We start from the raw sequence: 57,671 nt of genomic DNA on the forward strand, positions 1-57,671 counted from the left end.
TTGCAGCTAGCAAGGTGGGGATCATTAATACGCCAAACCAGCCGATGTATAGGCGGTTGTTGGTGCTGGTGATCCACTCGCAGAACTGTTCCCATACGTTGGCGCTTTTGCGCTGTTGTAAGGTTGCTGTCATGTTTTTATGATTGCGTCTGTTATGAATGTTGCAGGTGTTTTCACCTGCTGTTACATATCTTAAAGGTAACTATTGCATTTTGTAAAGCGATTTCAGAAAATATTTCCTGAACACATATATAAGCTAAAGTTATATTTACTCTTGCCAAAATTTTGGGGTGAGGGTTTGATAAAGCCGCTCACCCCAAAAGAATTATTCTGGAATTGTCTAAGATGATGAAAAATTAGCGATCGCCGGACAACAATCTACCTAAACTATTTGGCTGATTGTTTCTTTTTCCGAGCTAACAAACCCAATCCAAAAACGGATAAACCTAGCACAGCACTAGGTTCTGGTACTGGGTTAGCAGTGTAAGCAACACGTTGAACGCTGTTCGCCGCAATCAAATTTTCAGCGTTAACAGTGAAAGCATCTACTACATATTGCAATCCTAAACCCTGACCTGGAGGAACCTCTCCCAAGAAATTGGTGAACACAGCAGCTAAAGAATCATTAGCTTCTGTGTATGTCTGACCACCGTAGGTAGCATAAATTCTTAAGCCTTCAGCAACTGTTACCAACTGGTCATCGGCCGCTGCTGCTTGGTCAAAGGAAAAATTACCAATCAGCGTTCTATCACTATTTGAGAAATCATATCTAATGATTGCTGCTTGGGCAGGAAAGGATTCCCCAGCAGCAAAAATTAACACAGTTCCGATTGTCGCAGCTGCTAATTTTTTCAACATTATTTTTCGCTTAGATAAACAATGGGTGGAAATAATCGAAGTGGCGTTTTGCAGCAGAGAAGTAGTAGTAGTAAACATCTCTGCAAAAGGAGTAGGGGCTAAAGACTAGTTTTTAAGTCGGCCCATCACAGAAAAACTCACAAACCTTCTTTTCTCGCCCCTAACCTTTATGATTAAGATGCCGAGCCTGTCAAAGCAGCTTTCATCGCTTGGAAGATATGGCTTTGATCAACGACTCCGCGAACACCAGGTGCAGTATAAGTGCCAGAACTATCTGTAAACTCGACATTTTGACCCAAAAATTTTGTCAGAGTTGAAGAGTAAGCACCTTGGTAGTAAACAGGTACAAGCCGACGGCTGTGGCTACCCCAGAGGTATTTTTGCCGTGGGTCAGAACCCCAGAAGTGACCAGCATCACGAGGATTTTGTCTGTTGTATGTAATATCTTTAGCGTTATACTTCAAACCTCTAGCTTGATTTGGGTTGGGGTTGGGAGTCAGTTTAGAAGCAAAGTCATTATTGAGAGTTAAATAGTGGTCGTGGTCAGCAGTAACCAGGAGTAGATTTTTGCTCCAACCACCATTGCTATTAATCCAGGTGATAACCTCTTGGACTGCTTTATCAAAGTCATTCACAGCACCAATCAGGTTATCCATATTATCGTCATGAGCTGCCCAATCAATATCGCCACCTTCAACCATCAACCAGAAGCCGTCTTGGTCTTTACCAAGAACTGTGAGTGCAGCTTTGGTTAAATCAGCCAAAGTTGGGTTTTCGTTAATTTCTCTGGCAATGAAACTAGCATTAGTTTCACCAGGAGATAAAGGACGAATTGTATCAGGTGCGGGGGCTGGAACTGGGTTCCCATTTCCATCAATCACAGGCACACATTCGTTAACTGAAGCCGGAATGTATTGACCTGATGGACAAGCGGCTGGAGTTGTTGCACCTCTAACTACGGAGCTATAGAGAGAGAAGTTATCTAGACCCGTAGTACTATAATCACCCTGAGAAGAACTAGTAGGAATATTCCCATTTTGTCCACGCGCACCATAGAGACCAAACAATCTACCACCTTGATTTGGGTCGATCTTAGCCGCTGTGTTTAGCAGTGTTTGGGTTGCATTGGGGCCACGTTCCAAGAAAGTATAGCCGTATCTATTAGTTGCCGGAGTCGGGTTATTTTTGAGATGCTCGTAAGTATCTTGTGTAATGTACTCGTAGGTATAGACTGGGCCAGTATTAGTTCTATTTTGATAGTCTAAGGGATGACCACCACCGAACAAGACATTGGGCTGAAAGTTCAGCAATACTTGTTGCAAAATGCTGTCTTGGTTGCTGAGGGCGGGGTTATAAACGCTGTCGTACTTACTCCGACGATTGACGAAAGAAGCCGCCGCCGCAGGGGTGGCGTGGCTAACAGGTACAGAGGTAACTAGACCTGTAGCTTTACCGTTTTGCTGGGCAATTTCTAAGATAGTTGTTAACTTTTGTTCGTAAATGTCTACTCCCAAGGCGTTGTTATAGCTCTTTACGCCTGTATAGAGAGTTGTGGCGGTGTTAGCAGAGTCAGGATAGCTGTACTTGATGTACTCTGGGTTGTAGCTACCAGGATTAGCGGGTGTGAGGGGAATCCAAGGTGCAGGGCCTCCTTGAGTGATGTCATAGCCTGTTAAGTTACCACTTGCTGTGGTATTACCATCAAGGCGAGTGCCTGGGTTAAATGGAGTGGGCAAAAATGAGAAACCAGGACGACGAGGACTTGTACCTGTGATGCTACTGGAGCCATCTAAGGCCGAGTTACCTGTGAGATGCACCTGATTGGTTGGGTTAGCTGGTGTAGTTCCTTGAATGGTTGTACCGTAAGTTGTCACTAACCCATAACCAGTTAAATTTTGAAAGCTTAAACCAGAACCTTTCCCACTGGTGTAGAAGGGAGCGCCTTTGGCTATAGCTGCGGCTCTCGCCATATTCCAACCCATCCCATCACCAATCATGATGATGACGTTAATTCCATTACCAGCGGCTAGAGCCGGATCGGGATTACCAAAGGTCAATAGAGTACTAGAGAAAAAGCAAGCCATAGCAAAGCTAAGTACTCGCCTGTACTTTTCCAAAAATGAAATCATTGCAGTGTGCCTTGTAAATTAATTGCGGAAGTATTAGCCGTTAGCTATTGATAAAAATTGTGTTCCAGATGTTCAGCGTAAAAAGCTGGGGGTAAGTTTGCTTGAGGCTGGGTTACAACCTGGGAATGAATTGGTTGAGCCGCAATAGCTGGTTGTTGCACTGGGGTTCTCAAAGATATTGAGACTGTCACAACTAGGCCAGCTAAAAAACAGGCCAATAAGCGCCAATGTTTTTGAAATAAGGAAATCATTAAATTAGCTCCTCTAAGGATGGAAACAAAATTTTCTCTGCTTGATCGCGATCGCCACATTCTTCTGCTGGTAAATTACACAGACAAGCAGCATTCGTAATATCGCTAATTTGACCGCGCAAGCATTTAACACTCTGAATTACTAAATAAGCTGCAAAAAAAGCAATCAGCGTTGCTACTAATAAACTGATAACTCCATCCGCCCATGTCCAATTCAGCCAAATAACTGCGATCGCAGCTAATACTGCACCAACTGAACTGGCGACATCCGCCACAAGATGAAGAAATGCACCTCTAATATTCAGGTCTTGATGACTGCATCCATGTAGATAGAACGCATTAAAGCTGTTAATTCCCAAGCCAATCAAGGCTGTTGCCAACATTGGTAAACCCAGAATCTCCACATCGGGAGATTGCAACCTCACTATGGCTTCTTTGATAATCCAGCCAGCAATACAAGCTAGACTGATCCCGTTAACTAAGGCTGCTAAAATATCTAATCGATAGCGGCCAAATACATTGTGTTTGGATATGGATTGAGATAGCCAGGATGCAACTAGTGCTAGACCCAACGCTGCGACATCGGTCAAAATGTGTTCAGCGTCTGCTAATAGGGATAGACTGTGGCTCCAAATTCCTGCACTCAATTCCACACAAAAAAATACACTGAGTAAAACTAAGGCAGTCCACAAAGCCTGAAATTTTTGCTTTACCTGGCTTGATTGCATCGAATCTGACCTGATATACGTACTGGAATTTATCTCCAATAATAAGCTATCAGTCAGATGCTCCCCCGCTGAAAGCACCATTCTTAGATACCTGAATACCTGTACATTCCCGCGTTTAATCTACCAGCCTCAAGGTTAACGATTAAGTAAATCAGGTTTAACTAAAGGTAAAAATCAGTAAAAACTTGTAGAGATATATGATAATGATTATCGTTTAATACCCTGAGAATTGACTGTAGTCTAAGTGCAGGCGTACAAGAGGTATTTGTAGCGATAGGGTAAATCTATAAATTGTGCCGTAATCTACACCAAATCATGAGATTTGTGGAGCTAAAAATTCAACCGTAAAAGATGGCGATCGCATAAATTAAGTTGTAGAAAATAGCAACATACTTGTTTAGAGCGATCGCCATCGGCTAAAAGTGGTATTTCTCAGTTTCTACTGAATGTTTCAAACACCCAGTAGGCTATCTGTTATACCTGTCGTTTCTGTCATACCTGTCGTTTCTGTCATACCTGTCGTTTCTGTCATACCTGTCGTTTCTGTCATACCTGTCGTTTCTGTCATACCTGTCGTTTCTGTCATATTTGTCGTTTCTGTCATACCTGTCGTTTCTGTCATATTTGTCGTCTCTGTCATATCTACCATCTCTGCCATACCGACCGTTTCTGTCGTTTCGGTTATTACCAACTGCAAACTCAGCGCGGCAACCATTTCGTACCCAGACCCGATTTCCTCTGGAACCCCAATTATCTCGACAACTAGCGTTGGATAATTGTCTAACAAATCTGACTCTACCTCTACCGGGTACGGAACAAGTATTTCTCTGATTGTTCTGACTAGAACAAGTTATGATCTCCTGCGCTGAAGCTGGAGTTGTAACACCCAAAAGTGTACCGATGCTAACACTGGCAGCTATGAAGGTAGCTGCAATTATAGGAAAACGTATAACCATATCAACTATTAGACTTATTCAAGAGTTTGCAACAAGAACTATAGTCATTGTAGCGGATTCTATTAATAGGCATTTTTGCTTTTGAATTCTGAACTTATTTATTTAGGGAGGTATATAAGAAATAGGAAACAAGGAATATAAAAACCGGTAAATGTTAAATTTTATAGGTAGAGCAGGGATTTTCAGTTAAAGTTTCCATCAATCTCAAATATAGGAATGAATACCCAGCAGATACCAAATAAAAAATGTTTGCCACCAATACCCCACCAGTGCTGACGCGCACTTACCCTTTACAATGTGAGGTATTTTCTCCATCTGTTACATTATTTGTTAAAATTTGGGTGAGAAATACCTAAGTTTTTTCTCATATCAAATATAATTATTCTCTCCAATTTAAATGCAAATATTCTTTGCATTTAAATTGGAGAAACTTTAGCTGGAAAGTGAAAATTCATATCAAATAATTAAATATTATTAACTACATTTAAGAAGAGATACTTTTCCCAGAATTAATAGTTATCTTGAACCTGACAGCAAAGTGAATTTTTTCTGCTGAGATATTTTAGCTTTAACAAAAGAAGCGGAGAAATTATCAAGGGTATTAAAAAAAGAGTAAGTAAATCTAATTAAGTTTTATGTAGAATTAATTACCCAAATTTTTGAAAAAAATACCAAATTTAAGATTTTGCTGTGGCACTAAAGACAGTAGATTACAGGTGAATTAGGAAATTATTTTTAGCATAAAGCCATATACCAAGAACGTTCAACATTGTTTGGCTGGTGAGTGTAGTCAAACAATGCCGAAAAGTTCCCTATTACCTGTTCCCTGCTGTATAAGTAAAACACTATCAACGAAGGAGTATGCGATGGAACAGCTTGACCTGAAATGGATACGTAGCCAGTTTCCAGCATTAACGCAAAAAATCAACGGTCAACCTGCTATTTTCTTCGACGGGCCAGGTGGGACTCAAGTACCTGGGGCAGTATTAGATGCGATGAATGACTATCTAGTCAGGTCAAACGCCAACGCTCATGGGTATTTTGCCACCAGCGCGCGTACCGATGCAACTATTACCTCTGCCCGTGCGGCGATCGCCGATTTTCTGGGATGCAATAGTGATGAGGTGGTATTGGGTGCAAATATGACCACCCTAACCTTTGCATTGAGTCGGGCAATTGGTCGAGAACTGCAACCAGGTGATGAAATTATTGTGACGCGGCTGGATCACTACGCGAATGTTTCTTCTTGGTATGCCTTAGAAGAACAAGGGGCAATTATCCGCGTTGTAGATATTCATGTTGATGATTGCACCTTAGATATGGAAGAACTAGAACGGCTGATTAACCCAAAGACAAAGTTAGTCGCCGTCAGTTATGCTTCCAATGCTGTGGGTACAATTAATGATATTGCCGCGATCGCACGTTTAGCTCATGGAGTTGGGGCTTGGGTATTTGTTGATGCAGTCCACTATGCACCCCACGCGCCCATCAATGTCCACGGCTTAAATTGTGACTTTCTCGCTTGTTCAGCTTATAAATTCTTCGCCCCTCACGTTGGTATTTTGTATGGGAAACGAGAGCATCTAGAACGGTTGCAACCTTATAAAGTCAAGCCTGCACCAGATGAAGTTCCCTCACGCTGGGAAACCGGAACTCTTAATCATGAAGGTTTAGCCGGGGTAGTAGCGGCGATTAACTATTTAACTAAACTAGGTTGTCATGTTTCACCTACAATTGATAACGAACTCGTTGCGGCTTTAATTGAAGCTGACAAAGAAGGATTACAAACATTCAGTTGTCCCCGCTTTCTCAAATCATCAGAACAACCAAGCATCACCTCGGCTTATCACAGTCGGCGTGCTGCTTTAGTTACAGCCATGTCCGCCATCCAGCAATACGAACGCGAATTAAGTCACAAATTAATTGCTGGATTATTAGAAATTCCTGGGTTAAGCTGCTATGGTATCACCGACCCAACTCGTTTTGCTTGGCGAACACCAACAGTAGGCGTGCGACTAGCAAATAAAACGCCTGAAACTATTGCTAAAGCATTAGGCGATCGCGGTATTTTTACATGGCATGGTCATTTCTATGCGCTAGGTTTAATAGAGCGGTTAGGTGTAGAAGCTAGTGGTGGCTTACTGCGAATTGGATTAGCTCACTACAACACCGTCGAAGAAATTCATCAGTTGTTGTATCTGTTGCAGGAAATAGCAGCGCTTCCTGATGATTAATATTTCTTTTGTCAGATACGGGGTTATTTCAACCCCGTGAGATTTTATGAATACCAACTTAAATTACTACGACTTAGTATTACTAAATGGCTGGGTAATTGACCCCAGTCAATCACTTAATGGGCGTTTTGATATTGCAATTCGTGACGGTAAAATTGCCGCAGTTACCCAACAGCTAAAAGCTTATAAAGCTCAACACAAATTTGCCGCAGGTAATTATTTAATTTGTCCTGGATTGATTGATTTACACGTTCACGTTTACGAGTGGAAAACAACTTTTGGTGTACCATCAGATGATGTTGGGATTAATGCGGGGGTGACAACAATTGTTGACCAAGGTAGTAGTAGTCCGTTTACATTTTCTGGTTTTAAATCCGATATTATAGAAAAATCACAAACAGATGTCCGTAGTTTTTTGTTAGTCAATCATGCAGCTACGCAAACTATAGGTAACACAGTTTCTGGGTTAGAAAATCCCGCAAACATAGATAGAGAAATTTTAATCAAAATAGCACAAGAAAATCCAGAGATTGTTTGTGGGTTTAAAGTACACGCTGATTCTGGCTCAATTTCGCGCTGGGGGATGGAAGTACTAAAATTAGCAAGAGAAGTAGGCGATCGCACTAATTTACCTTTATATGTTCATACCGGAGAATTATTTCCTGTCGATGAAGCCAATAGACCGCATCCAGACAAAGTAGTAGAAAATGCGCTGTCATACATGAAAGCTGGAGATATCCTCGGTCACTGCTACAGTTGTCAACCAGATGGATTAATGGGAAAACGTACCCAAGTTCCAGAGTGGTTGTTTGCAGCGATTGAGCGAGGCATACTTTTAGATTTAGGACACGGACTAAAATTTAGCTTTGAAACTGCACGGCGGATGATAGCGCAAGGAGTTTTACCCCACACTATTAGTAGTGACGCTCACGGTAATTTTAAACAGCTTCATGATGATTCAACGCTGAATTATAGTTTGTGTGGGGCGATTTCTAAACTCTTAGCTTTAGGATTAAATTTAGCAGATGAGATCGCGGCTGTCACCATCAACCCGGCTCGCGTTTTAAAAGCCGAAGCCGAAATTGGAACGTTCAAAGTTGGTTCCATTGCAGATATCACAATTCTCAAGTTAGTAGAAGGTGATTGGTTATTTGTTGACGCTTTAGAACAGCCATTAAAAGCGAAACACAAACTTATTCCCATTGGGGTGATACGTTCAGGCAAGTTAATTCAACCTAATTGTCGCTTGTTACGAGACTTAGTGGCGATCGCCTGATGCAGCAGGTTACAGGTTATAGGTTATAGGTTACAGGTTCGCCATTTGCCTGGACGAGGTTCCCAATTTGAGTAAAGTGGCGTTGAAATGAAGTGTAAATTAACAAATGGTGTTGGGTTACAGCGCAACATAGATTTACCATGTTGCCATCAGTATATCTTGTGCGCCTAAACCCAAGCTATTTTTTTCAAGTATGTTATTCCCCAGTAATCGACAGTTCCTCAACCCAAACTCTGGGAGAAACACCGCCTGGGGTTAATTCTGCTTCTTTTTCTAGGTAAACAATTGACTTGAGAACTTGTAAGAAATCACCAGCAACTGTTGCTGACTCAATACTTGTCTTTACGCCTTTATTGACTAGCCAACCATCAAAAGGCAAAGAAAAGGAGCCTTGTAATGCTTTCACCCCAGCGTGTAAAGCTTGCAAATCATCAATTAAAATGACATTTTCCGCAGTTTCTAAACTCAATTCTTGTTCAGGGCTTCCAGCTGCAAATACATGATAAAAATTGGGGCTGACGCTAACTTTAGCACCAATACTGGCATTACCTGTAGGTTGAGCATTCATTCTTTTCGCAGTCCCAGCACTGTGAAGAAAGCCTGTTAAAACACCATTTTCAATCAAGGCTACCTTCCGGGTTGGAGTACCTTCACCATCAAAGGTTTCTGCACCAACATTAGCTGGATGCAGTGCATCATCATAAACCGAAAGTAAAGGAGATGCTATTTGTTTGCCTAAATCATCTGGTGTAGAGAGGCTTTGATTATCTAAAATGCTTTGGGCGTTGAATAAATTAGAAAAAGCACCCAATAAACTTAAAAAAGCATCTGGAGAAAACACAACTAAATATTTACCAGACTTGACTTTTTCGTAATTTAAGTGACTAATAGTTTTTTCTGCGGCTTCTTTAATACAACCGTTAATATCCAGATTATCAACACTGCGGCTGATTCTAAAACTATTACCACTGCGAGGCTTTTTATCTTCTTCTTCAGTTTTGCTGTAAAGATAAACTGAAGCAATAGAGTGAGATTCAGTTCTGACTGCGCCATCACTGTTGAGATAAAATCTGTCAATATCTCTTTGTGCCAATCCGTTGTAAGGTACACCTTTAATTGCTGGGTGAGCAGTTAGGAGTTCTTTTTCTGCTACCACTAGTTTTTCTATCAGTTCCGCAACTGGGGCTTGGGGCGCTTTTTCAACTGGTGTGTGAGGAATCGATACTGTAGCCTCTGGACTAAAATCAGGGACATTTTCTTTAACACCAAAGAAACTGGCATCATAAGCAGTTTTTAATGCTAGTTCTAATCCTTGGGGATCTACATCTGTGGTGCTGGTAATCCCAATTGTGTTTTGCTCATTCCAAACACGCACGGTAACGCCAGAGCGATTTGAAGCTTTAACTTGTTTTGGTTCACCCTGATCTACTTGGACACTGGTTTCGTCTATAGTTGAGCCATAAATGTCAAACTTTTTGATGCCAAGTTTATCAGCATTTTCCTTGGCGTAATTGGCGATTTCTTTGATATTTGGCATAGTCAATTTTAGATTTTGGATATCTTGTCCGCCTTTGAAATGAGACAGGTGAGTACACCCGTCCCACTAGAATTTAGGATATTTTTTATTTAGAAGTCTCTAATTACCGACCACCGACGGTAATAGAATCAACTTTGATGTGTGGTTGTCCGACTGTGGTGTAAATGCTGCCACTGACGGAACCGCAGAATCCTGGAGCTAATTCTAAATCTTGGGAACACATGGAAATTTTATTCATAATTTCCTTGGCTTCACCAATTAAAATTGCTCCTTTTAATGGCTTCGTAATTTTGCCATTTTCAATTAAGTAAGCTTCATCAACACTAAAGTTAAATTGCCCTGTCGCGCCAACACTACCCCCGCCCATTTTTTTACAGTAAATGCCTTTATCAACGGAGGCAAATAAATCTTCGTTGGTGTATTCGCCAGTGGCAATATAAGTATTCCGCATCCGGCTGGCAGCTGCAAAGGTATAATTCTGGCGGCGGCCACTACCTGTTCTGGGGTGTCCGGTACGCCAAGAACCGGCTCTATCGGCTAAGAAGTTCTTGAGAATGCCTTTTTCTATTAATAAAGTTCTTTGTGCTGGCATACCTTCGTCATCCATATCGATTGTCCCGAAGGCATTATCAGAACGCCCTTCATCCCAAGCTGTTAAACTTTCGTGGGCAATTTTTTCGCCTTTTTTATCAGCAAATGGAGTGGTATTGCGCTCTATCTGGGTGGTTTCTAGCAGGTGTCCGCAGGCTTCGTGGAAGATCACCCCACCAAAGTGATTAGCCATAATGATGGGGTAAGTACCAGATTCCACATAATCTGCATACAACATTTTGCCAGCAGATTCGGCGATTTGCTCGGCGGCTTGGGTATAGTCCCAAGTTCTCAGGAAGTTAGCATCACTGGTGTTTCCGGCACGTTCCCCAATGGAAGAACGATTTGCCCCATCGGCAGATAGTAAGTTAAATCCTACCGATTGGGTGAGGCGGATGTCACGGGCAAAGGTGCCATCACTGGATGCAACTAACACTTCTTGCCAATCTCGAAAATAAATGGCGCGGCGAGATTGCACATGAGTGGCTTTTTGCTGGAGGGCGGCATTTCCATCTAAGAGAACTTCGCCCATTTCACGGATAGAGCTACACAGCCCCAACCATTCATCTTTACCGCGTTTTGTGGCGTAGTCTCGCAATAATTCCAGGTTGATTTCTGGGATGAAGGAATAAGGGGCGGGTAGTTGTAACCCTAAAATCGAAAGTCCTTTTTCTAAAGCTGCTTTTAACCCACCAAAGGAAAGGTCATTTGTACTCACATAGCAATCACCTTTGCCACGAAAGACTCTCACCCCTGCACCTGTGCCTAAACTGGGTGAAATGCTGGTGATAGCATTATCTTCTGCCAAGCAATTAATGTAATTGCGGCGCTCTAAGAAAAATTCGATGAAGTCAGCACCGGCGGCGCGTCCTAGTCCCAAAAGGGTTGCCAGGGGGGCTTCCCACGTTTCATCGAATCGTTCTGTAGTGGAGGAGTATTTTAAAGTCGGTAGTTGGTTCGAGAGAAGTAGGGTACTTGTAAGCATGGGTAGCCTCGTCTGCTGGCTGAATTTCAGAGATTTAACTGAAAAATCCTAGTGTGTTCACTCTAGCAAATTTACCCAGAATCCAGGGGATGAGAAGTGGAGAATGGAGGGTGTTTTCAGCTAACTGTATAAGAACGAACAGACAGATAAAAGTACTGAAACACCTACGATTGGCCAAGCATTACCAGAAATCTCAGACTACCGAAACATAAATGGATGCAGTCTATCTATATATAACAAGTGTAAAGGTGGGACAGCGATCGCCATAAAACTATCAAACTACTTTCGCTCTGGATGAGCTATCTCCTCTTGTGAAGGACTACCCATTTGATTAATAGTGGCAATCATCTGATATAAACGCCCTAAATCTCGTTGATTGAAGTGCAAAATTAAACGAGGTAATTCTAGAGTTTCATCTTGAGCTTCTTGAGGTAATGCCTGACTTTTTTCTATTTGGCCTTTTACTAAGATGTCAATGAAATTCGCATTCAGTTGTTCTACCTCAGCATCTGATAAATCGCAACTTAGGCGAATCACCAACTGATTACTCACGTAGCGGCTGGAGTGATAAACCTTGTAAAAATTTGTGATGGCATTGCAAGCTACTTCTAGGTTATCTGTCACAGTGTAAAGGCTAGGGTCTTCTGGACTTACCAGACCTTTTTGCACTAGTTGTTGATCAATATAATCGCTCCAAGACCGCCAATAATCGCCACCTGGATGGTCAATTAAAACTAGAGGTACAGGGCCAAATTTGCCAGTTTGGCTTAAGGTCATACACTCAAAAGCTTCATCTTGAGTGCCAAATCCACCAGGAAATAAGGCAACTGCATCACTTTCTTTAAGGAGGAATAGTTTGCGGGTAAAGAAATACTTAAAATGAATTAGCTTGGGATCGCCCTCAATAATCGGGTTCGCTTGCTGTTCAAAGGGTAACTGAATATTTAATCCAAAGGAATTTTCTCGCCCAGCGCCTTCGTGACCCGCCTGCATAATCCCGCCACCACCACCTGTCATCACCATAAATCCTAACTGAGTCACAGCGCGACCAAACTCCAGCGCCATTTGGTACTCTGGCGTTTCTGGCGACAGCCTAGCAGATCCAAAGATAGTTACTTTACGTACATGACGGTAGTTGTAAAATAACTCAAAGCCTCGCTCCATATCCGCTAACGCAGACGATAATATCTTCCAATCAAGGCGATCAATATCACTCTCAGCCAGGCGAATTATAGTAGCAAGTGCCTGTTGGATAAATTGACGATTTTTTAACGTCGGTAGGCGATCGATTAGGTCAGCGATATCCGCTTGCAGAGACTCTAATATGTCAAACGAGGCAGATGAGGTCATGAGAACTGCTGGCGCAATGGCATTACATTTTACCTAATTTTGGGGTACGATTTGCAATGTTTTCTGAATCTGTCGAACTGGCTAAACTTTAGACTCTCTCCAAAAACAAAGCCCCTCTCATGATGATCTTAGAGGGGCAAGATGTGGGTATGTATAAGTTCAATTATTTTCAAAATTACGCAAAGACCTGAAAACACGTAAATTTTTCCGCTTATTCTGCTTGTGGCTCGTTAAATAATTCTCAGCGTAACGAGAAGCTGCCTCACAATCGTAAGCAGCGATCGCTACAGCTTGCAAAAAAACCTGAATGGGAATTTCAAAACTAGAAATTCTTTCTGTTAGCAGCACTAATTCCCGATCTGTTGCTGATACAGCAGTTTCTTCTGCCCATTCTGGCTCATTAAAAATGTCGTTAATTAGCGCTTTGGACATTTTGCACCTCCCCAAGAGCATAAGAAGCAAAACCTGCGATGAAATTTAACTGTTCTTCACGAGTTTGCAAATTAATCGGCAGTTCAGCACTAGGAAATCCTAGTTCTTTTAAAATATCTAAACAGTAAGCACTGGTTTGACTGTATGATGCTTGCTCCCATTTGTGAGCTACTTCTTTTGCCATAACCAAATTGACTTTAATAAAACTCATCGCAGGGTTTGTCATAAGTTGCACCCTAGTGAACTGGATATTGGCAGTTTTGATCAGAACCCCAATTCAGCGTAACCGTGATTCTGCTGAATTTATGAAGATGGGCAATTTTAGGATCAGCGCATTTGCGTAATCCCCAGATCAGAGAATACGGGGATGGCGCAGGATAAACAAAGACGCGTAATCGCAACTATACGTAAATACGGACAGTATCTACTGACAAATGACTATTGACTAATTTGCACTTCTTCCGCAACGCGTTTGAGGCGACGCAATTGGGATTGCATATCTTCCTTTGTCCAAGATGCCGCAAAATTGTTGAATCCCCAACTTACTATGGGGTTAGGAATAGCAAACTCGAAGCGATTGACTAAGCGTGTTCCCTTTGCTACTGGTTGACATTCCCAGCGATCGCGTCCTTGAAAAAATCCCTGAAATTCCCAAACGACTAAACCCGGCTGTCTTTCGACCACAACGCTTTTCAAAGTCGGTTTCACTAGGGGAATTTGAATGATAAAAAGACTTTGACTGCCGATATCTGTACTCCAAACCTCATCCACTGGTTCGCAGCGTAGCACAGGATTCAGCCAGCGAGACATCAATGCTAAATCCGTAATACAGCGTTCTACAACTGCTGCTGTGGCATTAATTTGAATTGATTGCTCAAAAACTTGGGTCATGCCAATTAGTAATCCTGTTGCTGCCCTTAGATTAACCCAAAATTGGCTCCTGTCTGCAAGCTATGACAAAGTGCAGAGTCTCCAACCAGTCAAAATTAAAAATATTTTTTTATTTGTAACAAATTTGCCTATCTACCAATTGCCTATATATATTTACTGGTAAATTGATACGCAAAATCCGCGTGAACTTACTAGAGTGTAATTGGGCAATATCAAATCTACTCTACTGAGTTGATCAGTATTTTTAACGAACACATAAACTTAATTCCAAAAAACCATGAACACAACTTGGACAGGGATAACCCGGTTGATAGACATGGGTTTGTCGATAAAGGGGCAGCCATTTTTCGGACAATCGCCCAATCTGCCACTAGATCAACCGAGTGTAAACCAAGGAATTGCAGAACTCCAAGGAATTGGACAACAAGTAATTCTGTATACACCAAGATTGCTAGGGGCAGTGGCAATTTTGTTGGTAGGAATACTGGTTGCGCTGGTGATTGCAGCCATTACCAGAGGCATCCTGAATCGCACAGACATTGATAATCGCATTGCAGCAGGAGTGACAGGACGCAGAGATGTTCCTCAAGTTGAGAAGTTTATCTCTAATTTGGTTTTATGGAGCATTATTTTAATCACGGTAGTAGCTGCTTTACAGGCGCTAGGTCTGGAAGTCGCCTCTCGACCCCTGAATAATTTTCTTGACCAACTCATAGGCTTTTTGCCAAAAGTTTTAGGTGCAGGCATTTTGTTAGGAGTTGCGTGGGTCTTAGCCAGTATTATCAAAATTGTGACTTTGCGAGGATTACAAGCATTCAAGCTAGATGAGCGTTTAAATCAAGACTCACCGGGAGATAGCATCAGTCTCGATCGCATTTCTTTAAGTGAGACGATTTCCAATGCTTTATATTGGTTTATCTTTTTACTATTTCTCGCCCCAGTTCTCGATACTCTCGGACTCAGACAGGCTCTTTTACCCGTACAAGCCTTAATTACCGAAATTCTCTCAATTCTCCCCAATATTTTGGCGGCAATTTTAATTGCGGTATTGGGCTGGTTTTTAGCTAATATTGTCCGCCGGATTGTGACTAATTTATTAGCAACCACGGGCGTAGATTATTTAGGTAGTCGATTTGGACTGTCGTCGGCAATGGGCGCACAGTCTTTATCAACAATTATCGGCACCATTGTCTATGTTTTAATTTTGATTCCTGTGGCGATCGCCGCCTTGAATGCTTTAAAAATTGAGGCGATATCTGTGCCAGCAATTACTATGCTGCAACAGATTCTCAATAGTTTGCCGGCGATTTTTACAGCCGCAGCTATCTTAATTATTGCCTTTTTTGTTGGGCGCTTTGTAGGAGATTTGGTCACTAGTATTTTGACTAGTTTGGGCTTTAACAATATTTTTGCGGTGCTTGGTTTACCATCACCTGCTAGGCAAGAAATTCACACCGAAACACAACCATTAACCCCACTCCGTACACCCTCAGAAATTGCTGGCATTATTACTTTAGTCGGCATTATGTTATTTGCCACAGTGGCAGCAGTGAATATTTTAAATATTCCCGCCCTGACAACACTGGTAACAGGCATTTTAATTATTTTGGGGCGGATTCTTGCCGGATTAATTGTGTTTGCCGTTGGATTATTTTTGGCGAATTTGGCTTTTAGTTTGATTAGCAGTTCTGGCGATCGCCAAGCTAAAATCTTAGCTCAAGTAGCGAGAATTTCCATTATTACTTTGGTTTCGGCAATGTCATTACAACAAATCGGTGTTGCCAGCGATATTGTCAATTTAGCATTTGGTTTATTGCTAGGTGCGATCGCTGTGGCAATTGCCTTGGCTTTTGGTCTAGGCGGCCGCGATATTGCGCGCGAACAAGTTAAAGAGTGGTTGGATTCTTTTAAAAGTAAAAGCTAAATTCACCTATTAAAAAACCCGCTTACAGGAATGGGTTCACCATCTTGGGCGGGTTTAAAAATACCATTATTGTGATGTAATTCTATGGTAGTGAGGACATAGGTAAATGATCCAACTTAGATAACATCAAACTTTTAAATCTGTTACCCTTCGGGTTCGCCACTTGCTTTATGCCGGGAAACCCGTCCACCGCAGTGGTCTCACCTATCACCTATCACCTGCTATATTACACCAGCATCAAATCAGGATACTCTGCTAATAAATCATCGGCAGTGAGAGTATCACCTTCAGCTTGGGGAGTCCACAGAACTTCAATTGCTAACAGTTGCTCACCGGGAATGCTCCCAATTTGGCGCAAAACTTGACGTAAGCTTTCTGTAGAGTTAATAGCTGGAGTTTCTAATTTACCTAAAGTTGCCGCCAACAAGGTAACAATAATATATTCTCCAGGGCCTTCACTAATTAGCCGAGTTGGGTTGTCAAGTTCACTATTAGCAGGTAAAGCTTCTTGAGCGAGAGCGGCTTTGAGTTGATTATTGACGTTAGAAAGGGTTTCTTTGCTAAATTTGCTGCGTTCTGCCAATGCTAAACGGTTAAACTGACTTTCCGCAGAGCTTAACTTCGCTTGTTGTGTACCACCGCCTGCATATACCCAGTATTCTGGATGGCGAAGTAAAGCGAGGCTAGTTTCTTGCATCACTGCGGCTCTACCTTCGGGCGAGTTAGTATCAGCAAGTTCAGCAATTTTGTTGAGTTCGGGTTGCAAATCACGAGCTTGAGCTAACAAACCAACTTGCAAACGAGTTACAGAAACATTGGGGTTGCTACCATAATCCACTCCTTCTGCTCCGTCACTACTGTTACGGCGGAAAGTTTGGACAAGGAAGTTAGCGATCGCAATAAAGATTAAAATCGAAAACAGACCGCCAAATCCGCCACCGAACCCCCACAAAGGAAGTAGGAAGGGAAAGCCAAATCCACCACCACCAGGATAGTATCCGCCACCACCAGGAGGTGCGTAGGTGCGTGGTGTATAGGTACGGCTACTAGAAGGCATTCTAAAAGAACCGCCGCCAATGCGACCACCACTGCGGGCGGCTAATGCGCCGTCAGCATGACCTAGGGCTAAAGTTAAAACTAGGCTGAGGACAAAGAACGTTTTTAACAGCGGTTTGATGGTTTGTTGTATTTTTTTACGCATAACACAGTCGCTTGAAAAATTTTATTACTGAATATTGCATCCTATTTTGGTAGGATTTTTGCGGTGTGTAGCTGATGCCAGCCCGCGACTAGTAAGCGAGTATGTAATTGGCAGTAGCTTTTTGTAACATCATTGATTTGTTGCTACATCTTCAATTTACCGCGTCTTATCTTAGGCACACAGCAGACGGAGGGGGGATTTCTGTAGTAGATTACCGTACCTTGGAACTCATGCTTGATAGTAGGAACTTTGGGATCAATTAATAATTGCCGTAAAATCAGGCCATAGATGGAAGGCAGACTGTTAAGTCTAAAGTCAATCTAAACTACGGCGATCTCTCTGATTTTAAATTGAATTATTTGTCACTAAGCTTATACTTGTATCGATATTATTATTCAATACCAAAAATTTCTTTCCTCGTTACCCTAGCTTAACACCTATCATTTCTATTGAAAAATTCTGTGGCATTTTGGCTACCTATTAGGCATAATCTCAGCTAAACTATGATATCTAAAGAGTTTTTGGCTTTTTTCTATCTTCTGTTAGAGATGCTTGTAGCCAAAATTGCTAACTATTGCCTGAAGATAAACTGCCTAAATAGAGTCAATTGTTACCAAAATATATAATTAACAAACACTTCACACAAACAACAAGTAAATCTCTATATTTATTGTTTTAAAATATCTTTTAAAGCTTGTTAATACATTTACTCAAAATAAGAGGAATTGAGCATGATGTTTTCACAGGCTGGGATGACAATATGGGAATACAGAATGGCAATATCTTGCGGGAGTCTAAATTAGTTACAGTTTGTAACTAATTTAGACGAAAGTTATAGCTATTTATAGCTATTTGACATTGAGTGCAATCCAAATTCTAAATTTGGATAAATGATAAATAGGCAAAAGTTAGGTTACATAAAGCCAAAAGTACAAAGTAGCAACTGCTAAAAGCAGATGGCGCTTCGCTTTTTACAATCTCGATTGGCTAAAATATCCTTAAGGGGAAAATTAGATACATAGTTCATAATTGACCCAATGGCAAGATAGAAATAAATTCTGATTCCACATATAGTGGAAATAGGACTAAGCTTCAGCCGAATTATCAGAGCAAATTTCTGACAACAACAACTTAGAGTAGTAGGTTTCACCTTGTTTAACTTTATTAAGTTATGGGTGTTCAGAACTACTATTAAGCAATTAATTGATTTTGCTATTAATTCTGCTGAAATATCAAGAATCAGGGCAGATTTTGGCTGAGATCAACTTCAAAAAACAAAGACGCTCATAAGTTGGCAAATTCCATGCCTTAGAGCTAACTTACCAGCGACACTTCACTTAAATTTAATATGCAAAAATCCAGGTTTTTTAATTAAACTTACTAAAGTTAACATGGAACATATTTCTCAATTAGGAACAAATATTAGAGAGAAAACTTCATTCCCCGATATTTTAGTCATATCTCGTCTATTCTTACCGCAAGAAGCGGTTATTAGCGAATATATCTATAATCGTTGTCTACAAGATCCAGAACGGATTATTGTGTTAGCTGCGAGTTGTGCAGGAGATAAAAAATTTGATGAGACTCAGCAATTTCCTATCTATCGCTGGCCAAGCTTTCAATACTGGCTAGGGGGGTTTTGGGGGAATCTCCTCCAGCCTTTGGTGAATCTAGTTGGGTCATTTATTTTAGCGATCAAACTCTATTTTCGCTATCACTATCGCTATATAGAATGGGGACATAGCTACGAATTTCCGGCATTATTATTATTGAGTTATCTGTTACCTATTCGCTTTTTTATTTATTTGCATGGTCATGATATTCGCACGGCCTTAAGCAACCCAGTATGGCGATCGCTCTTTAAATTAACCCTGTCCCGCGCCACAGGTATTGTTTGTAACAGCGTCTTTACCAGAGATTACCTCAGAAACACTTTCCGCCTCCCAACCCCTACCCATGTAATTCATCCTGTGGTCAGACCTGAGAAATTTAGCATTGGGACAAACCACAGCAATCTTGATGATTTACGCGTGAAAGTTCGTCAAATTTACAACATTCCTGAAACAGCAATTGTCATTCTTTCGGTTGGACAATTGGTAAAACACAAAAGTTTTGAACGGGTGATTGAGAATCTACCACTCTTACTAACTATCGGGATAGACGTTCACTACATACTTTGCGGTCAAGGTGCTTGTGAAACGGAACTGAAAACTTTAGCGCAACGCTTGCGTGTAGACCAGCGGGTACACTTTGCTGGCCAAGTATCTGAGAGTGAGTTAGCAGGTTATTATGCTGCTTGTGATATCTTTGCCATGCTGACTTTGGATAATGCCAAAACGAGATTTATGGATGGTTTTGGTGTGACATATTTAGAAGCCAGCTACTTTGGTAAACCTGTAATTGCTTCGCGTTTAGGTTCGGTGATTGAGGTTGTGAGTCACGAAGAAAATGGTCTGTTAGTGAACCCTAAATCTGGATATGAGGTTTTTCAAGCCTTTAAACGCTTGTGTCAAGACCAGCAATTGCGAGAACAACTGGGTCGCAAGGGTAAAGAATTTGCGAGGCGCAAAACTCTTCACCGGATGCTTTATCAAGAAAATTAACCACCGCCGACAATGGTGACAACTTCCAAGCGATCGCCTGGTTGTATGATAGTTTGTGACCAAAATTGGCGATGTAAAATTTCCCCGTTATACTCCACCGCCACTAAGCGCGGATTGAAACCTAACTGTTGTAATAAATCAGGTAACAAGGATGGAGTTGAACAAACGCGAGTTTCCCCATTTACCTGAAGGGTAATTTGCTCGGACATAACTGCTGAGTGCTGAGTGCTAAATGCTGAGTAAGTTTAATTTTGAATGATTTCTGGTTGTGGTTTGACTCGATTAAGCTGAGATAGCAGGTATTGGGTAACTAAAGTTGGCTGTTCTGCTTGCATGAGCGATCGCACCACCGCCACTCTTTCGGCTCCCGCATCAATCACATCATTGATATTATTGGCATCAATGCCACCAATGGCAAACCAAGGTATCTGACTATTTTGGGCGGCGTACCGGACATATTCTAAGCCAGCTGCGGCCTTACCTGCTTTTGTGGGAGTTTCATAAATCGGGCCGACACCGATATAATCAGCACCTTCGGTAATGGCTTTGTGCATTTCTTCCGAATTAGTGGTGGAACGACCAATGATCTTCTGTGGCCCTAATAATTGTCGCGCCATAGCGATGGGCATATCTTGTTGTCCCAGATGTACACCATCGGCATCTACAGCTAAAGCTAAGTCTACGCGATCATTCATAATAAACAAAGCACCGTAAGCATGACATAGCTGCCGGAGTTTAGTCGCGTTTTCTAGCCGTACAGTATCATCGTTATTTTTATCGCGGTACTGTACTAGAGTCAATCCGCCTTTCAGAGCAGATTCTACCGTGGCTAACAAAGTATCTGATGGGGATGTAACTAAATATAAATGCGATCGCCATAATAATTGATGGCGCTGATAACCCATCAAATTACTTTCTAGGGTGTAAACCCGATAGCGCATCTGCTTAAAAGCTTTGCCCATGTTTGCACTATATAGCTTGCCGTATTCTTCCAATACTCGCAATGCTTCTTGGACACGGCAAAAGTTAGCTTGCAATAACAACTTAATACTAGAGCGTTGTTCTTCTTGGGGATGGGATAATTCAGTACCGATATCTCCGACTGTATCTCGCGCCGCCCGTATTTCCGCCGTATGCCATTTTGCTAACTCTTGTCGCAGGTATTTGCATTCCCCTGCTAACTGGACATTATTCAAGCCAAAACGACACCACTCCTCGATGATGCGTAAGCCTTCACGAGTGCGGTCTAAATTAGCATCTAATATGCGGTAAACAACTTGCTGTATTTGCTCTTTTTGGCTATACGGCTCGACCATTACCACAACTCCATTAGTGCTTTCATAATAGTCAGCCTCTTTCATATGTGCAATGTTTTTAGCATTATTAATTTACTAAGCAAGAGGTATTAAGAAGAGAGAAGTAGTAAATGTAAAGTATGAAGTATGTAAACACCCTTTGGGTGGCTTCCCTACGGGTAATTTCATCTTTCAGCCTTTATCCTTCACCCTTAACAATCCCTTCATTAATTACTTTGTCTTCAAAATAGCCAATCGGTCAATATTGTGGGTAACATTATCGACATATTACTGTCTAAGGGTATAAGACTTTATTGTTATTTCTCAGGAGTATTGTAAAAATGGTTTCCCCCAATGTGTCTGGTCAACATCCTCGACTAGCGCTCAAGCTAATGACCCTTGATCAACCACATCCATCGTTGGACTTAGCTATACCGATAGCTTTTGGTTACTCACTTTTGCTTTATCTGTTTGGTATAGGAGTGGCAGGCTTAAGTTTGCTGGCAATCAACAATAGCGCCGTTGCTCAGATGCCATCGATACCAGATCGGATGCCCCTGGGTGAAAGAACACTCTCTCAGGTTAATGTCCTATTTGTCAACCCAAGTATCGGGGATGACACTACAGGTAATGGGAGCGATCGCACTCCTTTAAAAACTATTACCCAAGCTCTGCGTGTTGCTACAGGGAATACAGTAATTATGCTGGCTCCTGGTCATTACAGTGCTGAAGCTGGTGAAATGTTTCCCTTAATACTGCGTCCTGGCGTTTCCATTCAAGGTGATGTAACTAATAAAGGCAGTGGAATTACCATTCAAGGTGGTGGCTTGTACCTTAGTCGCAGTTATGGTGGGCAAAATGTGACAATTGTCGGTGCAAACCAAGCGGAGTTAACCGGGGTGACAGTCAGCAATGTTAATCCCCGTGGTTATGGTGTGTGGATTGAATCGAGTAATCCTGTAATTTCGGAAAATACATTTACCGGAAATACCCAAGATGGTGTAGCTGTCAGCGGTAATGGCGCACCGACAATTAGTAAAAATTATTTTTATCGTAATGGAGCCAACGGTATCACCCTCAGTGGTAATTCCCAAGCTCAGGTACAGGAAAATATCTTTCAAGAAACAGGTTATGGGGTAAATATCACCCAAAATGCCGCACCTGTAGTTATAGGTAATCAAATTCAGAAAAACCGTTCGGGAATTTTAGTCCAAGGAAAGGCGCGTCCAATTGTTCGGAATAATTTAATTGCCGATAGTCAAGAAGATGGTTTAGTAGCGATCGCTCAAGCTCTGCCCGACTTAGGTACTATTACAGAAGCTGGTGGTAACGAATTTCGCAATAATGCTCGCTATGATATTAACGCTAGTGCAGCCAAAGAAGCGATCGCCGCCACAGGCAATACTTTAATTGACAACCGCATCGCCGGTAAAGTAAATTTTAACGCTCAAACTGCTGCTATTACTGATAACCCTCAACCAACTCCACCAAACACAGTTACCTCAGCAATTCCAACTACTCAAGAAATTACCTTTTCGGCAACAGAAGTTCCTCCTACACCGAATCCCGCCGCCACATTACCCACAAAACCCATTGCATCCAAAAAATCTCCCCAACAAAAATTAACTCCTCCCCCTGGAGGTTTCCCCATACCCAGCAGCTTAGTTGGACAACAACCACCAACCAACACTCAAGTTGCTCCCACAGCTAAAATTACAACCCTACCAGTTCTGCAACCATCATCTCCACAGTTCAATTACGTGCAGATTGACCCTAAAACCATTGAATTTACTGCACCCGATTCTATCCAAACACCGACGACAACATTACCCAGTCGGGGTCAAGCATCAGCCTTGATTTCTCCAGGTAGTACAGCCCTTTTACCTGTTCCCAACGGAAATGTTCCCCTTGGCAATACGCGCAACCTGCGAAAAGTTCCAGTTCCCCAAACAAATACAACTGCTGACACTCAAAGTTATTTACAGCCTACCAATGGTATCCGTTACCGCGTCATTGTCGAAGTAGCCAACGAACAAGAACAGGAATTAGTGCGATATGTTGCTCCAGGTGCATTCTCTACCATCTGGCAAGGGCGCAAAGTTATGCAAGCAGGCGTATTTAGCAATCGTTCTAACGCTGATGAAATGTTAAAAAATCTCACCAGCAATGGCTTGCGAACCATTATTGAACCTTTGAATTAAAGGTATGGCAGGGGATAGGGGACAAAGAACAGGGAACAGAGTTAAAAGTCTTTTATTGTCTAAGTTTTATCGCTTACCGATGTCCTAATACCAAATCTCTGTAAGTTTGCACTAAATAATTATTTTTGTCTGTTCCCTGCCTACACAAGTAATTTCAATAATCAAGTCGGATTCCTATATGTTACGCCGTGTGCAACTTTATCTCAAACCTAACGCCCAAACCCTTCTCTGTCTTTGCTACGCAACGCTAACGCGAACGACACGCTGCGCGAACGTAGGGAAGGGGAGCAAGATTCAAAGCCTCTCTCCTTGTAGGCTAAGGTGTACACACAAATGTTCGTTAACTGCATCTGTCCCGCCTCGGAATGAATTCCGAGTCTTATAGCGCAAGTCATCTTCAGATGACTCAACCAGAAATACATTCCAGTCCACGCTTTGTGGACTTTGGCTATGAGCCTGGAACTTTAGTTCTAGGCGGGATGTGGCTGAACATGAAAATTTTTGACTTGTGTGTATACGGTAGGGTAGCTCCTTGCAGGGGAGAGGAATGGAAGTTGGGTTTCAAAAATATGCACATCGCGTTATGTTCTAATAAGCTACCCAGACCTACTTTATTGAGGTCTGGGTAGTTAATTGAAAAAGCTTTGAGTGAGCTACGGAATGCAATCAGAGCAAACATTTTTCGCCGTTCAACGACCAGTCATTTGCTCCAACTTTTCGGGGTATCTAGCTCCTTGCACAGTGATCTTGGAGGCGGCATCATCGATGTCACGCAGATCGTCGGGCGTGAGTTCGACTGAAACTGCCCCGATGTTTTCGTCCAAGCGATGTAGCTTCGTGGTGCCTGGAATCGGAACAATCCACGGCTTTTGAGCCAGCAGCCAAGCAAGTGCAATCTGAGCAGGTGTCGCCTGTTTCTGTTCTGCAATGCTACCGAGAAGATTAATCAAAGCTTGATTCGCCTTGAGTGCCTCCGGCGTGAAGCGAGGCAAAGTGCTGCGAAAGTCGGAACTGTCGAAGGTGGTTTTCTCGTCCATCTTGCCAGTGAGAAAGCCTTTGCCCAGCGGACTGTACGGGACAAAGCCGATTCCCAGTTCCTCAAGGGTCGGTATCACTTCTGCTTCAGGCTTTCTCCACCAGAGTGAGTATTCGCTCTGAAGAGCAGTGACCGGCTGAACCGCGTGTGCGCGACGGATTGTTTGCACCCCTGCTTCAGAGAGTCCAAAGTGCTTCACCTTACCTGCCTGAATTAGTTCCTTAACGGCTCCAGCTACGTCTTCAATCGGTACGTTCGGGTCAACCCGGTGCTGATAGAGCAGGTCAATCACCTCCACCTTGAGTCGCTTGAGTGAACCCTCCACGGCTTCCTTAATATGCTCCGGTCGGCTATTTAGACCGGGTGAACCCTTCATCCCACGGGGATCAGAATTAGGACTGATGTCGAACCCAAATTTGGTGGCAATGACCACTTGCCCACGGAAGGGAGCGAGGGCTTCACCCACAAGCTCTTCGTTCAAGAAAGGGCCGTAAACCTCAGCTGTATCAAAGAATGTCACACCGCGTTCAACGGCGGACTGGAGAAGATTGGTCATTTCTTGGGTGTCTTTGGGTGGGCCATAAGAAAAGCTCATTCCCATACAGCCCAGCCCGATCGCCGAGACTTCTAAGTTGCTGTTTCCCAGTTTACGCTTTTGCATTGCTTGCACTCCTGTCTTTGAGAATTAAGGTTTCACCATGACTTTGATCGCTTCTCGACTATCCATTGAGGCATATCCTTTGGGGACATCATCAAGATCGACTGTTAAATCGAGAACCGCAGAAGCATCGAGTTTGCCTGCCACTGTATCGGCTAACAATTCTGGAATGTAGGCACGGACAGGAGCAACACCACCTCGCAAAGTGATGTTTTGCCTAAATAAACGACCCAAATTGAAATTATGGCCGCTGCCGTGCGGCACGCCGACATAGCCGATCGCTCCACCAGGACGCGCAATACCGATCGCCGTTGCCATTGCAGACTCACTGCCCACACATTCCAGTACTGACTCTGCACCGCCTTGGGTCATTTCTTGCACAGAAGCGATCGCTTCCTCACCTCGACTGCTGACAACATCCGTTGCACCAAACCGACGGGCAATCTCCAGCCGCGATTTGTGTCGCCCCAAAATAATGATGCGTTCAGCACCAAGTCGTTTGGCGGCAAGCACGCCACATAAACCAACTGCACCATCGCCAATAACTGCAACTGTACTGCCTGTGCGGACTCCTGCTGAGATAGCAGCATGATGTCCGGTAGACATCACATCAGTAAGCGGCAGAATGGCGGTGAGGAGGTCATCATCATTCTCAACGTCCTTGGGAATGACGACTAATGTGCCATCGGCCAAGGGCGAACGGATGGCTTGGGCTTGTCCACCATCGTTTGTGCTTCCCCCCCAAAAACCACCATGTACGCAAGAGGTTTGGATTCCTTTATGGCAGAATTCACAGGTGCCATCGGAAAACGCAAAGGGAGCAAGGACGCGATCGCCTTTTTTCAGCGTATTAACCTCAGAGCCAACTTCTTCCACAATTCCCATCCATTCGTGTCCTGTTCGCCAACCTGGTTGCCACTCTTCTTCACCCCGATAGAACCAGAGGTCAGAGCCGCAGATGCAGGCGTGAGTAATCCGGACAATGGCATCTGTGGGCTGTTGAATCATGGGATCGGGAACAGTCTCCACTCGAACATCACCAGGGGCATAGTAAACAGTTGCTTTCATCGAACAATCTCCGAAGTGAAAAATGGATACTTAGGTTTGTTTGTCAGTTACGTGTTTTTAGAACACTTGGCTCATGGGTTAGAACATCATCTCGTTCATATCCATAGCATCTGGCTGGCTTATGGCGCAGGTGACTGCCTCGAACATCACTGCACCGTTTGGCCGCCGTCGATGATCATGGCGTGTCCAACGACGAAAGCAGCCGCGTCCGAACACAGCCAGACGACGGCCGCAGCGATCTCCTCAGGCTTGCCCATCCGTCCAACCGGCTCCTCTGCAATCACCTTCGCGCGCCCTTCGTCCGTGCCGCCGGTGAAGCGACCCATCATCGGGGTGTCGATGTAGCCGGGACAGACGGCGTTGATGCGGATGTTCTGCGCGGCATAGTCTAGGGCTGCTGCCTTGGTCAGTCCAATCACACCATGTTTCGCGGCGGTGTACGCGGGGCTGCCCTTGATGCCGATGATTCCAGCACCCGATGACGTGTTGACGATCGCGCCGCGTCCCTGCTTGAGGATCAGCGGGATCTCGTGCTTCATACAGAGGAAAACGCCGCGGAGGTCGATGTCAATAATCCGGTTCCATTCATCCTCCTCATACTCCGCAGTCGGAGCCGCCTTCCTCGGCTCGATGCCCGCGTTGTTGAAGGCGAAGTCCAGCCGCCCGAAAGCATCAACAGTCTTGTCCAGCGCCACCTTCACGTCCTCACCCCGTGTTACATCGCACCTGACTGCGATCGCCTGACCGCCGAGTTCTTCGATCATGCGTGCCGTTTCTTGATTACTCGGTTCTGAAACATCAGCAACCACCACGCTGGCACCCTCACGGGCAAACGCCAGCGCTGTAGCTCGACCGATGCCGCTCGCTCCTCCGGTCACAAATGCAACCTTTCCTGTGTAGTTTCCATTCTCGTTCGCAGTCACTATTGTTCTCCTTCGATTCTTCGCGTAACAAGGTCTTAAAACCACCGGATGTGGTGATTAGATGGAGTATTGTTCGTCGCTGACTTGTTCCAGCCAATCCACAGGCTTGCCGTCGAGCGCCTCCTGATCAGCCGATCCTTTGGCGGAAGGCTGTGAGCCACTTCGTTTGATGTCCATTTTTCATTCCTTCACTTGATGCCATTTGGGCTGCTATTCAATCGTAGAGATTGATCGCTTATCGTCTCTTCTATCGGTAGGGATGGGATTTTTTAATAAGCAAGGTTAGCCTTGATGCCATTTTGGTTGTTAGTAGGCGAATCTCTTGCTCAATCAAAACTGAGTTTTCTCTTAAATAAAAATCCAGACCCTTGCAAGAAGCCGGAATCGTTTTTCATTGCTTTAGCTTTATCTTAGGCATTTTGGAGGATAAGCAATAAAACGATCGTCTAAGATTGTTGTACAATCCTGCAAACTTAGAAATGAATGCTGTCAAAACGAGTGAAACGTCCGATATCAATTTAATGAACGACCCGCAGGCAAAGCGCGAGGCAGCCAGAGCGCAAGCCCACAGAGACGAACTGACTGAACGAATTGCCCAGGCGATTCCTCATGATGGGACGATTGAGCCGCTCAAAGGATTGCACTTCAACCGCTCCTCCTCGCCTTCGGAATGCGTTCATAGTGTCTCTATCCCTGCATTTTGTGCGATCGCTCAGGGCAGCAAAGAAGTTATGCTGGGTAGCGATCGCTATCAGTACGACCCGATGCATTATCTGCTTTCTACGGTTGAACTGCCAATTATCAGCCAAATTCTGGAAGCGTCCAAGGAGCAACCTTACCTTAGTCTTCGCCTCGATCTTGACCCCACCCTCGTTGGCTCAGTGATGGTCGAGGCAGGGTATCCCTCATCGCGCAGTCGTGCTGATGTGAAAGCGATTGATGTAAGTCCATTGAATACAAATCTGTTGGACGCTGTAGTGCGTCTCGTCAGGCTTTTGGATTCCCCTACTGAAGCTCATGTTCTTGCGCCACTGATTAAGCGGGAAATCATTTACCGGCTCCTGATGGGAGAGCAAGGTAATCGGCTCCGTCATATTGCAGTTCTGGGTGGCTACACTTACCACATCGCCAGAGCCGTCGAGCGACTTCGTAAAGACTTTAACGAGCCGATCAAGATTGAAAGCATCGCACGAGAACTGGGAATGAGTGTATCGGGCTTCCACCATCACTTCAAGTCTGTCACTGCCATGAGTCCCTTGCAGTACCAAAAGCAACTACGCCTCCAAGAAGCCCGCCGTCTGATGCTGGGGGAAAAGCTTGATGCTACCAGTGCTGCCTACCGCGTGGGTTACGACGATGCCTCGCATTTTAACCGAGAGTACAAGCGGCTCTTTGGTGCCCCACCGATGCGCGATGTGGAGCGGCTGCGAGAAGCTGCTAGAACACCTATTCAGTAATCAGAAAAGCTAGTAGTAATTTTTTCCTTAGACTTTCAACTTCAATTGCAACTCATCTTTAATGCGGTTAAGAATGGAAGCTTCATCTAGGTTAGCCAAAATTTTACTGATGACTGCTTTTGGCCCCTCTGGCCCCCAAGTTGCGCCATTGGCTAAATAAGCTTTAGTAACTTGGCCAATGCCGTAAGAAGATACACCAGCTACACCTGCTTGGGTTAATGCGACTGTTACATAAGGTGCCAGGGTAGCGCCTGCTGTAACTGGTGCAGAGATCCCAAGTAAGGTTTTTAAGCCGCTTAGTCCTAAGTTTGCGAGTAATTCGCTAACACCAATACCGCCCATACTCAAGGCAATTTTTTGCAGTAATTTTATGGCACCAGCTTCGGTCATTGGCATGGCGTAGAGTTTGGATAGACCTAAAATTAAAGCAATATCAATAACTATACTACTCAGTATATCTACTACTGTGACTGGATTGAGAGCGATCGCCAGTGCTTTAGCCATAACTGCTTTCCAAATCAACTGATTGGCGTTCTGTTCCCGAATCAAGAGTTTACGTTGTACCAGTTGCTCATTTACTGTGTCTGCATACAACATCGAGTTAAGGGCGACTAAAGCTTTACCCTCACGCTGCAAAATCTCTAATATTTTCAGCTTCAATTCTTCTACTTGGGCATTACCTGTACGCATCTGTAAGCCTCTACTCCCATCAGGGCGAATTACCGCTGTTTTGACTAATGGTGAGGCGGCTGACATAACAATTTCTAGAGGCGTAAGTAATTCTTTTACCCGTTCATCGCGAATTTTTTCATAAATTGCCAGGCGATCGGCTGCGGGATATTGGTCGACTTTGTTAAACACCAAAATTATCGGTTTCCCTGCTTCTCGCAACTGCGAAAGAGCTTGGTGTTCAATTTTAGTCATATCTCCCGAAATCACAAACAAAATCAAATCGGCTTGTTTGGCGATTTGTTCCGCCAAGGCTGCACGAGTATCACCATCAACTTCATCCAATCCAGGCGTATCAATGAGTTCTACTTGCGATTGACCAATACTAGGTAAAGTGACTCGCAAAGCTCGTTCATTTGTCCCAATAATTTCTTCGTGAATACTCCAATTAACCCGCTGTGCTGCACGAGTGACACCATGTAAAGGGCCAGTTTCAAATACAGGTTGTCCCACCAACGCATTTAACAGAGATGATTTACCCCGTCCTACCATCCCAAAAGCTGCAATCTGCACAACCATTCGGTCTAACTTGGCCAGCATGGTTTCTAAATCAGCCAGTTCGGTTTCTAACCCGGCTTTTTCTCGTGGTGTAAGGTCAAGATTAGCTACCAAGTTTCGCAGTGCTGTTTGGGCTTGTTTATAATTCAGTTCCGCTTGAATGTCTTCAAAGCTAAAAATGGCACTATCTAGTTCTTCCTCCCAGTTGGGTGAGTTGCTTTGGTCTGGTTCTGGCAATTTAGAGGGCATGTTAATCAGAGATTTTTGATTTACCTCATTTTTAATCCTAGTTATTTTTACAGGATATGAGGGAAATTATCTTCATCGGCTGGCACTAATGAAAATAGGACTCACTTCGCGATCGCTATTTAAGCTTTTGATGGGCTTGGAGTGTCATAAAAAGTAGTAGATTGAATCCCCAGAGAGTTAAATCCTAGAGTTTGCGATCGCGGATCATCAAACCAGTCTTCTCGGACAAGTGACCAGCAATTTGATCAACCCAGTCTTTAAGCCGATTACCTTGGTGCTGCAATAGCTTGTCTAAGCCATTGATCCGATATTCGTAATGCTCATTCTTTGACTGATAGTCGGTGAGATTGATGTCAAGCTTTTTATCGAGCAAACCAATTTTAGCAACTATATTGGCTTTCATTCTCGCTAAATGATAAATTCCACCAATGAGCATAAAGGCTAAAGAAATAATAGTGAAGAGATTGTTAACGTCAATTTTCATTATGAAAACAAATCGCAAAAACTTTTAAGTAAAAATTACTTAAATAAAATATGTGACCAAATATCAACAATATCTACCATCTTGTCAGCGCTTATACCCTTAACTTGTTTTTTAGCACTAGCAATTGTTACTCTGGCTATTACATCTTTTAGAGATTCAAATTGTTTCTTCTTCCGTGCTTTTTCAACGCTTTCAGCAACTTGAGCAGCTTTTTTATCTGTAAATCCAGCCGTTCTTAATCTTAAAGTGAGTTCCAGTAGATTTAAACTATTAAATGCTTCTAATGGTGTAATCTGCTTGGGTATTTGAGTTTCAAGTGACTTTATGTATTCATAGAGTTTTTGTCTTTCTTGCCTTTCTTGTGCTAACTCTACCCTTAAGTCATTAATTTGCTTTTCTATTAAACTAATTTCACTACTTTGGGTAGGTATTACATCTGTTTTTATTGGCTGATTTACAATTTCTGGTAAATTATCACCATATTCTATTTTTTTAAGAAAGTTAGCTTGCTTTAATACTACTTCTTCTTTATTAGGTGAAACAATTAAGGAATTAACCATTTCACCTTCACTGGGATTTTTTTCTCTAGCCCTTACAGAAGCATAGTATTCAAAATGTCCATCAATTACTGCATATTTCTCAAATCCAATTTTTTTTAAAACCAGAGGTCTAAGAATACCTTCTGATTTTAATATCATATCTGCAAGATTATCTAAATCAGCTTCTTTAAAATTTGAACGAGGAACATTTGAAATAACACTGGCAACATCTACCATCAAAAAATCAGTCATTATTCCATCTCCATTTTTGTTAAAACTTCTATAGCTAAAGATTCAAACTCAGCAGCAGATACATTTGCGGAAGGATCATTAGTAGCAAAATCAAGAATAGATTTAGGATCAGGAATGTCCATATTCCCCAAAGGTATAGTTTTGTTAATACAAGCTGATAATGCGGTTCTTTCCGAAATAACACTGTCCATCAGTGGAAGATGATAGCGTTCTGTAATTACACTTTTATGTTTAGAGAAATTGTACTTCAGATACTGAGCATTAGTTGAAATTTTAGACGGTAGAACACCTAGAATCGTAAGTGGTGGTTTTCCTAATCCTTCTTTATTCTCATTAATCTCTTGTTTAACAAAGTTTTTAACACTAGATAAACCCTGGTTTGAAAATGGCTTTAAATCTGAAGGTATTATGAGATAATCAGCAGCAGTCAAAGCGGCTTCCGCATATAAATCAAGAGATGGAGGCGTATCAATAATTACGATATCATAGTCCGTTTTTACCTTTTCTAGCTTTCTAGCTAATCTACTCCTACTAGCTCCAAATTTTACCAAATTAGACTGAAGTGCAACTAGGTTTATATGCGAAGGAATAACATCAATTTCTGGATTATTAAAAAATTTAGATTGCCTAACAATATCTGGAATAAAATTAAATTCGCTTTTTTCTAATAAATGATAAACATTACTATCTCTTATATCATCATCTTCCTCAAATTGAAATTTAACTAAACCTGTAGCAAAAGTTGAGTTAGCTTGAGCATCTATATCAATTAAAAGAACTCTCTTTCCTTTTTTACTCAATGCCGCAGCTAAGTTAATAGCTACTGTAGTTTTACCAACACCACCTTTATGATGATAAATTGCTATTGTTTTCATTACATTTTTCCTTTTATTATCAAAAGTTTCAGTTATTGGGAAATTGGATTCATTAACAACTTCCATAACTTGTTCTTTTAGCAAACTATCTCTGCCAATGAAATCTTTGATTTCTTCTAATTTTTCCTCTACTTCTTTCCCAGAACAAGAAAAAACTAACTTAACATCATCCGCTAATTTTTTATAGATTCTAATTTCCTTACCATTAGTCAATAATCCATATTTCACATTCAAGCTGGTTAAATAATGCCTGAGCCGAAGAAAGTGATTATTTAAGTTTTGTTTAGGATGCTTTGCCTCCATCACCACACTCAATGGTGAGTTAGCATCTATGACGAAAGGTAAGACTTGTGCTGCAAATGCTAGAAAATCTAGGCGGATGCTACCAACGGCAACTTCTTGATGCCAGGTATCGGGGGTATATCCTAGCTGGGGTAGCAAATATTGGACTATGAGTTTGCTTTCAACTTCGCTTTCGTTACGGCATAACTCAGGATTAAAAGGCAAATTGTTTACCTCTATAGACTTTACTTTATGGAAAAACACTTACATTTGTTTGATTTTGCCACAAGTTTACTGATAAAGGTCGTGTATCAATATTTTTTAAATATTTGTAATTTAGATGCGTTTTAGCTAACTGTGCAAGCGATCGCATTCCCCAATCTCAGCGTAAAATTTGCTCAATCATCCGATTGGCTTGGGAAGCATAACCACCACCAAATAAATTGAAGTGGTTCAAAATGTGATACAGGTTATACAAAGTTTTACGACGTTCATAACCTGTATCTAGGGGAAAAGCTGCGTTATAACCTTGATAAAAAGCGGCTGGAAAACCACCAAAAAGTTCCGTCATCGCAATATCCACTTCGCGATCGCCATAATAAGTGGCTGGATCAAAAATGACTGGTTCTCCTAACACCGTACATCCAGCATTACCACCCCATAGATCGCCGTGGACTAAGGAAGGTTGGACTTCGTGTTCTGCTAATATTTCGGGAATCGCTGCTAGTAATTTATCTTGTTTAGGGAAATTACCACCCCGCCTTCTCGCTAATTGAAATTGATAGCCGAGGCGATGCTTGCAATAAAAATCAATCCAATCTGCTGTCCAAATGTTGATTTGAGGAGTGGAACCAATAGTGTTATTCATCTCCCAACCGAAACCATTTTGGCTGGTTGCTTTGTGCATTGTGGCTAACTTGCGTCCCATTTCTACCCATGATTTGGTGTCACCGCCACCCATTTCTAGCCATTCCAAGACAATGTAGCCAGAATCACCAGATGTTCCCCAACAAATCGGCTGTGGTACGCGAATGCTATTTTTCGCTAACATTTGCTTTAAACCCAACATTTCCGCTTCAAACATGGCAACTTGCGAAGCTTGATTGAGTTTGACGAAGTATGTTATTTCATGGTTAGAAACGGCGTAACCTTGATTAATACATCCGCCACTGACAGAACGTCGTTGTTGAGTTTGAAATGTTTCGCCAGTTACCCTACTAATATGGGTATCAATTTCAGTCCAAATCATTCTGAAGTATGAAGTATGAAATTACTTGAGCTATCAAATAATGGGATAGTTAGCATAGTCAGTAGTCAAATGACTATTGACCATTGACTAAAATTTACATCGGTTTCATGACTACTACACCATAAGCTTCTGGGCAGAGATATTGATTAGCTGCTAAAAGTAAATCGTTGGCTTCTTGTTGTTGGATGTGTGCTGGGTAGTTGAAAGCTGGTTCTAAATCGCCTACTAATGATTGATAGAAACCATATAAGCCACTGCGATCGCTTGGGGTTTCGTTACCAAAGACAAATCTGTTGGTGACGCGTTTGCGGATGCGGGAGATTTCTTTGTCAGTGACTAACTCTGTTTGTAGTCTGCGGATGTGTTGGGCGATCGCTTCTTCTACGATGGCTAAGTTTTCTACTGCACATTTAGCAGAAATATAAAATGTCCCCTGGAGTAAATTGCTCATATTGCTAACGGCGATGGAAGAAACCAATCCTCGTTCTTCCCGCAAATCCCTCACTAATCTTGATGTTCTTCCATGTGCTAACACTCCTGCTAAGACATCCAATCCATAAGTCTGGTTTAATTCGGCTAACCCTGGAACCCGCCACACCATCACGAGTCTTGCTTGCTGAAGGCTTTTATCAACAAATTCTCGCCGCACGATTTCGGTAAATGCAGATTCACGGTTGATTTGTAAGTGCTGAGTCACCGAAGTTTGCTCAACGGGGGGAACCCCCGCACGCAACTTCTCGCTGAGTGCTGTTAGCGGTAGCGGGGCGTTCAGCCCGTGCTGAGTTTTACCAACCTGTGTAAATCCTTCAGCAACAGTTTCAATTAGTTGTTCTACAGGTAAATTCCCTACAGCCACAGCCGTAATCGCTTGTGGTTGATACCAATCAGCATGAAAATCTCGCATCTGCTGGGGTTGTAGCCCAGATATTACTGATTCTGTCCCCAATACGGGACGGCGATAGGGTAATACATCAAACGCCATTTCCATAGCGCGGCGAAAAGTCCGGCGATGGGGGTTATCTTCAGAACGGCGGATTTCTTCTAAAACGACAGAACGCTCACGTTCAAAAGCATCATCAGGAATACTAGGATTAAATACGACATCAATTTGCAGTGGAGCCAGTTCAGCAAAATCTTGGGGCGCAGTAGTTATATAGTAATGAGTATAATCTTGACTGGTAGCCGCATTAGTTACAGCACCTCGTTCTTCAATGCGACGTTCAAACTCTCCACTAGCAAGTCGCTCAGTCCCTTTAAAAATCATGTGTTCTAAAAAGTGAGCCATACCGTTGATAGCATCAGATTCTACGGCTGAACCAACTTTAATCCAAAGATTGAGGTTGACAACATCAATGGGCATTTGTTCGGCAATGATTGTCAAGCCATTAGGCAACTTGTGTAGGGTTGGGGAATTGAGACGAGAAGATTTGAACAGAGTTGAGGTCATGGTTTGTGGTGAGTGAACAGGGTTCTTATTCCTTTATATTATCCGTCACCCCAAAATATCTCTTGTTGTTGCATTAGCCTGATATTTTCTCTACGAAAATAAAATTACCATGAATTTATCATACCTAAACTGGCTAAATGAATAAACTAGTGTACGTTACAGTGAGACATTCTTTGATTGAGACGGTCATTAGTCATTAGTTATTAGTCTTTTGTAAATACTCATGACTAATAAAAAGCATATTCTTAAAACATATTTTCAGGAACAATCAAAATCTTTACTTTGTCATTAATATTAAACATGAAAATTTGAATTATGCTTAATTTATCTAAAATTATTGCTTTGACTTTCATAAGTTCAAGTTTTTATAGTGCAACTATATCAACATTATCAAAACCCGTGTTAGCTGGAGAACCTATTATCGATAGAAACTGCCGCCGTCATCAGAGAACACAAGCAGTATTTCAGAAAATACCACCACAGAACCAAGCTAGAATATTGATGACATCTCCTTTTCAAGTTAATCATCAAAAATACACTCTACAACTACTAAAATTTTCTAACTCTACAGGTGTTTTGTGTTTTTGGAAATCTAATTCTCGTTCACCACAAAGATTAAACAATGTAGCTATTATCCAAGACAAGGTGATTGAAAAAATTGAAAAAGATTCTGATCTACCAGCAAATTATATAGTTACAGTCAGAAGTGAGAAAAATGAAGATATCTTCAGAACGACTTATCGATTAAACCTCATTAATCCCTATCAACCAACAGTGACACCAATAATCAGAATTTACAAAAATTAGACGAGTTTTTTTGTTTGGGGATTTTTGTAAATTATCCCCTAAATTCAATGTCTTCGCCATTTTCTATGTAGCTTTTTTAACCTAATAAGCCTTTTCTTGAGGATGAGGTAATCGTCATAGCGCAATTAATCTTTCTGATTAATCTAAAATTATGAATAGAAATATTAAGAAATATAAACTAGATATCAATGTCCAACGATGCTATTGACAAAAGTAAATCTCGTGTTGTGGTAATTGGTGCAGGGATTGGTGGGCTAACGGCCGCAGCATTATTAGCCCATCGTGGTTACAACGTTTTAGTCCTTGACCAAGCGATTGTACCGGGAGGCTGTGCTTCCACATTTAAACGTCAAGGGTTCACCTTTGATGTCGGTGCAACCCAAGTTGCTGGGTTAGAACCAGGGGGAATTCACCACCGCATCTTTGCAGAACTAGAAATTGATTTACCAGATGCTACCCCTTGTGACCCTGCTTGTGCAGTTTATTTACCTGGGGAAACCACACCGATTAATGTTTGGCGTGACCAAGATAAATGGCGCGAGGAACGACAACGGCAATTTCCTGGTAGCGAACCTTTTTGGCAGTTAATGGCAACTTTATTTGCTGCTAGTTGGGAATTTCAAGGACGTGACCCAGTTTTACCACCGCGTAACTTGTGGGATTTATGGCAATTAATTCAAGCCGTACGTCCCAACACCTTGATTACTGTGCCTTTCACATTATTAACAGTAGGTGATGCCTTAAGGTTATGCGGACTGGGTAATGACCAACGTTTGAGAACTTTTTTAGATTTGCAACTGAAGTTGTATTCTCAGGTCAGTGCTGATGAGACAGCATTACTCTATGCAGCCACTGCTTTAAGTGTCTCCCAATTGCCTCAAGGATTGTATCACCTCCAAGGGAGTATGCAGGTGTTGAGCGATCGCCTAGTCACCGCTTTAGAAAGAGACGGTGGGCGGTTATTAATGCGTCATACCGTTGAACACATCAAAGTAGAAAACGGTCAAGCCAGCGCCGTTGTTATCAGAAACCAGAAAACAGGCGAAGTTTGGACAGAACCCGCTGACCATGTTGTGGCTAACGTGACAGTCCAAAATTTAGTGCAGTTATTGGGTGATCAAGTTCCATCAGGATACAAACAGCGTGTAGAAAAACTGCCGCCACCATCAGGGGCTTTTGTGGTGTACTTGGGTGTGGATGCGAGTGCGATTCCTGTAGATTGTCCGCCCCATTTACAATTTCTCTACGACGCTAATGGCCCCATTGGCGAGAATAACTCTTTGTTTGTTTCCGTGAGTCATTCTGGTGATGGTCGCGCACCTGAAGGTAAAGCAACAATTATTGCTTCATCCTTCGTTGATTATCAACAATGGTGGCAGACTTCAGATTATCAAGCATTGAAACAAAAATACACCGAAGATGCGATCGCCCATCTCAACAAATATTTTTATCTCAAACCCGAAACCATCATTTATCAAGAAGCCGCCACACCCCGCACCTTTGCCCATTACACCGGGCGCGATCGCGGTATAGTTGGGGGCATCGGTCAAAGAATCCCCACCTTTGGCCCTTTTGGTTTTGCTAACCGCACACCAATTAATTTGCTGTGGTTAGTCGGCGACTCTACCCATCCCGGCGAAGGTACAGCTGGCGTAAGTTACTCAGCGTTGACAGTAGTCAGACAAATTGAGGCGCAAAGTTAAACAAATATTTGAATCAACAGATAAACACTGATAAATTAGCAGTGTCTAAGTAGGTAGACAGAATTATAAGTCAATACGGTTTAGTTAAGATCCCTGCACCTGCGGCGACCCCCTTCACAAGGGGGTAAAAGAGGCTTATTAGCCCCCCTTTTGAAGGGGGGTTGGGGGGATCTAAAAAAATTAAACCGTTAACGAACCGTATTGAAATATAAGTAGGATGCAAACCAGAGAAACTTTCCCTCCTGCCTCCTGCCTTCTGCCTCCTGCCTTCTTATCTGTGTTTATCTAATGAATTACGACACAGCCCGCAAACTGCTTGTCTCGCAAACAATCACAACCGAAGAAAATTCTGATGCTTTGTTGATCCGGATGAAGCAGGGAAAACCACCTGTTCCCGGTCAGATTACCTCAATTTTGTTGGCATTAAAAGTCGTGTTTGAAGCCCTCAAAGATGCACCCAGTCTAGACCGAGAATTAATCTTTGCTCTTTATCAGTTAGGTATCAAGACCCAACAGTTATATGTAGCTGGGCGGAAAGCTGGTGTAGATTGGCCGCCCCTACTTAAAGAAGATTTAATTAGAATTTCTTTAGCTACGGAAAGTATCTTTTCTGATGTATGGCAAACCCCGCCATCGGGTGGGTTTGGCGGGGGTTAAGGTTCAACGAGTTTGCAATTCTTTGAGCAATTTTTCAACATCATTTTTGAGTAAAACTGTCATTTGTCCAGTGAAAGCTTTACCGCTGCGAGGTTTGGCTATTTCTATCCAATAAGCGTAGCGATCGCCTATACGTAATTGTCCCTGTAATGCTTCCTTAATGGGAGTTTTGGCAAAACGCGCCGAGTTGACTTCACCTTGGCTAGGGTAGTCATATACCACTTGACCTTGATTAAAATCTTGATAGATATCGTAACCGTAAATTACCCGCAAAGATTCTTGCAGACGTTGAAAGCTCATGCCATTAATAGCATCATACATAGCCAAGCGTTCGTAACGAATCCGACTGCGGTCTTTAGCAAACTCCACCTTACCAGGAGGTAACACCGAAGCTTGAAAAGTGAATCGCTGGGCTGCTGTGTCACTTTTCTGCACATACAATTTTTCACCATTTCCTGGACGCAGAGTGGGATGGGCGTTCATCCAAGTAGTTACTTCTTCCGTACTTTGTCCTGGTAAAGCATTGGCTCTGGAATCAAAAAGCATTCCCACGCCCAGCCAGGGAACTAGAGAAAAAGACAAAATTAAACTATTAACCAAATATTTTTTTAGCATTTTCCTATTCGGGACTTACATGGAAATTTCCCCAATTAGGGGTTAATCATAGTTTTCCCGTTTTCTTAAGAGATGATGTCATTGCGTTATCAGACGCACAGCAAAATACATTAAGTAAAATTACTTAATGTATTACCTTTATTCTAGCCACGGTGTGAATAATGGGTTTAAAATTATTCAGTCATAAGCTTAATATAGTACAATTAAACTATTCAGATATCAAAATTTTTCTAGAGTGAACAGGTATTGCCAGCATCACCCTATAAGTTGATATATCTTAAGGAATGCTGAAGGAGGTTGTGAATAGTGTTGTCATGTTTTAACATAACCGATTACTTTATCTGGTTGGCAAATCAAACAGGCTCTTTTATTAGTAATCTCAAGCTGCAAAAACTTATATACTATGCTCAAGCTTGGCATCTTGCACTTTATAAAATTCCTCTCTTCCCAGAAGATTTTCAAGCGTGGATACATGGCCCCGTAATACCTGCTTTATACCAAAAGTACCGGAGTTTTGGATGGCAGCCAATTTTAGAAGATGCTAATCCAGAATTACCTCATGAGGTTCGAAAGTTTTTAGATGAGGTTGCACAAGAATACTTTGCCTGTGATGCTTATGAACTTGAGCAGATGACTCACATAGAAGAACCCTGGAATTTGGCTAGAGTAAATCTACCGCCTGATGCACCTTCCAGTGCAGTTATTGAGAAGGAGTGGATGAAGGAGTACTACGGATCTCGTGTCGAAGAAGATTAAAAAGACTAAGTTTTCTCAAGACAGCACATTAGGGATTAAACCAACTAAGCTGAAACCACTCCAAGGTATCAGCTTTTCATTTAAATATTATCAGGACAGTCACAATAAGTTTTCCTGTAGCGAAAAAGAACTAAGCTACTGGCTAACTCTACTGGATAGGTTAAAAGCTTTATCTAGCCTGTCGGCTCAAGAATTATTAGTGAATCGTAGCAGTAGTCTGAGATGTCATCCTATCAAATGAGAAGATACTAGCGAAAGTAGATCTGGTTTGCCAAATGAAGAACAATTAGTTGATACGCCATATCAATTTTCTCTGTCATCAAATGAACATGGTCGGGTACATGGGTTCTTGATTGATGAGGTTTTCTATGTTGTTTGGCTAGATCCAAATCATCTTCTCTACTCTGCAAAATAGTAATTCTGTTCAAGTATTTTCCTGATTATTAACTGCTAAAAAAGCCACTTTGGCTGCGGCTTGTTCTGCGGCTTTGATAGAACGTCCTCTACCTTCACCAAGTTTTTTGTCGTAGAGCCAAACTTCCGCTGCAAATCGCTCTTGATTGCGGTTGGGATGATTAATTTCCTCGACACGATATTCTGGTAAAACTTTAAATTGTGCTTGAGTCCATTCTTGTAAAGCAGCTTTATAGTTGAGCCGAGCCGGATCAAGCCGAATTTCTGTTGCTAGTTGCTCAAAGTGAGAATCTAACCAAGGACGTATGAGATCTAAATTATTTGTGCTGAGATAAAGCGCACCCAACACAGCTTCAAAAGCATCAGCCAAGCGTGATTCTTGACCAACTTTATCACTGGTTGCACTACCAGCGACTAATAAATATAGCTCTAAACCATATTCTCTAGCTAATTGGGCGAGGATGCGATCGCTCACTAATACCGAACGAATCGCTGCAAAATCGCCGACTTGGCATTCTGGATATTTTTCCCATAAAATCACAGCCGCCGCCAGCCGTACCACTGCATCGCCAACAAACTCTAGTTGTTCATAATTTGCTGAATCAGATACCGTTGGATGAGTCAGCGCCAAATCTAAAAGTTGCCATTTAATGGGTGCATCCAATGGCAAACCAAACTTTCTTACTAAGCTTTCGAGTTGTCTTTGACGACGAGGATAAACAATAGTCATTAGTCATTAGTCATTAGTCATTAGTCATTAGTCATTAGTCCTCAACAAAGGACACAGGATGAATAACTAATGATCAGAATAGGAGAGAGAGTCGGTAGTAAGCCGGGTTCTGTTATCTATGTAAAAAATTTTACATGATGGCAGTTATCTATCTGGGACGTTTGTTACCAAACGCCTCTAGCGGCTCTCATAAACGGAACTGGTAAAAGACCAACCATAGTTCCTCTGACCTTGCTCCCAACCGGGGTTTACCGAGCCACGACCTCTCGGTCGTGCTGGTGCGCTCTTACCGCACCTTTGCACCCTTACCAAAAATAGGTTAGAGGTTATAGGTTACAGATTACAGTTTCTTCCCTGTTACCTGTCCCCTGTTTCCTGTTAACTAATTCTGGCGGTATCTTTCTGTGGCACTATCCTCACGATCGCTCGCACTGGACGTTATCCAGCAAGTTTGGTCTTTCGGGAGTCCGGACTTTCCTCAAAACTATCATTAATGATAGTTCTGCAACTGCCAACGCCTACTCTCTCCCTAACTCCAGTGTAATCCTGGATGGCATTATGTGTCTGATTTGAGTTATTTCTTCTTCTTATTCCAAGGTAGAGCGTAAGTCCAAGGTAATTTCTTGATAGTGAAAGGACAATTAATCAAGTGCATGGGAGGAATATTCATCCCTGGAGCGATACCAACGCGAAAATCAGATATTCTTAGCACTAATTGTAAAGAAAACTCCAATTCTTTGCCTCTATTCATAAAGTCGTTATATAGCTTCTTTTGAGGCGGGCCGCCATTTTTTAAACCAGAGATCCCGATTAGTGGTTTTTTCGCTGAATAAGTTCCTGCGACTGCATCCAGTTCTAAAACATCTTCAGCTGTCACCTTCTCCGAGATGCTTTTTTTGGGTGTAATTAAACTCGGAGTTTGGGGTATTGCTAAGTCACGGGTGAGATATGGTGAAAGGCGAATTACACGGCGCGATTGCTTGTTGTATTCTAATGTGCTGTTTTCCCAATCGACATAGACTGCTAAATTCTCTGATTTATTTTCAATAGTAATTTGCAATTCTTTCACATCATCTAACGAGTAAGAAGAATTGAACTTAAAAGAAATTCCAATTTGGTCTTGGAGATTTTGTTCAGTTAGTTGATTATTGACATCTGCACCTTTAAATTGATATTGGACTTTATCATCAATCGATTCAATCATTCGATTAAATGTATAAGATACGCCAATAATATAAAGCGTCAAGACAACTAAATTTTGGTCGCTGCTCCCTGTTATCATAAAAAATATTAACTCCTGTAATAATTTCCGATATTTTACTGTTAATCATGCTTAATGTTAGAAAAATTTGCCAGCCATCCTCTACGCCAAAATAGGATGAGTAAAATAAGTGCGATCGCTACCATTAAAGCCAAGCAAACTGGATATCCCCAATACCAATTTAGTTCAGGCATATTGTATGGCGATTTATCTGGATTAAAATTCATCCCATAAACACCAGCAACAAAAGTTAAAGGAATAAAGATAGCTGAAACTACCGTTAGTAGCTTCATAATTTCATTCATTTTGTTACTGACTGCTGATAAATATACATCCATTAATCCTGATGCCAATTCTCGGTATGTTTCCACCATATCCATAACTTGAACTGTATGGTCATAGCAATCTCGGAGATAGATTCTCACATTTTCACTAATTAAATCGCTACCATCTCGAATCAAAGCATTTATAGCATCTCGTTGCGGCCAGATAGACCGCCGCAATTGTAAGAGTTCTCGCCTAATTTGATAAATTTGCTGGAGTGTTTGTGGGGTGGGTTTGATAATTACTTCTTCTTCCAATTCTTCGATGCGTTCACCATACATTTCTAACACTGGGAAAAACCCATCAATAATTGCATCTAGCAAAGCATAAGCTAAATAATCAGCGCCTTCTTTGCGAATAATACCTTTACCTTTGTCTATTCGCATTCTTACACTGTCAAAACAATCATGTTCTGGTTCTTCTTGCACAGTCAGCAAGTAATGCTTACCCAAGACAAAACTTACTTGTTCACTATAAAATCCACAGGTATTTTTTTTAGGAACTACCATCCGAGCAATTATCAATAATTGGTCTTCATAATCTTCAATTTTAGGTCGCTCCCCCATATTGACCACATCTTCTAAAACTAGAGGATGTAACTCAAAAACTTTACCTAAACGCTGTAATATATCTTGATTACCTAAACCTTGGACATCTACCCACGAAACAGATTCTGCATCTAAATAACTCAGACACTCCTCTGGGGTAGCAATTTGTTTACGGATAAAGTTTGTTTGGTTGTAATCAAACAAAACAATTATTGGTGCTTCTGCATCTTCATCAATAATCAGTGTTCCAGGTATGGTTCCTGGTTGATGATAAAAATCCGGGAAGTTTGGCTGACGTACTTTTTTGGTGAGACGACGAATTTTGCTAATCATTTGTTAATTGTCAATTGTCATTGGTAATCGATCATTGGTCAACAGCGATTAATTGGCATTATTCCAAATTGTATATAGGAATCATATTTGACTTTTGCAAAAAAATTAGTCCACGCCGAAAAGACTTCTTCTCTACTCCCTAGCAAATCAAAGCAGACTACCATAGCTGGATTGCTAATAAGTAAGTCGGTGGGAAAAAATAAAACTAAGTTAAGAAAGGTAAACACAGCTAATATCCTCTTTACTCCTGCCTTCTGCCTTGCCATAACGATAATTTTTAACACTGAGCTACTTAAATCAGCCAGTGTATAAAAAAACAGCTTGCCTTGGCAAGGCAAACTGTTGAAAAAGATAAAGATATTTATCTGGTAAGAGACTGAGGACTAGAGGGTAGGGTATGAGAGTAATAAAAATTATTTAGCACTCAGCACTTCAAGGTAGAGATTACATCATACCCATGCCGCCCATACCACCCATACCGCCCATGCCGCCCATACCACCCATGCCGCCCATACCGCCCATATCAGGCGCAGCAGCTTTCTTCTCTGGTTTTTCGACGACGATCGCTTCAGTAGTCAAAACCATCCCCGCGATCGAAGCGGCATTTTGTAAGGCAGAACGTACAACTTTTGCTGGGTCAATGATTCCAGCCGCAATCAAGTCTTCAAATTCTCCAGTAGCAGCGTTGTAACCGATGTTGAACTCGGTTTCTCTGACTCTGGATACAATCACAGAACCTTCATCGCCAGCATTATCAGCAATTTGGCGCAGGGGAGCTTCCAAGGCGCGTTTGAGAATATCTGCCCCAATTTGTTCTTCTTCTGTGAGGCTGGCTTTAATCTCGTCTATTTTGTTAGACAAGTGAATTAAGGTTGTACCACCACCAGGAACAATCCCTTCTTCTACTGCTGCTTTGGTTGCATTGAGCGCGTCTTCAATTCGCAGTTTGCGGTCTTTGAGTTCAGTTTCTGTGGCAGCACCGACTTTGATGACTGCTACACCACCAGCTAACTTGGCAATGCGTTCTTGCAGTTTTTCTTTGTCGTATTCAGAATCAGTTTCTTCTAACTGCTTCCGAATTTGACCAATCCGCTTTTGAATTTCTGGCTTGGTGGTGCTACCAGCCACAATTGTGGTGCTTTCTTTGTCAATGGTGATTTTGCGGGCAGTTCCCAACATTTCCAAAGTAGCGGTATCTAAGTTGAGGCCGATTTCTTCAGAAATTAACTGACCATCGGTAAGGATGGCAATATCTTGCAGCATGGCTTTGCGGCGTTCACCAAATCCAGGTGCTTTAATTGCTGCTACAGTCAGCACACCCCGTGCCTTGTTGACTACTAAAGTTGCTAAAGCATCTCCTTCGACATCTTCAGCAATAATCAACAGGGGTTGACCCAAACGGGCAACTTTTTCCAGCACTGGCACTAGTTCTTGAATGCTGTTGATTTTCTTATCGGTAATTAGGATGCGGGCATTGTCAAATTCAACAGTTTGCCGTTCGTTATTGGTAATGAAATATGGAGAAACATAACCTCTATCGATTTGCATCCCCTCGACTACTTCTAATTCAGTCGTCAAGGATTTGGATTCTTCAACGGTAATGACACCATCTTTGGTGACTTTCTCCATTGCTTGCGCCAGCATAGCGCCGACTTCTTCATCATTACCTGCGGAAACTGTGGCAACTTGAGCGATCGCCTCGCCTTCCACTGGCTTTGCTACTCTGGCAATTTCTTCTACCAGTGCTTCGATAGTTTTATCAATACCACGCTTTAAGTTGATGGGGTTAGTTCCAGCCGCAACGTTTTTCAGACCTTCTTTAATTAATGCCTGTGCTAAAACTGTGGCGGTGGTGGTGCCATCCCCAGCAATATCCTTTGTTTTGGATGCTACTTCTTGGATGAGTCTCGCACCAGTATTTTCTAAAGGGTCTTCTAATTCAATTTCTTTGGCGACAGTAATACCATCGTTGACAATTTGGGGCGCACCATATTTCTTTTCTAAAAGGACGTTACGACCTTTTGGCCCCAAGGTAATTTTCACTGCATCGGCTAAGGCGTTGACACCTCGTTCTAGCGCCCGCCGTGATTCTTCATTAAATGAAATAATTTTAGCCATGTTTCACTTCTCTAGCGCTTCCTTTAGACAATTTAGCACTCACAGACTAAGAGTGCTAATAACCAAAGCTGGTCAGATTATAAATGGAAATGATGAGGATTGGTACTGGCATGAAGCGTAAAGTGTAAAGACTGAAGTATGAAGTTCTTCTCTGGCATCTTCAGACTTGAGTAAATACCAGTACCTTTTATTAAAAAATTGATTAATATACATTTGATGCTCATGTAGGATACAGGCAGTAATGGTTGAATTGGGAGATGAATCTATACAACTCCCTTAAGTCTCTGGGTATTGCTGACCCAAGCGGCATCGGCTGGTTGGCAGTAGTGTTTACGTTTCTCTTTGCTTGGCTAGTGACATGGCGTTTAATTCCAACGGTACGTAAGTTTGCCCTGCGAGTTGGTTGGGCTGACCAACCAAATGCGCGACGGCTAAATCGGGAACCTTTACCGAATGCCGGGGGTTTGGCTATTTATGCAGGAGTAATTGCCGCGTTAGTTCTTGCTAGTCTGTTACGACCGATTGAATTACAAAGTGTCTTGGCACAGGTGTTGACTGTGCTACTAGGAGGTTCAATCCTAGTGTTGGTGGGCTTTATTGATGATCAGTTTGGTTTACCACCTTCTGTACGCTTGTGGACACAGATCATCACGGCCTTGTTGCTGGTAGCCAATGGCATCAGCATCAAAGTTGCCTTCGGCACGCCTGTTGACTCACTCTTGTCAATGTTTATTACAGTATTGTGGGTGGTCGGGATTACCAACGCCATCAATTTGATGGATGGTATGGATGGATTGGCCGGGGGGATCAGTTTTATTACGGCGATGAGTTTGTTGGCAGTTTCCGCCCAATTTCCCAACAAAGCGGCAGCAACCTTAGTTTTGGCTGCTTTGGGAGGTGGGGCGTTAGGTTTCTTGCGCCACAACTTCCACCCCTCACGCATCATTATGGGTGACGCTGGAGCATACTTTTTTGGTTATGTTTTAGCTGCTACCAGTATTTTGGGTGATTTGCAGGTGACTACTGTCTTTTCTTTAGTACCGACAGTTTTATTTTTGTTATTACCAGTCTTAGATACTACCCAAGTGTTTTTACGGCGGCTATTAGCAGGAAAAAACCCCCTCAGTACTCCTGGCAAGGATCACCTCCACCACCGTTTATTAGCTTGGGGGTTCTCGCAAAGTCATGCGGCATTTACGCTCTGGACAATTACCTTAATTGGTAATTTGCTGGCAATGCACATCCGCGATATGCCTGTAACTGTGATAGTTGCTACCAGTGTGATCATTATTATTTTGTTGGGCTTTACCGTTTGGCAAAGAATATTACACAATTCTTAATTTTGAATTACATCACCATACCGCCATCAACATTAAAGACTTGACCAGTAATGTAATTTGCGGCGGAATCAGCAGCAAGGAAGCGCACCATCCCAGCTACTTCTTCTGGTTGCCCATAGCGACCAAGGGGGATAAATTTTAAAATTTCTTCGGTGTTGTTGAGATTGCTGGTCATATCGGTGGCTATGAAACCAGGGGCGACGGCGTTAACAGTGATTCCACGAGTTGCTAATTCTTTGGCAACGGTTTTAGTAAAGCCAATAACTCCTGCTTTGGCAGCACTGTAATTTGCTTGGCCAGGGTTGCCCATTTGTCCAGCAACAGAGGCAATATTAATAATTCGCCCAAAACGTTGCTTGAGCATGATTTTACTAACGGCGCGGGTACATAAGAAAACGCCAGTCAAATTCAGGTCAATTACGGCTTGCCATTCTTCTGGCTTCATCCGCAAAAGTAATGTGTCGCGGGTAATTCCGGCATTGTTAATTAAGATATCAACTCGACCAAATTTTTCTGTGGTGGCGTTGATTAGTGCCTCTACTTGATCTATTTGGGAAACATCAGCTTGCAATGCGATCGCCTGTCCCCCTACAGAGGTAATATCTGTAACTACCTCATCTGCTGCCGTACTGGAACTAGCATAATTAACAACAATACTAGCCCCATATTTCGCTAATTCAAGTGCGCTCGCCTTTCCAATTCCCCGTGAACCACCAGTAACAATAGCTACTTTTCCTTTGAGACTTTGCAAGTTTTCTGGCAAAACTTCCATAAAATATTCCTTAAGCTTTTGAATGACCGCGCTAATTATCTTATGGTGATTTGTGCTTGTTAATTCATTCAAAGGCAAGATTTTTGAGAGAGAATATCACACTTTAGATAAATGACTATTGACTATTGACCCTCGACTATAAAAATAAAATAATGTTGCAGCTATTCTTGAAAGCACGCATTAAGATTAAAAGCAATCCATAAAAATTCGGTGTGTGTCATATGGCCACTAAAAAACATTTCAACAGTTTTGAAGAAATGCTTTCTGGTTCCGATGTACCTGTATTAGTAGATTTTTACGCTGAATGGTGTGGCCCTTGCAAAATGATGGGGCCGATTTTAGATCAAGTTAATGCCCAATTGCAAGGCAGTATACGTATTGTTAAAATTGACACAGAAAAATACACCGAATTGGCTACTCAATATCGTATTGAAGCCTTGCCAACACTGATGTTATTTAAGGAAGGTAAGCCTGTGGATAAAATTGAAGGAGTATTGCAAGCACCCCAGTTAGTGCAACATCTCCAAACTTTAATTTAGATGTAACAGGTGATAGGTAACAGGTAACAGAGTTCAAATTTTTTGCTTAACCACCTGGCCTATTGCTACAGATTAATTTTCGAGTTTTGATCAAACAAAAATGGCTAATAGCTGTTCATGATCAATGATTAGCTATTAGCCATAAATACAAGTACAAGTAAGTTACAGTTTTTCTGGTTCTTCTAGAGGAACTGTACTTACTTTGGTAATTGTTGCTTGTAGGATTTGCGTATGCGAGATGGAATTGTTTGCCAATGTGAACAATGGATTTGACAAAATTCCGGCTATGGTAGTCGCAACTAAGCTGACCACTAAGCCTACTTGTAAAGGTCTTAGTCCAGGCAAATCCCAACGCACTTCGGGATAGTTCTTCACTACGTCGGACATTTCTTGGGGTTCTTTAACTACCATCATCTTGACTACGCGAATGTAGTAATAGATGGAGACAACACTAGTTACCAAACCTAGCAGAACTAATCCATAAAGACCAGCTTGCCAACCAGCCCAGAACAAGTAGATTTTGCCAAAAAATCCAGCCAGCGGTGGAATACCACCCAAGGACAGCAGGGAAAGACTCAATGCTAATGTCAACAGTGGATCTTTTTGATATAAACCTGAGTACTCGGTAATTTGGTCGGTTCCGGTGCGTAGGGAGAAGAGAATCACACAGGTAAAACCGCACAGGTTCATAAACAAATAAACCAGCAGGTAAAATACCATACTGGCGTATCCCGCCTCTGTACCAGCAATCAAGCCAATCATCACAAACCCAGCTTGAGCAATGGATGAATAAGCCAGCATTCGTTTCATGCTGGTTTGGGCAAGAGCCACCACATTACCCAAGATCATGCTGAGAATAGCTAGGGCTGTAAAGACAAATCTCCACTCGTCAGCCACCATTGGGAAGACTGTAGTTAGTAGGCGAATGGCGAGAGCAAACCCAGCCGTTTTGGAACCAACAGATAAAAAGGCAATGACCGGAGTCGGAGCGCCTTCGTAAACGTCTGGTGTCCACTGGTGAAAGGGTGCAGCAGAAATTTTGAAGCCAATACCTGCAATGATGAAAACGAGGGAAATCACCAAACCTAATGATTGGCTGACGTTGGCTGTAATGATACCATCGGCGATCGCACTTAATTCTGTTTGACCACCAGATAGACCGTACAGCAGCGAAACGCCGTATAAAAATACTGCTGTACTAGCAGCGCCAATCAACAGATATTTCAACGCCGCTTCGTTAGAGCGTGGGTCGCGCTTAGTATAGCCTGTCAGCAGATAAGAGGAAATACTTAAGGTTTCTAGTGAGATGAAAATCATCACTAACTCACTAGCCCCAGATAAGAACATTCCGCCTAGAGTAGCAGTCAGCAATATGGCGATGAATTCTGCTAGAGCAGTACCACTCTGCTCGATATAGCGAATTGACATCAATATTGTGACAATGGCAGACAACGCGATAATACCGCGAAACACAATACTGAGGTCATCACCAGTGAAGCCACCGGTAAAAGAGATGGGATTGACCGCATCCCATTGATAGTACAGGGCGACAATTGCAGCTAGTAAACCTGCGATCGCTGGATATCCAATCCAACGTGCGGATGTACGCCCTAAAATCAAATCAATAATCAAAACTCCCAAGAGGGTAACAATGATAATCCCCTCTGGTAGAATCGTTCCAGCATTTAACTGGGATGCAAGATTAGCAAAATCCATGAGATATATAGGGTTTGGCGATTAGACATTAAGGCTAACTTTGTTCATTTTATCTATTGTTCATTACCAAAGTTGCATTTACCTTTCTGTCTTAAGCATAGACTGACTCTTGTGTAAAATTAGCTTAAAAGAAGCGTACCAGCTAACTACCACTCAAGACTCTATCATTATCATTAGATTAAATTATAGTTTAAATTTTGAATTGGGCATTTTTTAAATATAGATGCTAGTCCAGGTATCCGTTAAACATGGTGACTAAATCAACAAGCCTTATTGCTAAATATACTTGTCGACAATTAACTTATACTAATTAGTTCTATGTAAAATTTCACTTAATAATTCCGCTTGTCTTCCTTGACATTCTTGGCAGTTAGTTAAAAAATAAATGCCTGTTTATCGAGAATTGCTATCAGTACAATTTACTATTTCATCAAACATTAAATATTTCAGGACTTACGCACAAGCTAGGTAAAATCTAACCACAGAGACCCAAAGCTCTCAGAGTAATGAGAGTTTGAGAGATTTTTGCGTAACTTTAGTATTTTAAATTATTCCGTTCTCGATATTAAATCTTCCAGTTCTTGAGGCAAATTGAAGTATCCATTAACTTCTGAGTTAAAATTTATAACTTGAGTAACAGCATCTATATTTAAATTTCCATAGATGTGAGGAAATATTTCTCCTGTCTCAGCAGCTTCGTAGCGGATTTCCGACTTAACTTTCTTCCTATCAATCAACAATATAACTAATTCTTTTTTATGATAAAAAAATCTGTTAGCTACTTGGATAATTTGGGATACTTTTGAGCAATGAATAAAACCTTCATTAGCTAGAGATTCTGCAATATATATATCCTGATCTTGAGCTTGTTCCCATTGTAAGCGTTGTGTAATGTGTAGAAGAAAGGGAATATTAGATTTGGGGATTTCTGCGTTATCTAATAGTTGGATAAAATCGCATTTATCTAAGTCTTTAATTACTATTTTAGCTCCAGCATCGAGTAATTTTTCTGCTGCTTGATACTCACCTATACCAATGAAACTGATATTTAAATTTTGGGCAGCCTTGACATCCCAAATGCCATCACCGACAAATACAATTTTTAGGAAATTGTCAACATTGTAAATATTTTTAGCTTCGATAATAGCAGTATTAATAATATCTTCTCGTGAAATGCCATCATCAGATGAAGCTAATGGGATATTTTCTATTACTAAGGTTGCTTTTTGCAGTTTTAATATAGCAGAATCATACCATCCACCAGTAGCGATCGCTACACACCATGTAGAAGAATTTTGCAGTTCAGCCAATCTCTTATCAGCGCCAAGAATACTTGTAAATAGATATTCTTGTGTACTAACTGCCTGTTGAAGTTGAGTAATAAAAGACTTTTTTAACCTTTCAATCTCTGTTTTGGATGGAACATGATTTAATCTTTCTTGAAAAATTTGCTGAGTAATGCCAGAGTCTGTAACATTTTTATAATCATACCAATTTGGATTAATATCCAAAAAATCAAATTCTGATGCAAAAGCGCTGAGAAAACAGTCTTCATCAATTTGATTTGTACTAGTGAGTGTGCCATCAATATCAAAAATTACTAAGTTCATATAATGCTCATATTTGATTTCTGAAAAAATTATATATCTGTAAGGTAGTGATTAACTACTATATTCTCCATAGATTAAGAGTTATATTAAAAATTTCCACGCTGCATATAGCTCGAAAATCTTTTTGCGGCTTTGCAACTATCCTGCAAAAATGGGTTGGATAAATTATAAAACTCAAATAAATCAACAATTAATTTTCATTTTCTACCAAAAATAAATGATTTTAATCTCTAATTAACGTGGTATACAAATATCTGGCGCACATAAACCAGAAAACTGCATTGTGGTTACTGCAAAGGTATTTAAATCTACGCAGCGAATAGCGTGATTATTGGTATCACTAATATATAAATGTGAACCCATAGAACTTAGTCCAGAAGGTTCAAAAAAGCGACTATCTTTACCTTGACCATCTTGTAAACCAGCTAAACCATCTCCCAAAATTGTTTGACAATTACCTGTATTCGGACTAACTAATTTAATTTTGTGGTTGTATGTATCTGCTACCCACAAAAAATTTTTGACATATTCCACGGCCATACAGTGTTGTAATCGCACATCTGTAGTTTGTCCATCTACATCACCAAAACCAAATAACTGTTGACTACCACAAACAGTTCTGACTTGAAATGGTTCAATAATTTTTACACTGCGAATTGTGCTGATTTCGCTGTCAGCAATATATAGTTGTTGTCCATCTGTGGTGATTCCACTGGGTTGAGCAAAAACCGATTCTGCAAGTGAACCATCAACACAACCTTCTGCACCTCTACCAGCATAAGTTTTGACAATGTTGGTGTCTAAATCCATTTGCCAAATTTGGTGTGAACCCGCCATTGCAATGAATAAAATATTTTCTACTTTGGCTAAATCCCACGGGGAATTTAACGCAGTTTCTAATCCAACACCGCTATGAGGATGAATGTTGCGGCTTTGTTCACCAGTTCCAGCAATTGTTTCGACTAATTGGTGTTTTAAATCTATTCGCCGCAAGGCATGATTTTCGGTATCAGCAACGTAAAGAATTTGATTTTCACGATCAAATACCATTCCTTGTGGTGCAGAAAATTGCGCTTGACTAAAACTACCATCAGTTAAACCAGATTTTCCTGTACCAATGATGTGGAGAACTTCGCCATCAAGGCTACTCATAACTAAGCGATGATGTCCAGTGTCAGCGATGAATAAACCTGCTGACGTGGCTAAGACTTTACCAGGAAAAGCTAAGGGTGAAATTATTGGCTGTTGCTGCTTTTCTAAAATATGGTTGATTTCTTGAAAGTTGATAGTGCCTTTTTTTTGGTGTTCCTCGATGACTTTTGCAATTAACTCGTCTAAAACTTCACGCTTACCTTCACCAGAAACGTACCCAACTACATAACCTTCTGGATCAATAATCATAAACGTCGGCCAAGCACGCACAGTATATTCTTGCCATACGCGAAAATTTTGATCTCCTAAAACAGGATGTTCAATGTCATAGCGGAGAATGGCTTGGCGGATATTTTCAGTTTGTTGTTCATTGTCAAATTTGGCGGAGTGAACCCCAATCACTGTCAGATTATCTTGATATTTCTGTTCTAGATATTTCAAGTCGGGGAGAATATGCAGACAATTAATACAGCAATATGTCCAAAAATCTAAGATGACAACTCTACCCCTAAGTTGTTTTAAGGACAAAGGTTTGTCAGTGTTCAGCCAAGCGTAATTTTGGGGAAGTTCTGGCGCTCTGACGCGGGGAGCCATGAGGTATCCTTTGGTGTTAAGGGTAGAGATATATAGAAGGTGACAGGTGACAGGTGACAGAGTTAACAGTCTTAATAAAAAACTGGATAAACTGACTACCACTGATTTAGCGGCTTGGGTACAACAAGCTAAGATTCAGACTGTACATGGAAAAGTATGCGATCGCATTCCACAATTATCTGTCGCTAACCCTGCTTGGTTTGCAGTTCACATCTGCTGTGTCTCAGGAAAAACTTACACTTCAGGCGACACAGATTGTGTGTTTCCTTTAATGAGTGTAATCAAAGTATTTTCCTTTCTGTATCTGCTAGAAATCATGGGAGTCGATACAGTTTTGCAATGGGTGGATGTTGAACCATCGGATGCGGCTTTCAATTCTTTTGATCAATTGATTACCGATAACGGACAACCCCGTAACCCGATGATTAATAGTGGTGCAATTACCCTAGCTGATAAATTACCAGGAAAGACAGCCAGCGATCGCACTCACAACTTATGTCAATGGTTAAATAAGTTAACAGGTTCCCAACTATTTTTAGATCAAGTCATGCTGGCTTCAGTACGCGCTTCACGTTCACCAGTTAACCAAGCCATTACAAATTATCTAGCCGAAAAAAATCATCTCGAAAATTCTGACATAGCTCTTGACACCTACGAGCAAATATGCTGTTTATCTGGAAGAGTAGAAGATTTAGCCTTATTAGGAAAAGCCTTAGCGAGTGGGAATAACTTACAGCATCATCGAATAGTTAACGCTGTCATGTTAACCTGCGGACTGTACCAAGACTCTGCTAAATTCGCCGTCAAAATTGGTTTACCAATGAAATCAGGCATTAGTGGAGGACTTTTAGCCATAGTACCAAACAACGGAGCGATCGCTTGCTACAGTCCCGCCTTAGATCCAGTGGGAAATTCTGTAGGTGCGATCGCTTTTATGGAAACTTTAGCCCAAAAATTAGAATTGAGTATCTTCTAAAAGAACTCCGCGTAACTTTGTCTTGAAAAGTTTGCTCAACGGGGGGAACCCCCGCACGCAACTTTTCGCTGCGTTTACCTCAGCGCCCCTTTGCGTTTAAAAATCCCATCTCTCATTCCTCCCCTTGAGGTGTGGGAATTGAACGACGCTGAAAATATTTACCCAACCTAGATTTTAAAGGCTCAGTTTTTGGTTGCTCAGGAACTTCTGTAGCTTGAGGCGTAGGTGTTACCTCTGGTTCTGGAGTAGGTGATTCAATAACTTGCGGTGTGGGTATTACATCTGGTTCTGGTATTGGCGACTGAGTAGCTTGAGGCGAAGATGTTACCTCTGGTTCTGGCGTTGGTGATTTAATAACTTGAGGTGTGGGTATTACATCTAGTTCTGGCGCTGGTGACTTAATAACTTTTGGTTCTGGTAATTCAGTAGGTTGAGGAGTTGGTATCACCTCTGGCGGTGTTTCTAGTGCTGGTGATTCAATAACTTGAGGGGTGGGTGTCACCTCTGGCTGTGGTAACTTAGTCGGTTGCGGTTCAACTACCTCTGGAATTTCTGGTGTGGGAATTGGTTCTGGTGTCGGTGTGGGAACGGGTGGCTTGGGAATATAACTTGGATCTACAATGCTGCGTACTTCATCAGCCTTAAGTTCACCCCTGACAATTCGAGAAAGTGTATCTTTACCCTTCGGTTGGTAGTTAACTAATCTCACAGTAGTGTTAAAGGCATTTTTGACAGTGTTACCTTGGTTATCCAAGAATTCCAGCTTCACCCAATTATTTCCAGGTTTAAAGCCTTTGAGGTAAACTGCTTGCCAGCGATCGAACACAAAGCTTTCACCATCAATTGTGCAACGAATCCGCCAATCACTGAACAGGTCATTAGGACTATCTGTAGCTCCTAAGCGCAGTGGAGCGTTGGTTAAGTAAAAGTCCAGCAAAATTGGTTCAGCACCATAACTACCTTGCGGACGGATATAAGTTAGCAGGGGCAAGCGAGAATCAGGACTGTTATCATCAGTTTTTGTAAAAATGTGAAATGTTGTCTGAGTATAAGCGCCTTCACTTTTAAAGCTTTCATGCCAAGGACGAGAGGCGAAAACCCGTAAAGTATGTGTACCAGGAGATAAATCAGACAAAACCAATGGCTGGCTTAAATCGTACACGGGGATGTAAGGCTGATTGTCTAAAATTACATGGAGATGAGGGCCTAATTCCCATTTTGGCTCTTTAAATATCGGTAAATCTTTTACCTGAAGCCGGACTGTAACTTTAGTGTCTGGGATGATCTCATCAAGTTGCGGCGTGACTATAGTCACCTGGGGGCGATACACTTCTAAAGTTGAACGTAGTTCTTGAATTACCTCTGGTGGCGCGACTTCAGTAAACTGCTGCGAAGTAGGTTGATATTTTTCGGTATGGCTAATAGGTGCATCTTGAGTAACAGCTTTCTCTGCACAGCTGTTTAAATTCAAAACCAACACTAGTATGATTAGCCACTTAAAAATAGTCAGACTCCTGGGGAGGATCTGCTTTAAAGCCTTCACGCACCACAAATTCATACCTTACACCCAGTTATAGTCTGCAAAAACTGCAAAATTATTTTGCCCTAAACCACCTATCGGACACCAGAGCCTAAAAGGTAAAATTTTGTTCAGTTACTATATATTTTTTCAAAATGCTAGGAAATTAGTAATTTTTTTGACAATTCTCGCTTACAGATATCTGACTCTCGTACCAAAAATATCTATAACTACAGTCCAGAATACTGAGTTTGTGCATATTATATCCATGAATCATAAATTTAACGAATTGTTATTCTTTGTAAATTAAATGAAGAAAGTCTTGACTTTTGGCTCAAAAGTTTAAAGTTAAAAGCTAGATCAGACAATTAATTTGGCTATTTTGAATTATTGTTAAAATCTCTCCAACAATGTACAAGTAAAGACTTTATAATTCAACAGAAACAAACTTCCACATAGCGTCTTCATCGCTCCTTCAGCCACTACTCTGGAGAAAGCGGCTAAAGATCAATTTGTGATTTCATGATTCCTCATTCCTTATCACGAGAGGAGGTCGAATGACGATTAGTCCTCCGGAGCGAGAGGAGAAGAAAGCAAGAGTAATAGTCGATAACGACCCGGTACCTACCTCATTTGAAAAATGGGCGTTGCCAGGACACTTCGACAGGACTCTAGCTAGAGGCCCAAAAACCACCACCTGGATTTGGAACCTCCACGCCCTCGCCCACGATTTTGATACACATACAAGCGATTTAGAAGATATCTCCCGCAAAATATTTGCGGCTCACTTCGGACACCTTGCCGTTGTGACAATCTGGTTGAGCGGGATGATTTTCCACGGCGCGAAGTTCTCTAACTACGAAGCCTGGTTAAGTGACCCGTTGAACGTGAGACCCAGCGCTCAAGTCGTTTGGCCCATTGTGGGACAAGACATTTTGAATGGTGATGTCGGTGGTGGATTCCACGGCATCCAAATCACTTCAGGCTTGTTCCAAGTATGGCGTGGCTGGGGTATAACTAACTCCTTCCAGCTTTACGTAACAGCTATTGGCGGCTTGGTATTAGCAGGCTTGTTCTTATTTGCTGGCTGGTTCCACTACCACAAACGCGCTCCCAAACTGGAATGGTTCCAGAATGTGGAGTCGATGTTGAACCACCACCTGCAAGTTCTACTAGGCTGTGGTTCCTTGGGATGGGCTGGACACTTAATTCACGTCTCAGCACCAATCAACAAGCTTTTGGATGCAGGGGTAGCTGTTAAAGATATCCCCTTACCCCATGAGTTCATCCTGAACAAGAGTTTGTTGATCGACCTGTTCCCAGGTTTTGCTAGTGGTTTAACACCTTTCTTCACCTTGAATTGGGGTCAGTATGCTGACTTCTTGACCTTCAAGGGCGGTTTAAACCCAGTAACTGGTGGTCTGTGGCTGACTGATATTTCCCATCACCACCTAGCGATCGCTGTACTCTTCATCATCGCTGGTCATCAATACCGCACAAACTGGGGTATTGGTCACAGCATCAAAGAGATCCTCGAAAACCACAAAGGCCCCTTCACCGGGGAAGGTCACAAGGGTCTTTATGAGAACCTGACCACCTCTTGGCACGCTCAATTGGCAACTAACCTTGCCTTCTTGGGTTCGTTGACCATCATCATCGCGCATCATATGTACGCGATGCCTCCTTACCCATACTTGGCAACTGACTACGCAACTCAGTTGTGTATCTTCACTCACCACATTTGGATCGGTGGATTCTTGATTGTGGGTGGTGCGGCTCATGCTGCCATCTTTATGGTGCGGGATTACGATCCTGTTGTGAATCAAAATAACGTTCTGGATCGGGTGATTCGTCACCGGGATGCAATTATTTCCCACCTGAACTGGGTGTCTATTTTCCTAGGCTTCCACAGCTTTGGTTTGTACATCCACAACGACACAATGCGTGCCTTGGGCCGTCCCCAAGACATGTTCTCAGACAGCGCAATTCAGTTGCAGCC

47 protein-coding genes, 1 other RNA gene and 1 pseudogene (1 of these 49 running past the window's edge) are annotated in these 57,671 nt (G+C 42.0%); 14 read left to right on the forward strand and 35 right to left on the reverse strand.

What is annotated here, in order from left to right; all coding sequences use genetic code 11:
* The 6 genes and pseudogenes from IQ244_RS22465 to IQ244_RS22490 all read right to left on the reverse strand — a co-directional run.
* Positions 1-133, reverse strand: a pseudogene (locus IQ244_RS22465) (photosystem II q(b) protein); the annotation flags it as partial.
* Positions 134-387: 254 nt separating this feature from the next.
* Entirely contained in the window at positions 388-936 is a 549-nt protein-coding gene (locus IQ244_RS22470; RefSeq protein ID WP_193898128.1) for a PEP-CTERM sorting domain-containing protein, read from the reverse strand.
* A gap of 95 nt (positions 937-1,031) precedes the next feature.
* Positions 1,032-2,987, reverse strand: coding sequence for an alkaline phosphatase (locus IQ244_RS22475; protein WP_193898130.1), 1,956 nt, complete (start codon positions 2,985-2,987; stop codon positions 1,032-1,034).
* Between the two features lie 44 nt (positions 2,988-3,031).
* The gene (locus IQ244_RS22480; protein ID WP_193898132.1) at positions 3,032-3,238 is read right to left on the reverse strand and encodes a hypothetical protein; all 207 of its coding nucleotides are present in this window, start codon (positions 3,236-3,238) and stop codon (positions 3,032-3,034) included.
* A complete protein-coding gene (locus tag IQ244_RS22485; RefSeq protein ID WP_193898134.1) occupies positions 3,238-3,966 on the reverse strand; it encodes a cation diffusion facilitator family transporter in 729 nt (242 codons plus the stop codon). The genes IQ244_RS22480 and IQ244_RS22485 overlap by 1 nt, the downstream gene beginning before the upstream one ends.
* Before the next feature lie 467 nt (positions 3,967-4,433).
* Positions 4,434-4,922 carry a DUF3011 domain-containing protein gene (locus IQ244_RS22490; protein WP_193898136.1) on the reverse strand — a complete coding sequence of 163 codons (489 nt, stop codon included), beginning with the start codon at positions 4,920-4,922 and terminating at the stop codon, positions 4,434-4,436.
* An 866-nt stretch (positions 4,923-5,788) separates the two neighbouring features.
* Here IQ244_RS22490 and IQ244_RS22495 point away from each other — a divergent pair.
* Together IQ244_RS22495 and IQ244_RS22500 are read left to right on the forward strand one after the other, a co-directional pair.
* Positions 5,789-7,156, forward strand: coding sequence for a cysteine desulfurase-like protein (locus IQ244_RS22495; RefSeq protein ID WP_193898138.1), 1,368 nt, complete (start codon positions 5,789-5,791; stop codon positions 7,154-7,156).
* A gap of 46 nt (positions 7,157-7,202) precedes the next feature.
* Positions 7,203-8,432, forward strand: a complete 1,230-nt coding sequence (locus IQ244_RS22500) for an amidohydrolase/deacetylase family metallohydrolase (protein WP_193898140.1) — start codon at positions 7,203-7,205, stop codon at positions 8,430-8,432.
* Positions 8,433-8,628: 196 nt separating this feature from the next.
* Here the strand turns inward: IQ244_RS22500 and IQ244_RS22505 are convergent, their stop codons facing one another.
* The 6 genes from IQ244_RS22505 to IQ244_RS22530 form a co-directional block, all read right to left on the reverse strand.
* Entirely contained in the window at positions 8,629-9,969 is a 1,341-nt protein-coding gene (locus IQ244_RS22505; protein ID WP_193898142.1) for a TldD/PmbA family protein, read from the reverse strand.
* Positions 9,970-10,072: 103 nt separating this feature from the next.
* Entirely contained in the window at positions 10,073-11,545 is a 1,473-nt protein-coding gene (locus IQ244_RS22510) for a TldD/PmbA family protein (protein WP_193898144.1), read from the reverse strand.
* 279 nt (positions 11,546-11,824) lie between these two features.
* Positions 11,825-12,895, reverse strand: a complete 1,071-nt coding sequence (locus tag IQ244_RS22515) for an LOG family protein (RefSeq protein ID WP_193898147.1) — start codon at positions 12,893-12,895, stop codon at positions 11,825-11,827.
* Between the two features lie 159 nt (positions 12,896-13,054).
* A complete protein-coding gene (locus IQ244_RS22520) occupies positions 13,055-13,327 on the reverse strand; it encodes a hypothetical protein (RefSeq protein WP_193898149.1) in 273 nt (90 codons plus the stop codon).
* A complete protein-coding gene (locus IQ244_RS22525; RefSeq protein WP_193898151.1) occupies positions 13,308-13,553 on the reverse strand; it encodes a hypothetical protein in 246 nt (81 codons plus the stop codon). Before IQ244_RS22525 ends, IQ244_RS22520 begins: the two co-directional genes overlap by 20 nt.
* Positions 13,554-13,765: 212 nt before the next feature.
* Entirely contained in the window at positions 13,766-14,218 is a 453-nt protein-coding gene (locus IQ244_RS22530; RefSeq protein WP_193898153.1) for an SRPBCC family protein, read from the reverse strand.
* A 277-nt stretch (positions 14,219-14,495) separates the two neighbouring features.
* On the opposite strand from IQ244_RS22530, the gene IQ244_RS22535 reads away from it, so the two are divergent.
* Entirely contained in the window at positions 14,496-16,142 is a 1,647-nt protein-coding gene (locus IQ244_RS22535) for a mechanosensitive ion channel (protein WP_193898155.1), read from the forward strand.
* Between the two features lie 226 nt (positions 16,143-16,368).
* Here the strand turns inward: IQ244_RS22535 and IQ244_RS22540 are convergent, their stop codons facing one another.
* Positions 16,369-17,343 (reverse strand): DUF1517 domain-containing protein, encoded by a 975-nt coding sequence (locus IQ244_RS22540; RefSeq protein ID WP_193898157.1) that lies wholly within the window; start codon positions 17,341-17,343, stop codon positions 16,369-16,371.
* A gap of 1,391 nt (positions 17,344-18,734) precedes the next feature.
* Here IQ244_RS22540 and IQ244_RS22545 point away from each other — a divergent pair.
* Positions 18,735-19,946 (forward strand): glycosyltransferase family 4 protein, encoded by a 1,212-nt coding sequence (locus IQ244_RS22545; RefSeq protein WP_193898159.1) that lies wholly within the window; start codon positions 18,735-18,737, stop codon positions 19,944-19,946.
* Here IQ244_RS22545 and thiS read toward each other — a convergent pair.
* Both thiS and IQ244_RS22555 read right to left on the reverse strand, forming a co-directional pair.
* A complete protein-coding gene (gene thiS / locus IQ244_RS22550) occupies positions 19,943-20,155 on the reverse strand; it encodes a sulfur carrier protein ThiS (protein ID WP_193898161.1) in 213 nt (70 codons plus the stop codon). The genes IQ244_RS22545 and thiS overlap by 4 nt on opposite strands.
* A gap of 36 nt (positions 20,156-20,191) precedes the next feature.
* Entirely contained in the window at positions 20,192-21,307 is a 1,116-nt protein-coding gene (locus IQ244_RS22555) for a thiamine phosphate synthase (protein WP_193898163.1), read from the reverse strand.
* Positions 21,308-21,582: 275 nt separating this feature from the next.
* On the opposite strand from IQ244_RS22555, the gene IQ244_RS22560 reads away from it, so the two are divergent.
* Positions 21,583-23,442 carry a DUF1565 domain-containing protein gene (locus tag IQ244_RS22560; RefSeq protein ID WP_193898164.1) on the forward strand — a complete coding sequence of 620 codons (1,860 nt, stop codon included), beginning with the start codon at positions 21,583-21,585 and terminating at the stop codon, positions 23,440-23,442.
* A 689-nt stretch (positions 23,443-24,131) separates the two neighbouring features.
* Here IQ244_RS22560 and IQ244_RS22565 read toward each other — a convergent pair.
* The 3 genes from IQ244_RS22565 to IQ244_RS22575 form a co-directional block, all read right to left on the reverse strand.
* The gene (locus IQ244_RS22565) at positions 24,132-25,139 is read right to left on the reverse strand and encodes an aldo/keto reductase (RefSeq protein ID WP_193898166.1); all 1,008 of its coding nucleotides are present in this window, start codon (positions 25,137-25,139) and stop codon (positions 24,132-24,134) included.
* A gap of 24 nt (positions 25,140-25,163) precedes the next feature.
* Positions 25,164-26,204 carry a zinc-dependent alcohol dehydrogenase family protein gene (locus IQ244_RS22570; RefSeq protein ID WP_193898168.1) on the reverse strand — a complete coding sequence of 347 codons (1,041 nt, stop codon included), beginning with the start codon at positions 26,202-26,204 and terminating at the stop codon, positions 25,164-25,166.
* 146 nt (positions 26,205-26,350) lie between these two features.
* Positions 26,351-27,127, reverse strand: coding sequence for an SDR family oxidoreductase (locus IQ244_RS22575; RefSeq protein ID WP_193898170.1), 777 nt, complete (start codon positions 27,125-27,127; stop codon positions 26,351-26,353).
* Positions 27,128-27,606: 479 nt separating this feature from the next.
* Here IQ244_RS22575 and IQ244_RS22580 point away from each other — a divergent pair, with 479 nt between their 5' ends.
* Positions 27,607-28,584: an AraC family transcriptional regulator gene (locus tag IQ244_RS22580; protein ID WP_193898172.1), complete on the forward strand. Its 978-nt coding sequence runs from the start codon at positions 27,607-27,609 to the stop codon at positions 28,582-28,584.
* A 27-nt stretch (positions 28,585-28,611) separates the two neighbouring features.
* Here the strand turns inward: IQ244_RS22580 and IQ244_RS22585 are convergent, their stop codons facing one another.
* The 6 genes from IQ244_RS22585 to IQ244_RS22610 all read right to left on the reverse strand — a co-directional run bounded on the left by IQ244_RS22585 (position 28,612) and on the right by IQ244_RS22610 (position 35,188).
* Complete coding sequence (locus IQ244_RS22585; protein WP_193898174.1) at positions 28,612-30,060, reverse strand: GTP-binding protein; 1,449 nt, start codon at positions 30,058-30,060, stop codon at positions 28,612-28,614.
* Positions 30,061-30,244: 184 nt separating this feature from the next.
* Positions 30,245-30,544, reverse strand: coding sequence for a hypothetical protein (locus IQ244_RS22590; protein WP_193898176.1), 300 nt, complete (start codon positions 30,542-30,544; stop codon positions 30,245-30,247).
* 35 nt (positions 30,545-30,579) lie between these two features.
* The gene (locus IQ244_RS22595) at positions 30,580-31,335 is read right to left on the reverse strand and encodes a chromosome partitioning protein ParB (protein ID WP_193898178.1); all 756 of its coding nucleotides are present in this window, start codon (positions 31,333-31,335) and stop codon (positions 30,580-30,582) included.
* Positions 31,335-32,717, reverse strand: a complete 1,383-nt coding sequence (locus IQ244_RS22600; protein WP_193898180.1) for an AAA family ATPase — start codon at positions 32,715-32,717, stop codon at positions 31,335-31,337. Before IQ244_RS22600 ends, IQ244_RS22595 begins: the two co-directional genes overlap by 1 nt.
* A gap of 157 nt (positions 32,718-32,874) precedes the next feature.
* A complete protein-coding gene (locus IQ244_RS22605; protein WP_193898182.1) occupies positions 32,875-33,741 on the reverse strand; it encodes a fructosamine kinase family protein in 867 nt (288 codons plus the stop codon).
* A 94-nt stretch (positions 33,742-33,835) separates the two neighbouring features.
* A complete protein-coding gene (locus tag IQ244_RS22610; RefSeq protein WP_193898184.1) occupies positions 33,836-35,188 on the reverse strand; it encodes a M16 family metallopeptidase in 1,353 nt (450 codons plus the stop codon).
* Between the two features lie 315 nt (positions 35,189-35,503).
* Here IQ244_RS22610 and IQ244_RS22615 point away from each other — a divergent pair, with 315 nt between their 5' ends.
* The 3 genes from IQ244_RS22615 to IQ244_RS22625 all read left to right on the forward strand — a co-directional run bounded on the left by IQ244_RS22615 (position 35,504) and on the right by IQ244_RS22625 (position 38,355).
* Entirely contained in the window at positions 35,504-35,995 is a 492-nt protein-coding gene (locus IQ244_RS22615) for a hypothetical protein (protein WP_193898186.1), read from the forward strand.
* Positions 35,996-36,183: 188 nt separating this feature from the next.
* Positions 36,184-37,698 (forward strand): C-3',4' desaturase CrtD, encoded by a 1,515-nt coding sequence (crtD, locus tag IQ244_RS22620; RefSeq protein ID WP_193898188.1) that lies wholly within the window; start codon positions 36,184-36,186, stop codon positions 37,696-37,698.
* Between the two features lie 288 nt (positions 37,699-37,986).
* Positions 37,987-38,355, forward strand: coding sequence for a Dethiobiotin synthetase (locus IQ244_RS22625; RefSeq protein ID WP_193898190.1), 369 nt, complete (start codon positions 37,987-37,989; stop codon positions 38,353-38,355).
* A gap of 3 nt (positions 38,356-38,358) precedes the next feature.
* On the opposite strand, the gene IQ244_RS22630 is transcribed toward IQ244_RS22625, so the two are convergent.
* Entirely contained in the window at positions 38,359-38,970 is a 612-nt protein-coding gene (locus IQ244_RS22630; RefSeq protein ID WP_193898193.1) for a hypothetical protein, read from the reverse strand.
* Between the two features lie 306 nt (positions 38,971-39,276).
* Here IQ244_RS22630 and IQ244_RS22635 point away from each other — a divergent pair, with 306 nt between their 5' ends.
* The gene (locus IQ244_RS22635) at positions 39,277-39,726 is read left to right on the forward strand and encodes a Panacea domain-containing protein (RefSeq protein WP_193898196.1); all 450 of its coding nucleotides are present in this window, start codon (positions 39,277-39,279) and stop codon (positions 39,724-39,726) included.
* 424 nt (positions 39,727-40,150) lie between these two features.
* Here the strand turns inward: IQ244_RS22635 and rnc are convergent, their stop codons facing one another.
* The 5 genes from rnc to groL form a co-directional block, all read right to left on the reverse strand.
* Complete coding sequence (gene rnc / locus IQ244_RS22640) at positions 40,151-40,870, reverse strand: ribonuclease III (RefSeq protein ID WP_193898199.1); 720 nt, start codon at positions 40,868-40,870, stop codon at positions 40,151-40,153.
* Positions 40,871-40,952: 82 nt separating this feature from the next.
* An RNA gene (rnpB, locus tag IQ244_RS22645) (RNase P RNA component class A) lies at positions 40,953-41,396 on the reverse strand.
* 48 nt (positions 41,397-41,444) lie between these two features.
* Positions 41,445-42,152 carry a hypothetical protein gene (locus IQ244_RS22650; protein ID WP_193898201.1) on the reverse strand — a complete coding sequence of 236 codons (708 nt, stop codon included), beginning with the start codon at positions 42,150-42,152 and terminating at the stop codon, positions 41,445-41,447.
* 41 nt (positions 42,153-42,193) lie between these two features.
* Positions 42,194-43,336, reverse strand: a complete 1,143-nt coding sequence (gene corA, locus IQ244_RS22655; protein WP_193898203.1) for a magnesium/cobalt transporter CorA — start codon at positions 43,334-43,336, stop codon at positions 42,194-42,196.
* Between the two features lie 444 nt (positions 43,337-43,780).
* Positions 43,781-45,454, reverse strand: coding sequence for a chaperonin GroEL (gene groL, locus IQ244_RS22660; protein ID WP_193898205.1), 1,674 nt, complete (start codon positions 45,452-45,454; stop codon positions 43,781-43,783).
* A 257-nt stretch (positions 45,455-45,711) separates the two neighbouring features.
* Between groL and IQ244_RS22665 the strand changes: the two genes are divergently transcribed.
* A complete protein-coding gene (locus IQ244_RS22665) occupies positions 45,712-46,794 on the forward strand; it encodes an MraY family glycosyltransferase (RefSeq protein WP_193898207.1) in 1,083 nt (360 codons plus the stop codon).
* A 7-nt stretch (positions 46,795-46,801) separates the two neighbouring features.
* Here the strand turns inward: IQ244_RS22665 and fabG are convergent, their stop codons facing one another.
* The gene (fabG, locus tag IQ244_RS22670; protein ID WP_193898209.1) at positions 46,802-47,566 is read right to left on the reverse strand and encodes a 3-oxoacyl-[acyl-carrier-protein] reductase; all 765 of its coding nucleotides are present in this window, start codon (positions 47,564-47,566) and stop codon (positions 46,802-46,804) included.
* Between the two features lie 221 nt (positions 47,567-47,787).
* Here fabG and trxA point away from each other — a divergent pair, with 221 nt between their 5' ends.
* Complete coding sequence (gene trxA / locus IQ244_RS22675) at positions 47,788-48,105, forward strand: thioredoxin (RefSeq protein WP_193898211.1); 318 nt, start codon at positions 47,788-47,790, stop codon at positions 48,103-48,105.
* Between the two features lie 162 nt (positions 48,106-48,267).
* Here the strand turns inward: trxA and IQ244_RS22680 are convergent, their stop codons facing one another.
* The 3 genes from IQ244_RS22680 to IQ244_RS22690 form a co-directional block, all read right to left on the reverse strand.
* Positions 48,268-49,821, reverse strand: a complete 1,554-nt coding sequence (locus IQ244_RS22680; protein ID WP_193898213.1) for an NAD(P)H-quinone oxidoreductase subunit N — start codon at positions 49,819-49,821, stop codon at positions 48,268-48,270.
* Between the two features lie 548 nt (positions 49,822-50,369).
* Positions 50,370-51,431, reverse strand: a complete 1,062-nt coding sequence (locus IQ244_RS33260; RefSeq protein WP_193898215.1) for a DUF952 domain-containing protein — start codon at positions 51,429-51,431, stop codon at positions 50,370-50,372.
* 234 nt (positions 51,432-51,665) lie between these two features.
* A complete protein-coding gene (locus tag IQ244_RS22690) occupies positions 51,666-53,177 on the reverse strand; it encodes a thioredoxin-like domain-containing protein (RefSeq protein WP_193898217.1) in 1,512 nt (503 codons plus the stop codon).
* Positions 53,178-53,223: 46 nt separating this feature from the next.
* Here IQ244_RS22690 and glsA point away from each other — a divergent pair, with 46 nt between their 5' ends.
* Positions 53,224-54,153, forward strand: a complete 930-nt coding sequence (glsA, locus tag IQ244_RS22695) for a glutaminase A (RefSeq protein ID WP_193898219.1) — start codon at positions 53,224-53,226, stop codon at positions 54,151-54,153.
* 112 nt (positions 54,154-54,265) lie between these two features.
* Here the strand turns inward: glsA and IQ244_RS22700 are convergent, their stop codons facing one another.
* Positions 54,266-55,711 (reverse strand): hypothetical protein, encoded by a 1,446-nt coding sequence (locus tag IQ244_RS22700; protein ID WP_193898221.1) that lies wholly within the window; start codon positions 55,709-55,711, stop codon positions 54,266-54,268.
* A gap of 518 nt (positions 55,712-56,229) precedes the next feature.
* Between IQ244_RS22700 and psaA the strand changes: the two genes are divergently transcribed.
* A protein-coding gene (gene psaA, locus IQ244_RS22705; RefSeq protein WP_193898223.1) for a photosystem I core protein PsaA crosses the window boundary here: on the forward strand, positions 56,230-57,671 show its 5' portion. Its footprint extends 817 nt past the window's final position; only the first 1,442 of its 2,259 coding nucleotides appear in the window; it begins with the start codon at positions 56,230-56,232; its stop codon lies off the right edge, out of view.

It is taken from the genome of Nostoc sp. LEGE 06077 (genome assembly GCF_015207705.1).
Taxonomy (GTDB): Bacteria; Cyanobacteriota; Cyanobacteriia; order Cyanobacteriales; family Nostocaceae; genus Nostoc_B.

Excerpts from the sequence above, each read along its gene's own strand:
- IQ244_RS22605 (WP_193898182.1), bottom strand. The coding sequence starts at position 33,741 with ATGATTTGGACTGAAATTGATACCCATATTAGTAGGGTAACTGGCGAA.
- IQ244_RS22680 (WP_193898213.1), bottom strand. The coding sequence starts at position 49,821 with ATGGATTTTGCTAATCTTGCATCCCAGTTAAATGCTGGAACGATTCTA.
- IQ244_RS22520 (WP_193898149.1), bottom strand. The coding sequence starts at position 13,327 with ATGTCCAAAGCGCTAATTAACGACATTTTTAATGAGCCAGAATGGGCA.
- IQ244_RS33260 (WP_193898215.1), bottom strand. The coding sequence starts at position 51,431 with ATGAACTTAGTAATTTTTGATATTGATGGCACACTCACTAGTACAAAT.
- IQ244_RS22535 (WP_193898155.1), top strand. The coding sequence starts at position 14,496 with ATGAACACAACTTGGACAGGGATAACCCGGTTGATAGACATGGGTTTG.
- rnc (WP_193898199.1), bottom strand. The coding sequence starts at position 40,870 with ATGACTATTGTTTATCCTCGTCGTCAAAGACAACTCGAAAGCTTAGTA.
- IQ244_RS22510 (WP_193898144.1), bottom strand. The coding sequence starts at position 11,545 with ATGCTTACAAGTACCCTACTTCTCTCGAACCAACTACCGACTTTAAAA.
- IQ244_RS22515 (WP_193898147.1), bottom strand. The coding sequence starts at position 12,895 with ATGACCTCATCTGCCTCGTTTGACATATTAGAGTCTCTGCAAGCGGAT.
- IQ244_RS22665 (WP_193898207.1), top strand. The coding sequence starts at position 45,712 with ATGAATCTATACAACTCCCTTAAGTCTCTGGGTATTGCTGACCCAAGC.
- IQ244_RS22480 (WP_193898132.1), bottom strand. The coding sequence starts at position 3,238 with ATGATTTCCTTATTTCAAAAACATTGGCGCTTATTGGCCTGTTTTTTA.
- IQ244_RS22595 (WP_193898178.1), bottom strand. The coding sequence starts at position 31,335 with ATGACTGATTTTTTGATGGTAGATGTTGCCAGTGTTATTTCAAATGTT.
- IQ244_RS22560 (WP_193898164.1), top strand. The coding sequence starts at position 21,583 with ATGGTTTCCCCCAATGTGTCTGGTCAACATCCTCGACTAGCGCTCAAG.
- IQ244_RS22630 (WP_193898193.1), bottom strand. The coding sequence starts at position 38,970 with ATGCTAAAAAAATATTTGGTTAATAGTTTAATTTTGTCTTTTTCTCTA.
- IQ244_RS22485 (WP_193898134.1), bottom strand. The coding sequence starts at position 3,966 with ATGCAATCAAGCCAGGTAAAGCAAAAATTTCAGGCTTTGTGGACTGCC.
- IQ244_RS22700 (WP_193898221.1), bottom strand. The coding sequence starts at position 55,711 with ATGAATTTGTGGTGCGTGAAGGCTTTAAAGCAGATCCTCCCCAGGAGT.
- IQ244_RS22625 (WP_193898190.1), top strand. The coding sequence starts at position 37,987 with ATGAATTACGACACAGCCCGCAAACTGCTTGTCTCGCAAACAATCACA.
- IQ244_RS22500 (WP_193898140.1), top strand. The coding sequence starts at position 7,203 with ATGAATACCAACTTAAATTACTACGACTTAGTATTACTAAATGGCTGG.
- IQ244_RS22565 (WP_193898166.1), bottom strand. The coding sequence starts at position 25,139 with ATGCAAAAGCGTAAACTGGGAAACAGCAACTTAGAAGTCTCGGCGATC.
- IQ244_RS22585 (WP_193898174.1), bottom strand. The coding sequence starts at position 30,060 with ATGCCCTCTAAATTGCCAGAACCAGACCAAAGCAACTCACCCAACTGG.
- IQ244_RS22580 (WP_193898172.1), top strand. The coding sequence starts at position 27,607 with ATGAATGCTGTCAAAACGAGTGAAACGTCCGATATCAATTTAATGAAC.
- IQ244_RS22650 (WP_193898201.1), bottom strand. The coding sequence starts at position 42,152 with ATGATAACAGGGAGCAGCGACCAAAATTTAGTTGTCTTGACGCTTTAT.
- crtD (WP_193898188.1), top strand. The coding sequence starts at position 36,184 with ATGTCCAACGATGCTATTGACAAAAGTAAATCTCGTGTTGTGGTAATT.
- IQ244_RS22540 (WP_193898157.1), bottom strand. The coding sequence starts at position 17,343 with ATGCGTAAAAAAATACAACAAACCATCAAACCGCTGTTAAAAACGTTC.
- trxA (WP_193898211.1), top strand. The coding sequence starts at position 47,788 with ATGGCCACTAAAAAACATTTCAACAGTTTTGAAGAAATGCTTTCTGGT.
- thiS (WP_193898161.1), bottom strand. The coding sequence starts at position 20,155 with ATGTCCGAGCAAATTACCCTTCAGGTAAATGGGGAAACTCGCGTTTGT.
- IQ244_RS22525 (WP_193898151.1), bottom strand. The coding sequence starts at position 13,553 with ATGACAAACCCTGCGATGAGTTTTATTAAAGTCAATTTGGTTATGGCA.
- IQ244_RS22570 (WP_193898168.1), bottom strand. The coding sequence starts at position 26,204 with ATGAAAGCAACTGTTTACTATGCCCCTGGTGATGTTCGAGTGGAGACT.
- IQ244_RS22590 (WP_193898176.1), bottom strand. The coding sequence starts at position 30,544 with ATGAAAATTGACGTTAACAATCTCTTCACTATTATTTCTTTAGCCTTT.
- IQ244_RS22505 (WP_193898142.1), bottom strand. The coding sequence starts at position 9,969 with ATGCCAAATATCAAAGAAATCGCCAATTACGCCAAGGAAAATGCTGAT.
- IQ244_RS22470 (WP_193898128.1), bottom strand. The coding sequence starts at position 936 with ATGTTTACTACTACTACTTCTCTGCTGCAAAACGCCACTTCGATTATT.
- IQ244_RS22545 (WP_193898159.1), top strand. The coding sequence starts at position 18,735 with ATGGAACATATTTCTCAATTAGGAACAAATATTAGAGAGAAAACTTCA.
- IQ244_RS22475 (WP_193898130.1), bottom strand. The coding sequence starts at position 2,987 with ATGATTTCATTTTTGGAAAAGTACAGGCGAGTACTTAGCTTTGCTATG.
- groL (WP_193898205.1), bottom strand. The coding sequence starts at position 45,454 with ATGGCTAAAATTATTTCATTTAATGAAGAATCACGGCGGGCGCTAGAA.
- IQ244_RS22615 (WP_193898186.1), top strand. The coding sequence starts at position 35,504 with ATGCTTAATTTATCTAAAATTATTGCTTTGACTTTCATAAGTTCAAGT.
- IQ244_RS22495 (WP_193898138.1), top strand. The coding sequence starts at position 5,789 with ATGGAACAGCTTGACCTGAAATGGATACGTAGCCAGTTTCCAGCATTA.
- IQ244_RS22690 (WP_193898217.1), bottom strand. The coding sequence starts at position 53,177 with ATGGCTCCCCGCGTCAGAGCGCCAGAACTTCCCCAAAATTACGCTTGG.
- fabG (WP_193898209.1), bottom strand. The coding sequence starts at position 47,566 with ATGGAAGTTTTGCCAGAAAACTTGCAAAGTCTCAAAGGAAAAGTAGCT.
- corA (WP_193898203.1), bottom strand. The coding sequence starts at position 43,336 with ATGATTAGCAAAATTCGTCGTCTCACCAAAAAAGTACGTCAGCCAAAC.
- IQ244_RS22490 (WP_193898136.1), bottom strand. The coding sequence starts at position 4,922 with ATGGTTATACGTTTTCCTATAATTGCAGCTACCTTCATAGCTGCCAGT.
- IQ244_RS22555 (WP_193898163.1), bottom strand. The coding sequence starts at position 21,307 with ATGAAAGAGGCTGACTATTATGAAAGCACTAATGGAGTTGTGGTAATG.
- IQ244_RS22610 (WP_193898184.1), bottom strand. The coding sequence starts at position 35,188 with ATGACCTCAACTCTGTTCAAATCTTCTCGTCTCAATTCCCCAACCCTA.
- IQ244_RS22530 (WP_193898153.1), bottom strand. The coding sequence starts at position 14,218 with ATGACCCAAGTTTTTGAGCAATCAATTCAAATTAATGCCACAGCAGCA.